Genomic DNA, 41,177 nt, shown 5'->3' on the forward strand with positions numbered 1-41,177 from the left:
CGGTGCGTACGGGGGAGAACGCACCGGGGCGGGGGGCCGTGGGGGACGGGGGTGGCCCTCACGTGGTCCCCACTATGGGGACCACGGTTGTGTGGGAGCTGTGGTTCAGCTGGGCGCCGCCCCATACTTTCGGCGGCCGCCCCGCGGGCTGCGTCAGGTGCCCTACTTCAGGTGCAGCTGCTGGCCCGGGTAGATGAAGTCGGCGTCGTCGACGATGTCCTTGTTCAGCTTGAACAGCGCCTGCCAGCCGCCCTTGACCTTGTGCTTCTCGGCGATCGAGCTGAGGGTGTCACCCTTGACGACCTTGTACTCGCCGTCGCCCTTCTTGACCTTCTTGCCGGTCGGGGTGGTGACGGTCTTCTTGGCGGCCGGGCGCTCGGCGGAGCGGGAGGCGGCCTGGGTGTCGGTCGAGCGGGCGCCGGCGCTGCTGCTCGACGAGCTGGAGCTGCTGGAGCCGCCGCCGCTGTAGGTGGCGCCGGACAGACCCGTGCCGCAGACCGGCCAGGCGCCCTTGCCCTGGGCGGCGAGGACCTTCTCGGCGATCTGGATCTGCTGCGCCTTGGTGGCCTGGTTGGCCTGCGCGGCGTACTGCGTGCCGCCGTACGCGGCCCAGGTGGAGGCGGAGAACTGCAGACCGCCGTAGTAGCCGTTGCCGGTGTTGATGGCCCAGTTGCCGCCGGACTCGCACTGGGCGACGGCGTCCCACTCGGAAGCGGTGGCGGCGGAGGCGCTGCCGGCCGCCATCAGCGGGGCGGCGACGGCGACGCCGGTGACACCGGCGACCGCGATGGCGCGGACGGCCTTGGACGGACGACGGTGCTTGCCCTTGCCGGAGAACAGCATGGATCGATCCCCTCACCGACGCCTGCGAGGTGAGCTGTCGGGTTCGGGCCGGTTGAGTTGCCCGGCCGCACACCGTGTGTCGGTGCGCGGCTTCACCCCGAGCCGGATCGGCGGCATCAACCACCGGGCCCGGCACTTACCTTGGGTCCCCCGCTCCTGCCTACGGCGCATGACGCGACGACTGTTCCCGGGCAGCCGCTGGCAGGACTCGGCGTTGCGACGGCCGGGGCTCGTGGTGACGAGCGGCCTCGACCGTAAACAGACGATCAGGCGAATTTCAAAGATGATCAGGGCTTCTGAGACTCATCCCACACTTTCACCAAAACGGACATTCAACTCGAAGCGGGGCGTCAACTCCCGCTACTTTTCGTCCGATTCGCTGCCGAGTTTCAGGGTCTGACCGGGGGCGATGGCGTTCGGGTCGGTGCCGATGTCCGCCTTGTTCGCGGCATAGAGCGCGCGCCATCCGCCGTCGAGGCCAAGGGAGTCGGCGATGGAGGCGAGGGTGTCGCCGTCGCGGACCGTGTAGGTGCCGCCGTCACGGGAGGCGTGCCGACCGGAGGAGGCGGCACTTTGACCGTTTGTCACACTTTCGTCCGCAGAACCACCACGATGCTTGCCGCCGCTGCCGACGGCTCCCGTGTCGACCAGGCTCCAAGAGCCTCCGGTCTGCCAGGAATTGTCCGAGCCGTCGGATTCAGGGACGACGGGACTCTCGCTCGCCTTCGAAGCGCCGGAGCCGGTGCCGGAATCGGATGATCCCGACTTGTCGGCCTTGCCGGACTTGCCGGAGGTGTCCGCCTTGGAGTCGCCGCCGGCACTCGTGCTCGGGGAGGGGGTGGCCGAGTCGCTCCCGGAATCCGCGGCGCCCGAGGAGGAATCGGAACCAGAAGAAGAGGACGAGGACGACGAGTTCGACAACCCGGAGGAGGAGTCCGCCGAGTCGGAGGAACCGGACGAACCACCCGAGTCGCCGAGTCCCGTGTCGACGTTCACCGAGGCGTCGTCGGAGGAGAGGCCGGCGAGCAGGGCACAGGTCCGCCAGGGCTTGGTGCCCTGGTCGGCGAGTATCTTCTCGGCGACGGCGATCTGCTGCGAACGGCTCGCCTGGTCCGGCGTACCGGCGTACTCCAGGCCGCCGTACTTGCTCCAGTCGTCCAGGGACATCTGGAGGCCGCCGTAGTAGCCGGTGCCGTTGTCGGCACTCCAGGAGCCGCCGCTCTCGCACTCGGCCACCTGGTCCCAGGTGGAGCCGTCGGCCGCGCTGGCGTTCACCGCACCCAAGAGCGGGATGGCGATGGCGGAGCCGGTCACCCCGGCCGCGACGAGGAGTGCCGGAGCCTGGCGGGGGCGACGGTGACGACCGTTCCCGGAGAGCATGCGGAAACCTTTCGAGCGACAGCGATGACCGGCACGGCGGTTCCCGCAGGGGCGCCGCGCTGATGGGTGAACGTATCCGCAGACGATCACTTGTCACAAGTTAATGCCGCGTAGATCACGTGAAGATCACAGACTTGAACGCCGGTCACCTTTTGCCCGTACGGACCGGTACGGGCCTCGGCGAGGGCCCGGCGGGGGCTTCAGCGGCCGGCCGGCGCGAACTCCACGGGCAGGGTGCGCAGTCCGCGCATGATGAGCCCGCCGCGCCACCGCAACTCGCTCTCGTCCACCGCGAGTCGCAGGTCGGGGAGGCGGGTGAGGAGGCCGGCGAGCGCGGTCTGCCCCTCCAGGCGGGCGAGGGGGGCGCCCAGGCAGTAGTGGATGCCGTGGCCGTAGCCCAGGTGCTGGTTGTCCCGCCGGGCGAGGTCGAGGGTGTCCGGGTCGGCGAACCGCTCCGGGTCCCGGTCGGCCGCCGCCAGGACGACCAGGACCGGATCGCCGGGCGCGATCCGCTGCCCGCCGATGACGACGGGCTCGGTGGCGAACCGCCAGGTGGCCAGCTCCACCGGCCCGTCGTAGCGCAGCAGTTCCTCGACACCGGTCTCCAGCAGTCCGCGCTCACCGGCGGCCAGAGACTCCTGCAGACGCGCCCGCTGCCCGGGGTGGGTGAGCAGCGCGTACGTCCCGTTACCGATCAAGTTGACGGTGGTCTCGAAACCCGCGAACAGCAGGATGAAGGCCATGGCCGCGGCCTCGTTCTCGGTGAGGTGCTCACCGTGGTCCGAGGCCCGGATGAGCCCGGAGATGAGGTCCTCGCCGGGACCGGCCTCGGCGGGCAGCGCCTCCCGCTTCCGGTGGATGAGCTCGGCCAGGTACCCACGCATCTTTTTCACGGACCGCGCTACCCCGCCCCGCGGCCCTCCCCCGTGCCGGATCATCATCCCCGCCCAGTCCCGGAAGTCGTCCTGGTCCTCGGGCGGCACGCCGAGCAGGTCGCAGATGGCGTAGATGGGGAGCGGGAAGGCGAACTCGTGGATGAGGTCGCCCTCGCCCCGCTCCGCGAACCCGTCGATGAGCCGGTCGGTCAGCTCCCGCACCCGTGGCGCGAACTCGGCCACCCGGCGCGGGGTGAACGCCTTGCTCACCAGTCGCCGCAGCCGGGTGTGGTCCGGCGGGTCGATGTTCAGCAGGTGCGTCATCAACTCGGCCTTGCGCTCACCGGGGATGCCGGTCTTCCCCTTGGCGTGCGCGGGCTCGTCGTGATGCGCCGGGTTCTTGGAGAGACGGGGGTCGGCAAGGGCCTGCTTGGCATCGGCGTACCGCGTGACCAGCCAGGCCTCCACCCCGCTGGGCAGCCGGGTCCGCCGCACGGGCTCGTGCTCCCGCAGCCAGGCGTAGGCCGGGTAGGGGTCGGCGGCGAACTCCCAGGTGAAGAGGTCGGGGGCGGCGGTCACCTCTCCACTCCCTCCGCCGCCCGCACCGCGTCCCGGTAGGCCCGGGCCGCCGCTCTCAGGGCTGCCTCCGGGTCGACGCCTTCGGTCTCGGCGCGGGCCGCCAGGGCGAGCAGTTCGTAGCCGATGCCCGGCGCCTGCGGCAGCGGCACCTCGAGGCCGGCCGTCCGTACCCGGGAGGCCAGCTTCGCCGCCAGTGCGAGGCCCGGCTGGGCGAGGGGTATCCCGTCCGTCACGGACGCGCGCCGCTTCTCCACCGCCTTCGTCCGCAGCCAGTGCTCCTTGACCTCCTCCGGGGTGGACGCGGTCTCGTCGCCGAAGACGTGCGGGTGGCGGTGGATGAGCTTGGCGACGATGCCGCCCGCGACGTCGTCGATGGAGAAGGGGGCGTCCGGGTCCTCCTCCGCGATCCGCGCGTGGAAGACGACCTGGAGGAGCACGTCGCCCAGTTCCTCGCGCAGTTCGTCGCGGTCGCCCTCCTCGATCGCCTCGACGAGTTCGTACGCCTCCTCGATGCCGTACTTGGCGAGACCCTGGTGGGTCTGCCGGGAGGACCAGGGGCACTCCGCGCGGATCCGGTCCATGACCTGGACGAGGTCGAGGAGGCGGGCGCCCGGCAGGTCGTAGGAGGCGGGGAGCAGCTCCAGCTCGGGCATCGGGACGCGGCCGGAGCCGGCCAGCCGGGCCAGGCCGTCGGTGAGGGCGGGCTCGCCCTCGCCCGTCGCCACGACCACCACGGTCCGGCCGCCGGCGCAGGCGTCGACCAGTTCCTCGGCGGTGGGGGCGGCCTCGTCCACGGCGGTCCCGGCCTCGCGCAGATACGGCAGCTGCGGATGCGCGCCGTCCGCGCACAGCACGCGGTCCGCCGCGCGCAGTGCCTGCCAGGCGGGCCAGGACAGCAGGCCGGGGGCGACCCGGTGGCTGGTGGTGAGCAGGACGACCCGGCCGGTGCCGGCGGCCGCGGGCGTGGCAGAGGGGTCCGGGGTGGTGGGTTCGGGCCTGGTGGTGTTCACGCTCCGAACGTAACGCACCGCCGCCGCCCACCTCGCGGTTCGTCCACAGGGTGGGGGCGGTCAAGTGATCGTATGACCGCAGCGGAGGCGACCGCCCCGGCGGCCTGTCCTACGCCGACACCTGCGTCCCGGCCGAGGTGACCTCCCGTACCCACGGCGTCCTGGCGTCCACCCGGCTGCTCTTCTGGACGTCCCAGGCGCCGTAGCGCGGGTTGAGTTCGACGTGGAGCTCCTTGGAGGCGCTGGCCAGGGCCTTCCAGAAGGCGGGCTGCGAGGTGTCGGTGCCGAGCACGTCGGCGAGCTTCTTGGCCTCCACCTGGAAGCGGAGGTTGTCGTCCAGCCGGCTGGGGGCGATGCCGTACTTCTGCAGCCAGGCCGTCTGCAGGGCCGCGGAACCGCCGGCCTGCTGTTCGAGGCCGGAGCGCATCTGCTCGACGTCGGCGCGGGTGACGCTGACGCCCGCGGTCCGGGCGGCCCGGTGCAGCACCTGGTCGAGGACCATGTTGTACAGGGTGTCCCGGGTGAGGCTGCTGGTGGAGGCGAGGACCTGCTGGTACTGCGTCTGGTCCGGCACCGCGGCGCGCTGCGCCCGGCGCACCTCGTTCACGCGGTTCTCCAGCTGCGAGACGGTGATCCGCTGGCCGCCCACGACGGCCGCCGCGCCCGGGTGCGCGTCGCTTCCGCAGGCGGTCAGGAAGGGGGCCGCGGCAATCACGGCGGTGAGGAGGAGCGCGGTGCGACGGCGGCGGTGCAAGGGTGCCTCCCGAGGAGATTGTGCGACGGTGCACAAAGTCTTGCGGTGATCGGTGGTAGGCAGTGGGCAGGCTCTGGCCAACCCATTCGACCAACGATTCACACGCGCGTCCGGCACCGCCGCGCCACCCTCCGCAAGGGTTTGCGGACCGGGTTCCGGTCCGGCCCGGCCTCAGCCGGTGATCGCCACCGGGCCGTCCCACGCGTCACGGTCCACGGTGATCGTGTAACCCCCGTGCGTCTCCTTGCTGTTCACCATGTACTGGTGGCCCCGGCTGTGCCCGGTGAACTGGGTCGAGCCGAACGGCCAGTCGGTGGTCGTGGTGTTCTGCTTGTCCCACAGCGCGTACCAGAGGTTGCCCGGCAGGTCCGTCTTGTCGGTGGCGTTCGCGATCGCCTTGGCGCTGGAGCTGGTGAAGCCGTAGAGGCCGGCGCGGTACGTCTTCGCGCGCAGTTCCTTGTCGAAGGCGCGGACGTACGTCAGCACGGCGTTGTTGCACGACGTGTTCGTCGTGTCGTACGCCTCCATGTCGAGGTAGATCGGGCTGCCGGCCTTCATGCCGAGCGCGGCGGCCTTGGACACGGCGTCGTCCGCCTCGGACTTGCCGACGGAGGCGGCGGTGGAGGCGCTGATCTTCACCGAGCCGCCGGATCCGCAGGACGGCTGGGCGCCGACGTAGAGCGGGATGAGCTTCCAGCCCGTCGCGGAGACCGACTTGACCCAGGAGGCGGTGAGGTTGGGCTGGGCGCAGCCTCGGTTCTTGCCGCCGATGTAGACGGCGGCGGCACCGTAGAAGCCGGTGTTCCAGGCCTTCATCACGGTGGCGGAGGGCGCGGCGCAGGTGTCGAACGCGCGGCCGGTGAACGTCTTCTGGGCGGGCCAGGTGGTGGCCGCCATGGAGGTCTGGGCGGCGATCCCGGCCCCCGCGACGACCGCGGCGCCCGCGACGCCCCAGGTGATGTATCTGCGCTTCTTCGACTGCCGATGGCTGGACATGCCGGAACCCCACCCCTGTGTCTTGCTGTGCGGCAAGCTGTGCGAAAAGTAGATGCAGTATGCACTGCGCGGGAACTAGCCGCGCATCTGGCCCAGCCAGTGCAGCGTCCGCCGCACTTCGCCCGCCAGGGGATGGCCGGGCCCGTGCAGCCGTTCCACGTCGAACAGCAGCCGGGTGAGCGTGTCGTGGGCGGCCGGCCGGTCGCCGAGGGCGAGCAGCAGATGGCCGATCCGGCGACGTACCTCGTGCGCGAGCTGCGGGTCGCCGGCCACGTACTGGTTCTCGTAGTACGGCAGCAGCGCGCGGTACTCCGCGAGCGCGGCCGCGGGTTCGCCGAGCTGTTCCAGGCACTGGGCGGTCTCGTAGCGGAAGCGCAGGACCTGCGGGTCGGCCTGGCCGGCCTCGGCGGCGCGTTCGTCGGCGAGGCGGCGTAGTTCGGGCAGCGCGCGCCGGTACTGCCCGTCGTCCATCAGCGTGGCCGCGTACTGCTTGCGGAGGGTGCGTACGACCGCGGAGCGTTCGCCGTGCTGGTCGGCGGCGACGGGCAGGATCGCGCCCAGGATGTCGACGGCCTGGGTGATGCGCCCCTCCCCGAGCAGTCGCTTGACCTCGTCGACGGCGGCGGCGACATCCGGTCTGTCCGGTACGGCGGCCACGGGGGCTGCGGGCTGGGGTGCGGGCGTGCGCGCCCGGTCCGGCCAGGGGGCGTGCGGGCGCAGGAAGGGGCGCGTGGGGTCCAGGGGCGCCCCGGATGGGGTGCCGCGCGCGGGCAGGAGCGCTGCCAGGTCCTCGTAGACCTCCTGCGCGGACGCGGGGCGGTGCTGCGGGTCCTTGGCGAGCAGGCGCAGCACGAGGCTCTCCAGCGCCTCCGGGACCTCGGGGCGGGTCCGGCGTACCGGCACCGGCGGTTCGTACAGGTGCCGGTGGAGCACGCCGAGTGCCGTGGAGCCAGCGAACGGTACCTCTCCGCTGAGCAGTTCGTGCAGCAGCACGCCGAGCGCGTACAGGTCGGTGTAGGGGCCCACTGCGCCGCCCATCGCCTGCTCGGGCGCCATGTAGGCGGGCGAGCCGATCGGGGAGCCGGTGTGGGTGAGGCGGGTGGTGTCCGTGTCCATGACGGAGGCGACGCCGAGGTCGAGGACGGTGACCGTGCCGTCCTGCTTCACCATCACGTTGCGCGGCTTGAGGTCGCGGTGGACGATCGGCACCGCGTGCACGGCGCTCAGCACGGCGCACAGCTGCGCGGCCACCGCCACCGCCCACTGCCACGGGTAGGGGTCGTGCTCCGCCAGGTGGTCGGAGAGGTCGGCGCCGTCCACGTACTGCATGACGAGGAAGAGTTCCTCGCCCTCGCTGCCCGCGTCGTGCACGGTGACCAGGCCGGGGTGGTCGACCTGCGCGGTGACCCGGCACTCCCGCAGGAACCGGCGGCGCAGTTCCTCCGCCTCCGCGCCCGCCACCTTGTCGGGGCGCAGCAGCTTCACGGCGACGCGCCGGTCGAGCCGCTGGTCGTACGCCGTCCAGACCTGGCCCATGCCGCCCTGCCCGATGAGCGTGGACAGCTCGTAGCGGCCGGCGACGACCCGTCCCGTCGCCACGGTCACCGTCCGCCCTCGTGGTCGCCCTCGCGGTGCCCGTCGTGCTTGCGCAGATAGTCACTGAGTTCGTCGAGTTCGGCGCGCACCTGGTCGATCCGGGCGGGCGCCGGGCGCTGCGGCGGCGCGGGTACCGGCGACTGCGAGAGCGGCGGCCGGGGCACCGGGGGAACGGAGTGCGCGGGTGGGACCGGGGTGTGCGGGGGCAGGGTCCCCGTGGTGTACGGCGAGACGGGGGGCGCGTAGGCGTAGGTCTGCGCCCTGTACGCCTCGCGCTGCCGCTGGAAGTGGCGTACGTCGGCCACCAGGTAGTAGACGACGGCGCCCAGGAGCGTGCCGAACAGGAGCGTGATCCCCAGGTAGCCACCGGGGGTGTGCACGTCGTCGCCGGGTTCGCTGCCCAGCAGCACGATGCTGAGGACGTCGGCCGCGACGGCCGCCACCATCACGCCGATGTCGACCGGTCTGCGGGTGACGACGGCCAGCCGCAGCAGCATCGCCCACGCCAGGAAGCCGGCGCTGAACACCCCGAGCGCCACGAACACCACACGCAGCAGGACCAGTACCGCGTCGTGCGGCGGCCGCTGCACCGGCTGCGCATGGCCCTGGCCTTGCATGATCGCTCCTGTGTGCGTGTAAAGGGCGTACGTGAAAAGGGCGTACGTGCCCGTCCGGTGCCAGTCCGCCCGCGGACGGCACCGGTCGTGCGATGGTGGGGTCGAGCATATGGCCCGGCGCGGACAACCGGTTCGGGTTGTACCGAACCGTTGTCGGACCGACTGCCCGCGGACCCCGGAGGGTGATCAGCCGGGCGCGACGGTCCCGTCGGTGAGGCCGTCGTACATCCCGCGCACGAGGTGTTCCCCGAGCCGGCTCGCGTGGCGCAGCGCCCGTTCGAACTCGTCGAGCGCGCGGAAACGGGCGCCGTAGCGCCGCTGTTCCGCCAGGGGGAGCCGGGGCAGCTGCAGCCGGCGCACGTCCAGCCGGGTCGCCGTGGAGGCGTAGCTGCTGGCCTGCCGGTTGTTGGCGGTGCCGCGCAGGAAGCCGGCGAGGAACCACGGGTCGAGGGCGGCGTGGTCGGGGCGCAGCAGCACCAGGTTGCGTCCCAGAACCGCGCCCGCCGTCGCGTCGTCGATCACCCGTGTCACCGAGCCCCCGCCGAGGACCGGTACGACGACGTCGCCCGGCTCGGTCAGCACGGCCTCCTCGTCGCTCTCCGGCAGGGTGCCCGAGGGAGCCGTCGCGGCGAGGACGTCGTGGTCGGTGAGCACGGGCACGCGCGCGTGCCCGCCGTTCCCGCCGGTGCGCAGGACCAGCGCGCCCGCGCGCGCGAGTTCGCCGACGGTGGTGAGCGGCCAGCGGGCGGGCGGCGCCTGGTCGGCCGGCGGCGGGGTGAGGTCGACGGTCAGGCGCAGGGTCTCGCCGAGCCGTTCGCGGACCGCCGTGAGCTCTTCGGCGCCGTCGGCCGCGGCCGGCGGGGGCAGATGGCGGGCGGGGGCGAGGTCCACATCGTCGTCGAGGAGTTCGATGACCGGCACCGCACGGGCCTGCCCCGGCCGTTCCACCGGCCCCCCGTCGCGTGCGAAGGCACGCCAGGCGTCCAGGACGGCGTCCCGTACCGCCGCCCAGTCGGGGCCGCCCCGCCCCTCCCCGGCGAACCTCCCGGTGTCCACGAGCAGCACCTCGGGCGTGGCCGGTGTCCGGTCCGGCCGGCGCAGTACCCACAGGTGCAGCGGGATGCTGTACGGCGGCGCCGCCCCGGCCGGCAGCGCGACGAGCGCCCGCAGCGCTCCCCTGCGCAGCAGGTCGGCGCGGATCCGGCGTCCGGAACGGCGGGACGCGACGGCCGGCGGCATCAGCAGGACCGCGGTGCCGCCGTCGGCGAGCCGGGCCAGGGCGTGCTGCACCCAGGCCAGTTCCGACTCGGTGCGTGCGGGGAAGCCGTACTCCCAGCGCGCGTCGTAGGCCAGTTCGTCGTGGCCCCAGTTGCGCTCGTTGAACGGCGGGTGGCACAGCACCGCGTCGGCGCGCAGCTCCGGGTAGGCGTCGGCGCGCAGGGTGTCGCCGACGGCGCCGTGCACCGCGGCCCGGGAGTGCAGCGCGAGCCGCAGCGCGGTGAGCGCGGCGAGGTCGGGGGCGCTGTCCTCGGCGTAGAGCTCCTGGTCGGGGCGGACGTCGACGGCCCGCAGCAGGGCGCCGGTTCCGCAGGCCGGGTCCAGCACGGTGCGGGCGGGGCCGGCCAGGTCGGCCATGAGACCGGCGAGTTCGGACGGGGTGAGCGTGTACTGGCGGGGGTTGGCGTCCAGGTGCCGGCCCAGCAGGAACTCGAACGCCTGCCGGGCCCCGGCCTCGGCGGCCAGTTCGGCCGCGCCGCGCAGGAGTGGGACGGAGGGGAGCAGCTGGGGGCCCGTGGGGGTGCGGACGGCGGGGGCGGCGGGGGGTACGGGGGCGGTGGACGGTGCGGGGGGCGCGGGCACGGCGGCCATGCCGGGGGTCGTGCCGGGGGTCGTGCCGGGGGTCGTCGGTGCGGCGTTCACAGGGTGGTTGGCCGGTGCGGTGTTCACACCTTGTGCACCGCGGGACCTGTTCACAGCTTCGGCGGCGGTCGTGGGCCGGCCGCTGTGAACCGCGCGCTCCGCCGAGCCGCCGAGGCGCGCGGTCAGCACCTGCTCCAGCTCGGCCGGCAGCATCGCGGCCAGGCGCTCGTCGGAACCGGCGCTCACGTGCAGCCAGACGGTGGGGCGCTCATGGATCAGCAGGAGCGCACAACCGGCGTGCACCAGCGCCGTCAGCGCACCGTCGGGGTGCCCGGCGAGTTGCTGCCAGACCCGCTCGCGCAGCGGGACCTCGGCGAGTTTGCCCTGCTTGCGCAGCCAGGCCTCGACCTCGGCGAGCGCGAAGGAGGGACTGGTCTCGGTGCCGCCGACCGGCTTGGGGAAGTCGGCGTGCCGGCGGCGCCAGTTGCTGACGGCGGCGCGGCCCACCCCGGCGAGCCGTGCGATGCCAGCCGCGGTCACCTCTGTGGCGTTGTCCTGCACGCGGCCTCGCTCCCCTTGACCCATGTGTGCACCGAGCATACCGACGCGCACAAGATCCCCTGCTTCACGGACGTGTACACCTCGCTCCACGCAAGTCATGTTGACTCGGTTCACAGCCTCTGCTGTTATTGACTCACCACTTCACCGACTCCCGAAGGACTCCCGATGCGTCTCCCGTCCCGTGCCGTGATGCTGATAGCCGCCGCGGCCCTTCCGCTGGCCCTGACCGCCTGTTCCTCCGGTTCCACCGGCTCCGCCACCGACACCGGTACCGGCACGAGCGCCGAGCCCGCCAAGGCGAAGGACCCCAACTCCGGGCTCGACACGGGCACGCAGCTGAAGAAGGCGCTGGCGCCCGCCTCGGCGTTCCCTTCCGGGCTCACCCTTGAGTCCGACGGTTCCGCGGACAGCGGTGGCCAGTTCCTCGCTCCGACCGGCCCGAAGGCCGGGAAGCCGGACTGCACCAGGCTGGAGACCACGTCCTGGATCCAGGTGTCCGGCTACAAGGGCGGGGTGTCGTTCGCGCAGAACGGCTACGCGAACAAGACCGAGGAAGTGGACCAGGAGATCGACGCCTTCCAGGGCACCACGGCGACCGCCGTGATGAAGGCGCTGCGGGCCGTGGCCGCCGAGTGCGCCACGTACACGGACACCGACGCGCACGCCAAGGTGAAGCTCACCGGCACGGCCACGGCCGGACTCGGCGACGAGGCCTTCACCATGACGCTGACGAGCGGCTACTGGGAGAACGGCACCACGCTGGTCGCGGCCCGTTCCGGCAGCTCCGTGGTCACCGTGCTGTCCACCGCGGGCAGCGACAACGGCGCCGCGTCCGCGAGGAAGGTGACGACGACGATCCTGTCGGCGCTGAAGAAGTAGCTGAAGCAGCAGCTTCCGTTCCGTTTCCGTGAAGGATGCCGATGCGCCTGAGGTCCCGTCCCGCCGACCGGGCGGCCCCCGGGGAAACCGCCGTACGAGAGCGCGCCGTACGCGAACCCGGCGTGCCCGGAGCACCGCTGCGTGCCGCGCTCGTTCTCGGCCTGCTCCTCGGCTTCTACCTGCTGGCCCTCCTCATCCTCGTCGCACTCGCGGGCCTGGACGTCTTCCTGGCCCGGGGTCCGGGCCTCACGGTCATGGCCGTCGAGGGCTGGCTCGGCTCGCTGGCGATCGCCTGGTGCGTGGTGCGGGTCGTCCTGCTCACCCGCGGCCCCGGGGACGGGCGGGACGAGCTGCCCGGTGTGCCGCTGGCGCCGCGTGAGCAGCCGGAGCTGTGGCGGCGGGTGCGGGAGCTCGCCGATCGGGTGGGCACTCGGCCGCCCACGGAGATCCGGGTGATCCCGGGTGCCAACGCCATGGTGCGGGAGGACGCCCGCTGGCTCGGGCTGGTCGCGGGCGAACGGCGGCTCTTCCTCGGCGCGGCGCTGCTGATCGGTCTGCCGCAGGACGAACTCCACGCCGTGCTCGGGCACGAACTGGGCCACTACGCCTCCGACGACACCCGGCTGGGCGGCCTGCTCTGGGCGCTGCACGGCAGGCTGCTGCACATCACGCACACCTTGCGGCAGCGGGCCGCGCGTGAGGAGGCCGAGGAGAAGGCGAGGACCGCCGCACGGGCCGCACGGCGCCGGGCGGCCGGCAAACCGGCACCGCTGAAGCGGGAGCCCACGCGGGGCCCGGACCACTACCTGGCCCTCGTCTTCTCCGCGTACGCGCGGTGGTGTCTGCGGCTGACCGAGACCGTCAGCCGTCGACAGGAGTACGCGGCCGACCTGGTGGCCGCCCAGGTCGCCGGGCCGGGCACCACGGCCGCCGCGCTGCGCCGCATCCCCGTGCTCGAAACCGCCGACGACCTCTACCTGCGCGAGTACGCCCTGCTGGGCAGCGACGCCGGCCTGCTGCCGCCGGAAGGACAGTTCCACGGCGGGCTCGCGCTCCTGCTGGCGGACCCCGCGCGCCGGACGGACCTGGAAGCGTGGGCCCGCCAACCGCTCCCGTCGGTGTCCCCCGAGGAACGCTCCCCGTACGACAGCCACCCGCCCACGGCCGACCGCGTCGCGGCACTGGAGGCGCTCCCCGAGTTCCCCGAGCCCCCCGAACTCCCCGAGCACTCCGGGCTCTCCGAGTTCCCCGGCCACGGACACGGCACCGCGCGCCCCCGGCCGCCCGCCCTCGCGCTGCTCCGGGAGCCGGACCGCCTCTTCGCCGCACTGGAACGAGCCGTACTGCCCCGGGAGGCGCTGTCCTGGCGGCGGGTGCCCTGGGCCGAACTGCCCGCGCGGGCCCGGCGCGAGAGCTGGGCGCGCGAAGCGGGGCCGCTGCTGGAGGCCGTGGCCCAGGTGGCCGGCGCGAGGGGCATCGCCGTGTCGGGGGCATCCGCGGTGACGCACCTCGGCTACCTCCTGGACCTGGTCGACCACGGCCTGCTGCACGACATGGCCGACCGGCTGCCCAGATCGGAGCAGGCCGGCCGGAGCAGTGGGCGGGTGGCACGCGAGTTCGGCAGGACCGCCTTCCGTGCGGCCCTGCGCGGACTCGCGCTGCTCACCGCACTGGACACCGGGCTGTGCCGGTGGGAGCTGTGCTGGTCGGGGCCCGCGGTGCGAGTGGTGGCCCCCGAGCGGTTCGCCGAGACGCTGGAGCAGGCCCTGGACCACGTGGTCGCCGAGCCGCCCGGCACGGCTCCCCTGCGGGCTCTGCTGCTGTCCGGCGACGGCCACGCTCCGACCACCCCCGCGCCCATCTCGTCAACCGCCCTCTTCGGCGGCTCCTACCCGAAAGACCCGGTATGAACGTCCTGATCGACATCGCCGGTGCCGGCGCCCTCCTCTACGCGGCCGTCACCATCCCGCGCAACGCCCGCAAGGCGCGGGCGCTCCGGGCGGAGGCGAAGGCCAAGGCGCCGGTCAACATCGACCCCGCCAAGTACGGGCTGGTGCCCGCCGCCCACCTCGACAGCCGTTTCGCGGGCCCCGATCCCGAGGCCGACGCGGTCGCGGCGGCCGCCCTCGCCGGTGACTGGCGGCGGGCCGCCGCCTACCTGGCCGGGGCGGGCCGCGACTGGGACCTGCGCTGGTACCGGCTCGGCATCCTCGTACACGCCGCCGCCGAGGACGACGCCTGGCTCAAGGCGTGGCGGACCGAGTACCCCGGCGACCCGTCCGCCGCCCTCGTGCACGCCGACGCGCTGGTCGTGCTCGCGGGCAAGGTCCGCGGCGCCAAACAGGCGAAGCACACCACGGCCGAGCAGTTCGAGGGCTTCCACCGGCTGCTCGCCGAGGCGCTGCCCGCCTGCCAGGAGGCCGCCTGGATGGCGCCCGAGGACCCCTCCCCCTGGATCGCGCAGATCTCCATCGCGCTGGGGCTCGGCTGGCCGCACGACGACTTCCGGGCGCTGTGGGCCGAGATCACCGCACGCGATCCGTACCACTTCGGAGCGCACGCGCGAGCCCTGCAGTACTGGTGCGCCAAGTGGCGGGGTTCGCACGACCTGATGTACGCGTTCGCCGAGCAGGCCGCGGCCACCGCGCCGCAGGGCAGCCTGCTGCCCGTGCTGCGCCTGGACGCACTGATGGAGCACGCGTTCCGGGAGCCGAAGGCGCCCGTGTACGACCAGCCGTTCGTGCAGGCGGCCGTGGACGCCACCCTGGACGCCGTGGACCGGGCACCGGCCGGGCACCACCGGCTGCCGACGGTGCGGCACCTGCTGGCGGACACCCTGTTCCAGACGAAACGGTACGCGGAGGCCGTCGAGCAGTTCCGGGCGGTCGGCGGCCACATCGGCAGCCCGCCGTGGTCGTACTCCGCGAACCCGGTCAAGGCGTTCGTCTTCGCCCGCACCAACACCTTCGTGGCCTGGGAGAAGGCAGGCTGCCCGGCCCCTCCGCCGCGCGGCCACCTGGGCCGGTGACACCCGCGCAGCCTCGGTGTCCACAAGGTTCGTTTACAACCAGCCGCAGGTGCCGCGGACCATGTTGTGGTAGGCAGGGTTCGTGATCGGCCGCCTCCCCCTTGACGAGCAACTTGAGTGCCTGCGTGAGACGTTGTCCCGGAACGAGGTGTTGACGGAGGTACTGGCGCGCACGGCGACGTTGGGTCTGCCCGGGTGGTACGTGACGGCCGGGTGCCTGTTCCAGACCGTATGGAACGTGGTCACGGGCAGGCCGCCGACCAGGGGTATCAAGGACTACGACGTCTTCTACTTCGACGCCGGCGATGTGTCCTGGGAGGCGGAGGACGCTGTGATCAAGACAGGACGGGAGGTCTTCTCCGGTCTGCCCGTAGAGGTCGAGATCCGGAACGAGGCCCGGGTGCACCTCTGGTACGAGGACAGGTTCGGGGTGGCGTGTCCTCCGTACGAGTCCACCGAGGCGGCGATCGACAGCTTTGCCTCGACCACGTGCTGTCTGGGAGTGCGTGCCGAGGCGGACAACAAGTGGCGTGTGTACGCGCCGCATGGGCTGTCGGACGTGTTCAACCTCGTCGTCCGGCCGAACCCGGTGCTCGCGCCGCGGTCCGTCTACGAGGCCAAGGCGGCGCGGTGGCTCGGACAATGGCCTGAGCTGACCGTCCTGGAATGGCCCTCCACGAGCCCCACGGCTCCCTCGGCCCGGGGTTGACGCCGACCGCGTCGGCCGGGTCAGCCGCCGCACTGCGTCAGCATCGTCCGCTTGTCCGCGGCCGTCACCGGAAGGTCGTACTTCAACGACACCTGGGCGAAGCGCACCGCGTAGGAGCAGCGGATCTGCTTGTCGGGGGGCAGCCAGCTGGCGGGCCCCGAGTCGCTCTTGGCGCCGTTGGCGGGGCCGTCCACGGGAATCAGGTTGAGCGGGTCGTTGGCGATGTCCTCCCGCTTGTCCTTCGTCCAACGGGCCGCGCCCATCTGCCAGTCGTACGACAGTGGCATGACGTGGTCTATCTGCACCGTCGTGGCGTGTGACTTGGTCCACTCGATGGTCTTGCCCGTGTACGGATCGTGCAGCGTCATGGAGGCGACGACACAGTCGGATCCGGCCCGGAAACGGACCTTCTCACCATCGCGTTTCAGAAGATCGTTTCTCGAGTCGCAGCCGTTGTGAGCAAAGGGTATGCCGCCTGGAGCAGAGTCCATCCAGGCGTAGCCGAACTTGTCCCTCTCATAGCCCGTCTTGGGCCCGCGTCCCTTCGTCGCCACCTTTTCGATCAGCGACCGCGCCTTCGCCCTGTCGGCGGTGGAGGTGATCGCCCCGAGCCCCGGTTTCGTGCCGTCCGGATTGTCCAGCGGGTTCACGGCCCGGCCGTCACCGGTGGTCGAGACGGCAGAACCGGTTGATCCACTGCCCTCAGGTGGAGCAATGTCCTTGCAGCCGGCCACGGCGAAGACCATGACGACGGCCATGACCGCCCCGCCCCTCAGACGCGTCACGTGCGCCCCCTCTTCCGTACCCCGGTCCGCCTCCGCACGGGCGGATCTCCGCTGGTCCCACGGCAACTGCCGCACGGTTCATCCCAGACGGGGCGTAAACGACGCATACCCGCGACTCGTCCTTGCCGGCAGCCGGTCGGCGGCCGGGACGAAGCTCGGGCCGTACGTCTTCGCGCCCGCTCGCCCCCGCCGCCAACGAATGCCCCCGATGGCGCGCCTGACACCTTGTCGTGCGCGCACGCCCCGTTACGACCCCAGGATCGACGCCAGGAACTCCCCGACCCAGCTCAGCAGTTCCCGGCCGACCAGCGGCTTGCCGCCCACCTTCGCGGTCTTGGGGCGGGGCACCAGCAGCTGGTGGACGGCCGGCTTGATGACGGTCCCGGGGTACAGGCGCTTGACGCGCAGCTCCTGCGACTCGCGCAACTCCACCGGCGCGAACCGGATGTTGGTGCCCTGGAGGACGATCTCGCCGACCCCGCACGCGCGCGCGAGCATCCGCAGCCCGGCGACCAGTAGCAGGTTCTCCACCGGCTCGGGCAACTTGCCGTAGCGGTCGGTGAGTTCCTCGCGGACCGCTCTGATGTCGTCCTCGGAGTTGGCGGAGGCGATGGAACGGTACGCCTGGAGGCGCAGCCGCTCGCCGGGCGCGTAGTCGTGCGGGACGTGCGCGTCGACGGGCAGCTCGATCTTGACCTCCAGCGGCGGCTCCTCCCATCCTCCCGCCGAGGGCTCCCCGGTCTCCAGCTGCCGCCGGTAGTCCGCGACGGCCTCGCCGACCATGCGGACGTACAGGTCGAAGCCGACGCCCGCGATGTGCCCGGACTGCTCGCCGCCGAGCAGGTTGCCGGCGCCGCGGATCTCCAGGTCCTTCATCGCGACGTACATGCCGGCGCCCATCTCGGTGTGCTGGGCGATGGTCGCGAGGCGCTCGTGGGCGGTCTCGGTCAGCGGCTTCTCCGGCGGGTACAGGAAGTACGCGTACCCGCGCTCGCGGCCACGGCCGACGCGGCCGCGCAGCTGGTGCAGCTGGGAGAGGCCGAAGGTGTCGCCGCGTTCGACGATGAGCGTGTTGGCGTTGGAGATGTCGATGCCGGACTCGACGATCGTGGTCGAGACGAGGACGTCGAACTTCTTCTCCCAGAAGTCGACGACGACCTGTTCGAGGGCCGACTCGGACATCTGGCCGTGGGCCGTCGCGATGCGGGCCTCGGGGACGATCTCACGGAGTCTGGCCGCCGCGCGGTCGATCGACTCGACCCGGTTGTGGATGTAGAAGACCTGGCCCTCGCGCAGCAGTTCGCGGCGGATGGCGGCGCCGATCTGCTTCTCCTCGTACGGCCCGACGAAGGTGAGCACCGGGTGGCGCTCCTCCGGGGGCGTGGTGATCGTGGACATCTCGCGGATGCCGGTGACCGCCATCTCCAGGGTGCGGGGAATGGGCGTGGCCGACATGGTGAGCACGTCGACGTTGGCGCGGAGCTTCTTCAGCTGCTCCTTGTGCTCGACGCCGAAGCGCTGCTCCTCGTCGACGACGACCAGGCCCAGGTCCTTGAACTTGGTCTCCGAGGAGAACAGCCGGTGGGTGCCGATGACGACGTCCACCGCGCCCTCCCGGAGGCCCTCCAGGGTCGACTTCGCCTCGGTGTCGGTCTGGAACCGGGAGAGCGCCTTCACGCTCACCGGGAACTGCGAGTACCGCTCGGAGAACGTGCCGAAGTGCTGCTGCACCAGCAGGGTGGTGGGGACGAGGACGGCGACCTGCTTGCCGTCCTGGACCGCCTTGAAGGCCGCGCGGACGGCGATCTCGGTCTTGCCGTAGCCGACGTCGCCGCAGATCAGTCGGTCCATCGGGACCGACTTCTCCATGTCGTCCTTGACCTCGGCGATGGTGGTCAGCTGGTCGGGGGTCTCCGCGTACGGGAACGCGTCCTCCAGCTCGCGCTGCCACGGCGTGTCGGTGCCGAACGCGTGGCCGGGGGCGGCCATGCGCGCGCTGTACAGCTTGATCAGGTCGGCGGCGATCTCCTTGACGGCCTTCTTGGCGCGCGCCTTGGTCTTCGTCCAGTCCGCGCCGCCGAGCCGGTGCAGGGTGGGGGCCTCGCCGCCGACGTACTTGGTGATCTGCTCCAGCTGGTCGGTCGGGATGTACAGCCGGTCGCCGGGCTGGCCGCGCTTGGCGGGGGCGTACTCCACGACCAGGTACTCGCGGGTGGCGCCCTGGACGGTGCGCTGCACCATCTCGATGTAGCGGCCGACGCCGTGCTGCTCGTGCACGATGTAGTCGCCCGACTCCAGGGTGAGCGGGTCGATGGTCTTGCGGCGGCGGGCCGGCATCCGCGCGCCGTCCTTGCCGGCCGCCTTCTGGCCGGACAGGTCGGTCTCGGTGAGGACGGCGAGCCGGAGCACCGGGTCGACGAAGCCGTAGTCGATCGAGCCGCACGACACGTGCACGACCGAGGGGCTCAGCTCGCCCAGGTCGACGTCGAGGCGGGCGGCGATGCCCTCGCCGCCGAGCACCTCGACCGTGCGGGAGGCGGGGCCGTGGCCCTCGGTCACGAAGACGGTGCGCCAGCCGTCGGCGAGCCAGCCCTTGGTGTCGGCGAGGGCCTTCGCGGTGTCGCCGCGGTAGGTCTCCGGGGCGTGCATGCCGAGCTTGAGGGTGTCGGCGGACAGCTCCTCGTCCGCGGCGAACTGCGACACCGACCACCACATCATGTCCAGCTCGCGGGCGCGGTCGCGGACGTCCGCGATCGACCACAGGGAGGCCGCGCCGACGTCGATGGGCGCCTCGCCGCCGCCCGCGGTGGCCGCCCAGGAGGCCTGCAGGAACTCTTGGCTCGTGGCCACCAGGTCGGCGGCGCGCGTGCGCACCCGCTCCGGGTCGCAGACGACGGCCATCGCGCCCTTGGGCAGCACGTCGAGCAGCAGCTCCATGTCGTCGACCAGGACGGGGGCGAGGGACTCCATGCCCTCGACCGCGATGCCCTCGGCGATCTTGTTCAGCAGCTCGCCGAGCTCCGGGTGCGCCTCGGCGAGGGCACGCGCGCGTGCGCGCACGTCCTCGGTGAGCAGCAGTTCGCGGCAGGGCGGTGCCCACAGGCCGTGCTCGGCGACCTCCAGGGAGCGCTGGTCGGCGACCTTGAAGTAGCGGATCTCCTCGACGTCGTCGCCCCAGAACTCGACGCGCAGCGGGTGTTCCTCGGTGGGCGGGAAGACGTCCAGGATGCCGCCGCGGACGGCGAACTCGCCGCGCTTCTCGACGAGCTCCACGCGCGCGTAGGCGGCGGCCGCGAGGGCTTCCACGATCTCGTTCAGGTCGGCGCTCTGCCCGGTCCGCAGCGCCACCGGCTCCAGGTCGCCGAGGCCCTTGACCTGCGGCTGGAGCACGGAGCGTACGGGCGCGACGACGACGGAGACCGGGCCGGTCTCGGGGTCGTCGACGCTGGGGTGGGCGAGGCGGCGCAGGACCGCGAGGCGGCGGCCGACGGTGTCGCTGCGGGGGCTGAGGCGCTCGTGCGGGAGCGTCTCCCAGGAGGGGTACTCCGCGACGCCCTCGGAGGGCAGCAGGGTACGCAGCGCCGACGCCAGGTCCTCGGCCTCGCGGCCGGTGGCGGTGACGGCGAGGACGGGGCGGCCGGCCTCGCGGGCCAGGGCGGCGACCGCGAGGGGGCGGGCCGCGGGGGGGCCGACCAGGTCGACGTGCATGCGGTTGCCGTCCGCGGCCGCCTTGATCGCTTCCGCGAGGGCGGGGTCCTTGACGACGGCGTCGAGCAGACCGTGCAGGCTCATTGAGGGCGGCTTTCGTCGGGGGGTGGGCAACACGAAGTACCCGGCGCGGGCTGCGACCGGGGGGTCTCCAGCGTACGACTACGCGGGCGCGGGTGCCGGGGCTGTGGATAACCTCCGTCGCCCGGTGAGGCGCCCGTGCGCTCCGGTGACCGTCCCAGGGGGCTCCGCCCCCTGGACCCCCGAAGCCTATGCCCACCCACCACCCGGCTCGGTGACCCGAAAAACCGGACTCGAAGGACAAAGACGTGCCCGGCGCCGGAGAGTCCCCCAAGACTCCCGGCGCCGGGCGTTCCCCCGCAACCCCCGTATGCGGTGGTCTGTCGGGCGGTCGCGGTCAGTCCGTCGCGATCGCGTTGAGGACGTTCATGCGGCCCGCGCGGAACGCCGGGATCAGGGCGGCGAACAGGCCCACGAAGGCCGAGCCGATGAAGACCCCGATGATCGTCGGCCAGGGGATCTCCAGGACCTTGAGGCCCTGGAGGGCGAGCAGCTTCTGGGCCGTGGCGCCCCAGCCCATGCCCAGGCCGAGGCCCAGCAGGGCGCCGAAGAGGGCGATCACCACGGACTCCATGCGGATCATGCGGCGCAGCTGGCGGCGGGAGAGGCCGATGGCCCGCATGAGGCCGATCTCGCGGGTGCGTTCGACGACCGACAGGGCCAGGGTGTTCACGACACCGAGGACCGCGACGATGATCGCGAGGGCGAGCAGGCCGTAGATCAGGTTCAGCAGCTGGCCGATCTGGTCCTTGAGCGCCTTCTTGTAGTCGGTCTGGTCGCGCACGGTGTACTGCGGGTAGTCGTGCAGCGCGGTCTTGAGCGACGTGTACGCGGCGTCCTGCTGCCCGTCCTTGGCGGTGGCGAAGACCAGCTCGTCGAGGGGCATCTTGGCCGCCGGCACGTACTTGGCGAGCGTGGTGATGTTCGTGTACTTGGAGCCGGCGTCGATCAGGCCGTCGCTGCTGGTGATCGCCCGGACCGTCAGGTGGGCCGTGCGGCCGTCCTTGAACTTCACGGCGATCTTCGAGCCGAGGTGGATGTCGTGTGCCTTGGCGAACTTGTCGTGCACGGACATCGAGTCGGGCCGGTAGGCGTCCTTGAGGTCGCCGGCGACGGTCTTGGTGCGCAGGTCGGTCGCGTACGTCGGGTCGGCCGCCGTGATGTCGGTGTCCTTGAGCGTCTTGCCGTCGGGCGTGGTGTAGTCGGCCGTGGTGGTGCGGTACTCGGTGACCCTCGCGAGTCCCGGTACGTCCTTGACGGCCTTGACCGCCTGCGGGGTGATCCGCTGACCGCTGTCGGACTGGATGATGAAGTCCGTGCCGACGGTCTTGTCGAGCTGGTCGGAGGCCGAGGCGACCATGGAGGAGCCGACCACCGAGAGGCAGGCGACCAGCGCCAGTCCGATCATCAGGGCGGCGCCGGTGGCGCCGGTGCGGCGCGGGTTGCGCAGCGCGTTCCGCTCGGCCATGCGGCCGACCGGGCCGAACATCCGCAGCAGGACGGCGCCCAGGACCCGTACGACACCGCCCGCGAGCAGCGGACCGATGACGACGAAGCCGATGAGGGAGAGGACGATGCCGAGGCCGAGCCAGGCCGAGCCTTGCTTGGCCTGGTCGGTGGCCGAGGCCAGGTAGAGGCCGTAGCCGCCGGCGCCGGTCAGCACGAGGCCGACCAGGGCGCGTATGCGGCCCGCCCGGGCGTCTGCGGGGGCGCCCGCGTCGCGCAGCGCGGCCATCGGGGAGACCTTGCCGGCGCGGCGCGCGGGGAGGTAGGCGGCGAGGACGGTGACGACGACGCCGAGGATCAGGCCGAGCACCGGGGTCGTCCAGGCGACCGTGAGGTCACTGGTCGACAGGTGCATGCCCATGGAGCCCATGAGCTTCATCAGGCCGACGGCGATGCCGACGCCCGCGCCGACGCCCAGGACCGAGCCGACCACGCCGAGCAGCAGGGCCTCGACGAGCACGGACCGGTTGACCTGGCGGCGGCCGGCGCCGATGGCCCGCATCAGGCCGATCTCGCGGGTGCGCTGGGCGACCAGCATCGAGAAGGTGTTGATGATCAGGAAGATGCCGACCAGGAAGGCGATCCCGGCGAAGCCGAGCATCGCGTACTTCATGACGTCCAGGAAGCTCTCGACGTCCTTCTGGTTGGCGTCGGCGGTCTCCTTGGCGGTCTGCACCTTGTAGGCGGTGCCGAGTGCGCCGACGACGTTCTTCTTCAGCTGCGCGTCCGTCACACCCGGGGCGGCCGTCACGTTGATGTTCGTGAAGACGCCGGTCTGCCCGACGAGGGTCCGCTGGGCGGTCTCCGTGTCCAGGTAGAAGATCGCGGCACCGGGGTTGGTGACGGTGAAGTCGGCGATGCCGGAGATCTTCGCGGTGTGCGTGCCGACCGCGCTGATCACGCCGATCTCGTCACCCATCTTCAGGTGGTGCTTGTCGGCGGTGTCGGCGTCGACCATGACCTGGCCGGAGTTCTTCGGCGCCGTACCGGAGGTGATCTTCATGGTGCGGGCGTCGTTGCCGTTCCAGCTGCCGACGATGGTCGGCGCGCCGCTGGACGGCGACAGGCTGTCCTTCTTGGCGTCCACGACGGTCACGGACGTCGAGAAGACCGTGCCCTCCGCCGCCTTGACGCCGTTCGCCGCGCGGACCCTGCCGACCACCGCGGCCGGCAGGACCGGCGGCCTGCCGTTGTCGGAGGTGGTCTGCCCGGTGTCGGAGGCGCCCTTGGCGCTGACCGTCACATCGGACGAGGTCGCCGCGAACAGCTTGTCGAACGTCGTGTTCATGGTGTCGGTGAACACCAGCGTGCCGCACACGAACGCCACCGACAGCAGGACGGCGACCGCCGACAGGGCCATGCGCCCCTTGTGCGCGAAGAAGTTGCGCATCGAGGTCTTCAGGACGGTCATGACGTACGCCCCCGCGCGTCGAAGTCCTTCATGCGGTCCAGGACGGTCTCCGCGGTCGGCTTGAACATCTCGTCGACGATCCGGCCGTCGGCGAGGTAGAGCACGCGGTCCGCGTAGGAGGCGGCGACCGGGTCGTGCGTGACCATCACGATCGTCTGGCCCAGGTCGTCGACGGAGCTGCGCAGGAAGCCGAGGACCTCCGCGCCCGCGCGGGAGTCGAGGTTTCCGGTCGGCTCGTCACCGAAGATGATCTCGGGGCGGGCGGCGAGGGCGCGCGCCACGGCCACGCGCTGCTGCTGGCCTCCCGAGAGCTGGGTGGGGCGGTGCTTGAGCCGGTCCGCGAGCCCCACGGTGTCGACCACGCGCCGCAGCCACTCCTTGTCGGGCCTGCGGCCGGCGATGTCCATGGGGAGCGTGATGTTCTCCAGCGCGTTGAGCGTCGGCAGCAGGTTGAACGCCTGGAAGATGAACCCGATCCGGTCCCGGCGCAGCTGGGTGAGCTTCTTGTCCTTCAGGCCGGTGATCTCGGTCTCGTCGAGGTAGATCTGACCGCTGGTCACGGTGTCGAGTCCGGCGAGGCAGTGCATCAGGGTGGACTTCCCGGAGCCCGAGGGGCCCATGATCGCGGTGAACTGCCCCCGCATGATGTCCACGTCGACGTGGTCCAGAGCGACGACCCGGGTCTCCCCGGCCCCGTACGCCTTGACGACCTGCCGCGCCCGCGCGGCAACGGCCGTACGCCCTCCAGTACCCCCGTGCCTGGGAATGGTCACAGCCGATGTCACGGTATGTCTCCTAAGTCGGTCAGCCAATGGGCAGCGTGGTGCCGCGCCTTGCTGTGCAGCGTTTCGGTACGACGATGAGTCTCGCGGTCGGCGGGGGCGCTCCGCGCTGGTGCGAAGCCCCCTCTTGCCCGGGGGAAAACCCCACCCCCGCCGGTTCGGTCAACCGCCCCCCGGCGGCGTAAAGCCAGGTTAAGGACGGACGGGGTGCCCTCTCGTCCTCCGGCGGTACGAACCCTCCCCGAGCCCTGGTACGGAGAAGCCCCTAGGGGAAGTCCACCGCCGGGTGGAGTCCTTCTCGGGGTCGGTCTCCACCCACCGGCCCGGAAAGCGTCCACCCTCTCGCCGCGTGAGGGTCAAGCGGAGGCGCTCTCCCGCGCGTTCCCACCAGGTGGACGCGGACTCCCACCGCGCCGGGGCGGATGGGAAGCTGTTGCGCGCGACATAGATACATGGTGGCGGCACGGGGAGGGGATCCGGCGTGGAGAACACGAAGCCCGCGATACGCGCGGCGGGGCGCGAGGCCGGGACGGGCCGGCGGGGAGCCGTGGTGGCCGCCCTGATGCTCGCCATGGCACTGGCGGCGCTCGACTCCACCGTCGTCTCCACCGCCGTACCCCAGATCGTCGGCGACCTCGGCGGCTTCTCGGTCTTCTCCTGGCTCTTCTCCGGCTACCTGCTCGCCGTCACCGTGACGCTGCCGGTGTACGGCAAGCTCTCCGACACCTTCGGCCGCAAGCCGGTGCTGGTCGCGGGCGCCGCGGTCTTCCTGCTGGGGTCACTGCTGTGCGCGGCCGCCTGGAACATGGCCGCGCTGATCGCCTTCCGGATCGTGCAGGGCCTCGGCGGCGGAGCACTCCAGGGCACCGTGCAGACCCTCGCGGCCGACCTCTACCCGCTCGAGGACCGCCCGAAGATCCAGTCGAAGCTGTCCACGGTGTGGGCGGTGTCGGCGGTCGCGGGGCCGGGCCTCGGCGGGGTGCTGGCCGCCTACGCGGACTGGCGGTGGATCTTCCTGATCAACCTGCCGATCGGCGCGGCGGCGCTCTGGCTGATAGCGCGTCACCTTCACGAGCCCGAGCGCGCGCCGCGCACGCCCCCGCGGGTGGACTGGGCCGGCGCGCTCGCGGTCTTCGCGTGCGGAGGCGTGCTGCTGACGGCGCTCGTACAGGGCGGGGTGGCGTGGGCGTGGTGGTCCGCGCCGTCGTGCGCGCTGTTCACCACCGGGCTCGCGCTGGTGGGGCTCGTGGTGTGGATCGAGCGCCGGGCGGCCGAGCCGATCATCCCGGGATGGGTGTGGCGGCGCCGCACGATCGCGGCCGTCAACCTCGCGCTCGGCGCGCTGGGCCTGCTGATGGTGGCGCCGACGGTCTTCCTGCCGACGTACGCGCAGTCGGTGCTCGGGCTCGCGCCGGTGGCCGCCGGGTTCGTGCTGTCGGTGTGGACGCTGAGCTGGCCGATCTCGGCCGCCCTCAGCCAGCACGTGTACCGGCGGATCGGCTTCCGCGACACCGCGCTGCTCGGCATCGGCGCGGCCGCACTGATCCTGTTCGCGTTCCCGTTCCTGCCCTACCCGGGCTCGGCCTGGCAGCCGACGCTGCTCATGCTCCTGCTCGGCGCCGCGCTGGGCCTGTTCCAGCTGCCCCTGATCGTGGGCGTGCAGTCGACGGTGGGCTGGGAGGAGCGGGGCACGACGACCGCGTCGGTGCTGTTCTGCCGGCAGACCGGCCAGACGATCGGGGCGTCGGTGTTCGGCGCGGTCGCCAACGGGGTGCTGGCCGCCCGGCTGGGCGGCGCGGGCGACCTCGACTCCGTCACCCGCGCGCTGGACGACGGAACGGCCCCCGAGTCCACCCGGCACGCCATCGCGGACGCGGTCCACGCGGTGTACTTCGGGGCGGCGTGCGCGGCCGCCCTGGCGTTCCTGGTGCTCCTGTCGACGGCACCGCGACGCTTCCCGGTCCTCAGGGAGTGACTCCCGGGCCACCCGGCCCGCCCAGGCCACCCGGCCCGCCCGGGTCGCCGCTTCGGCGCAGGCACGCACAGGCACCGCGGACGCCGACGCGCGCACAGGGCTCGTCGTGCGGGTGAAGCCGCTGCCGACGCGGTCGCGGCATGCAGCAGGGGGAAACGGGGCGGCGAGCCGCTACTCCGCCGCCGCGCGCCCCGTCAGGGTCATGAGGCTGTCCCGCATGTGGTCCATGTGCGCCTGCACGTCGTCCCAGGTCTCGCCGTGCTCGCGCAGCACCCGCTCGGTCTCCCGCGCGATGCGCTCCTCGCGGGCCTTGGCGTCCGCGAGGATCTCGCGGGCACGCTCTTCCGCCTCCTCCTCGGACCGGCGCGCCGACTCCCCGGCCTCCTCCAGGGCCTGCTCCGCCTCCGCCAGGGCCGCCTCGGCCTGCGCGATGCGTTCGGCGTTGTGCGCGTCGACCGCGGCGGCGCGCGCGGCCTCCTCGCGCTCCTCCTCGGCCCACCGTTCGGCGTGCTCCTTGGCCTGGTCGGCGAGCATCCCGGTGGTGCGCTGCCGCATCTCGCGCAGGGCGGAGAGGGCCTCGCCCCGCTGCTCCTTGACCTCGAGGCGGGCGCCGATGCGGATGTCGTCCGCCTCGGCGTTCGCGGCGAGGAGCAGCTGGCGGGCGCGTTCCTCGGTGTCCGCGCGGAGCGCGTCGGCCTGCTCCCGCACCGCGCTGCACTCGCTGTCGGCGCGCGCCGCGGCCTCCGCGACGCCCTCCGTCAGCTCGCGCAGGGCGCTCTCGCGCAGGGTCTTCGCCTCCTCCACCACGAGCCGGAAGATCCGGTGCGCGCGGTCCCCGAGCGCCTCGTACGTCTGCGGAGGGAGCTGCTCGACCACGGCGCGCAGCTGCTCGGCCTCCGCCTCCATCTCCTTGGCGAGCACGGTGAGCCGCGCGGCACGCTCCCACGCCGCGTCCCGGTCCTCACAGAGCTCCACCAGGAACATGTCGACCTGGTCGGGGCGGTAGCCACGCCCCCGGACGGTCACGAACTCGTACGGCGGCATCGATGCGCTGCTCACCTGGAACCCCTCTCCGCCGGACCCGCACGAAATGTGATTTCGCGGATATCTTGATGGATCGGACGTAAGTGTTCATAACGCGACACTCCGCATGCCGCGCTGGAAACACCGCACGCTGTACCGGGAAGAGGGAAGCGCATCAGGGGGCGTGAGAGCTCAGCCGCGCGCCCTTCGGCAGCGGGTCAGCACGGTGTCGGCACGGTCGCACCCCGGCGTTCCGCGGAGGGACACGCCAGTTCGGCAGGCGGGTCGGCGACCGGTGCCGAGGCCGACGGGGAGGGCAGGCAGCCCGTTTCCGCAAGTGCCGCCCGACGTGCCCGCGCGGGGCGGGCGACGCGCACGCGCGCGGGGCGGTTGCGGAGCAACGGGTACGGGGGCCGGTCGGGTCATCGACCCGACCGGCCCCCGTACGGCCCTCCTGTCACCGCGCTACAGGAGGCCGTCCCACATCTGCTCCAGCAGCACCGACCACCAGCTCTCCGGCGAGCCGAGCGCCGCCGGGTCCAGGGAGGCCAGCTGGGCCTGGAAGTCGACGGTCCAGCGGCCCGCCTGCTCCTGGTTCAGGCCGAACCTGAGCCGCCACATCCGGCCCAGCAGCGCCAGGCAGCGGGCGAACTCCGGCAGGCCCGTGTTCACGAACTGCGGCGGCACGGACGCCCCGCCCGGCCCCGCCTCGACGGGCACGGCCACGATGTTCGCGGTGCCGTACTGCACGCAGACCGCCTTGCCGAAGTCGGTCCCCATGACGAGGTACGACGCCGCGTCCGGCGCCGGCTGCAGGCCGCGCTCCTGCGCCAGCTCCGCCAGCGTCGGCACCGGCCGGCCCGGCTGCGCCTGCGCCCAGAAGAACGGCCCCATGTCCAGCGGCAGCCCGGCCGCCACCAGGGTGTGCGCCACGATAGGCGGCACGCCCTGGCGCGACACCGCCGCCTGCTCGAACCGGAACACGCCGGGACCGAACGCCGCCGCCAGCTCCTGCCCGATCGCCTCCGGCGGGATCGGCGGCGCCGCCTGCACCTGCGGCAACGGCGCCCGCACCGGCGCGGGGCGCGCGGGACCGGCCGCCACCTGGTGCAACTCGCCCTGGTGCGCCAGCAACTGACGCATCCCCTGCTGCCGGCTCGCGTGATCCGTCCCGTACGGCGCGATGCTCGCCAGCCGCGCCTGCGGCCACTGCTCCCGGATCATCCGCGCACAGTACGCACCCGGCAGCTCGCAGGACTCCAGCTCCGTGTGCAGCTCCAGCACCTGGTCCGGCGGCACGTTCATGGCCCGCAGTTCGTGGAAGATCTGCCACTCCGGATGCGGCGTGCCCGGCGCCGAACGCCGGATCAGCTGCTGCTCCGAGCCGTCCTGCGCCCGGTAGCGCAGCACCGCCTGGTAGCCGGGCCCCACCGTCGGCTGCCCCTGCTGCGGGTAGCCGTACGCCGGGGGCTGCTGCCCCGGCACGGGCGGGCCGGGAGCGGGCCGGGCGGGCGGCGGCATCGCACCGGCCGGCATCGGCGGCGGCATCTGCGGGGCGCCCGGGGGCGTACCGGGGGCGGGCGGAGCACCCACTGGAGGCGCGGAAAGCACCGTCTCCGCGTGGTGGACCGCAGCCGCCGCCCCGCCCGCACCACCGTCAGGGCCCTGCGCGGGAGGCGCTGGGGGCACGCCAGGGGCGGCCGGAGGCTGCGGTGCGCCGGGGGCGAAAGGTGCGCCAGGGGCGCCCGGAGGCTGTTGCGCGCCCCCACCCCTCCCGCTCGGGTCGGCCAGCATCGTGGCCGCGCGGTGCACATCGCCCTGCGGCGGGCCACCCGGAGCCCCCGGCGCACCGGGCGAGTCGGGGGCACCCGGCGGGGTCTGCGCGCCCGGCACCTGCGGCGGTCCCTGCGGCCCCCTGGGCCCGGGCGCCGACACCATCTGCGTCGGCGCATAGCCACCCGCGGGCGGCTGGGGCGCACCACCGGGATGGGCACCCGGGGCACCCGGAGCGCCCGGAGCACCGGGTACTCCCGGCGGCGGAGGCGGCGCACCCGCCCCGCCACGCGCCCGGCGCGGAGGAGGCGCGGCCCTGCTCGTGGCGGCGTCCGCAATGTCACTGGCGTTCGGCGGGAGAGGCCGACCCGGAGCGGCCGGGCCCGCCGGACCCGCCGGGGGCTGGGGCGTGCCCGGAGCGCCGGCCGGCGCCTGCGGATAGCCGTAGCCGGGGGCGTCCGGCGCCTGCGGGTAGCCGTAAGAGGGCGCGGGCGGCGTCGCGGGCGCCTGCGGACGGCCCGGCGCACCCGGCGGGGGCGTGCCGGGAGCCGCCGGCCCCTGCGGGTAGCCGTACGACGGGGCGTCCTGCGGAGGCGGCGGGGGCGTGCTGCCCTGCGGCGCACCACCCTGCGCACCCGGCCCGCCCGGGCCACCCGACGCCTTCGCCTCGTCGAGCGCCGGAGACACCGCCGTGCGCGGCAGCTGACTGCCCCCCGCCATCAGCGCCGTCTCGGCCTCTCCCAGGGCACCGCCGTCGGCATCGCTCAGCGGCGGCGCGAACACCGTCGCGGGCAACGGGACGGAACGGTCCTCACCGGCATCGGCGTTGGTGTCGGTGCCGGCCCAGGGAGTCGCTCCGGCTGCCGCGCCCGGCACCCCCGGCGCGCCAGGCGCCCCAGCCCCGACTCCGGCGCCCGCGCCCGCGCCCAGCCAAGAAGCACCACCGGCCCCGCCGGAAGCCGCCGGCACCCCGGCATGCGTCTCGGCGAGCCCACCGGAGCCGGAGCCGGGGCCGGACACGGCACCAGCACCAGCACCAGCACCAGCACCAGCCGACGCCTCGTCACTCCCCGTCCGCCGGTCCGGAATACCCAGCTTGTCCGCCGCCTCCTGGAGCCACTCCGGCGGACTCAACAGGAACGACGTCTGGTTCAGGTCCACCCGGGCCGCGGGCGCCGGCACCGCGTCGGCGACCTCCGCCTCACGGCCGTACTCCTCCTCGTACCGGCGGATCACCTCACCCACCGGCAGCGCGGGCCACAGCGTGGCCTCACCGCTGTCACGGGCGATGACCAGCCGCTGCCCGCCGGCGTCCGACCGCGGGCCCTCCGCGCGGTCCTCGCCCCACACCACGAACCCGAGACCGAACTCCCGTACCCGCACCTCACGGTGCTGGTACGCCGGGACGTCACCGTTGATCCACTCTTCCGCGCGCTCCTGCGCCTGCGCGAACGTCACCATGCCGGACCTCACTCCCCCGAGCCGGGCGAGGACACCGGCACGGCACGCGCGAAACCACCGTCGACCATCAGGTTGGCCACCGTCTCCAACTCCGGCGGGGATCCCGCCAGTCGCGACAGGAACACGTCGAAGTCCTCACCGCACGGCAGCAGCAGACGCTCCACCCGCTCCGCCGGCGGCCACCCCGGGTCCACGTCGCGCGCGTCGTCGTACGCGCAGAACCACACCGAACCCAGCCGGTCGCCCTTGACCTTGACCGCCAGCAGACCGCCCTGCACGAAGCCGACGCCCAGGTAGTCCTTGGTGAGATGGTCGCGCAGGCACTTGTTGACGTACACGAGGTCGTTCACCGCCGCCTCGTCCCGGACCGTGAAGAAGGGCTGGTCCACCAGCAGTCCGAGGCCCGCGTCCAGGGCCGTGCCCACCGGCGCGCAGCCGCCCGCCGCCTTCAGGAACGATCGGTACGCAACCGGCAAGCGGTACCCGAGGTCCTCCTCGACCCCCTGCACCTGCGACTCCGACACCGCCACACCCGACTTCGGCAGCCCGAAGTGCGCCGGCCGCGTCTCCTGCAAAGGGCGCGTCCCCCGCTTGTCGTGGTCCACCCGAGCCGTCGCCACCCCGCCGTGGTGCCGCAGCAACGCCTTCACCTCGACCGGGACCAGCTCCAGCCGCCGCGACCCGGCCACGTGGTGCCACGTCCAGCCGTGCGGCGTCGCCACCGCGGGCACCGTGTCCCACAGTTCATGACCCGAAGCCGCCAGCACCGCGTTCGCGGACACGAAGTCCGTCAGCCGCAACTCGTCGACGCCGAACCCCTCCGGCGGGTCGGCGATCTCCGCCGCCGCGCGCGCGTAGGGCGAGAAGTCGGGGTAACCACGCTCGTCGATCCGTACCCCTCTCGGGTGACGTGCCGCCCGAACCGGATCCGGGAAATGCACGACCTGCCCGGCATAGGCCGCGTTCGGCGGCGCGGCCTGTCCCCCAGCCTGGCGGCTGGGCGGTGCCCCCAGCCCGAGCCGACCTGTCGTCATGACGGTTGCCCCCTGCGGCACTCTGTACGAACCGGCATCACGCCCCTGCGGCGCGGCACGGCCCGTATCCGGCTGTCTCTTCCACGTCCCAGACGCGTCGACCGCGCCCATCGCGGTTGCCGACAGCCTATGCGGTACACGAACCCCGGTCACCGGCCCTCCGGTTCCGTGACCAGCCGTCACCCCGCCGTGACAGCCTGCCCAAACCCGGGCGTGTCGCACCGCCCCAGCTACCGCACCCGCCACAGGATTTGGCAGTCTGTGACTTTCGGGGGGATGCCCGGGAGGGGAAGACGATCATGAACACCACACAGACGGGACCACACACCGCCATGTCCGGCGCCGCTCGCGGCGCCACCGACGGCGACCCCCGCATCGGCTGGAGCAGCAGCGACATACCTCCCGTGCCCACCCTCCAGCACCGCCGCGACGGCATCCTGCCCACCGTCGCGGCCGCCCTCTCCGTCCGCGGCGCCACGCTCACCGGCACCGCCGCCCGCGGCGACCAGCCGCCCCCGCTGCACCCGCTGGTCCAGGAGTTCCTCGACACCCTCCCGAGCGGGCAGCGCGACCGCTTCACCGGCCGGTGCGCCGAGGCCATCCTCATCTCCCGGCACATCAGCGCCGCCGACAGCGCCCGCAGCAAACGCGCCGCCCGCAAACCCATGACCAACGGCGAAGCCCGCAGATCCCTCAAGCAGGCCAAACTCACCGCCCGCCGGATACGCGAGGATGGCGACCCCCTGCACGGCAGCTTCGCCGCCCCCTGCCGGGCCTGCGCCGCCCTCACCGCCCACTTCGGCGTCCGCGTCGTCGACCCCACCAGCGCAGACGCCTGACGCACACCCCCCACACGCCACACACCCACACGCCACACACCCGTCACCCGCACCCGCACCCGCACACCGACCAGGACGATCGAAGGGCAGATGCACGCCGACCGCACCTCCTCCACGCGCTTCTCCGTGCCCGTCGACGCAGCCCTGCGCGCCGCCGGCTGGCAGCCCGGACGCTGGGACATAAGGCAGGCCGAGGTCTGGGCCGACGCCCTGCGCGGCCACGCCTCACCCGCCGGACACCGGCACGCCGTCTTCCCCGCGGCGGTGGAGGCGTGGGCAGAGTTCGGCGGCCTGCACATCAGCCCCACCGGCAGCGGCCGCCAGATCGCCCCCGCCACCCTCCACCTCGACCCCCTGCACGGCCTCCACCTCGCCCGCACCCTCGGCGACCTCGGCCGCGCCCTCGACACCGAGGTCTGCCCCCTCGGCGCGGAGACCGACACCCACTCCGTGCTCGCCATCGACGCCGAGGGCCGCATCTACACCCTCGACCACACCGGCGACTGGTACGTCGGCCCCGACATCGACCACGCCCTGACCACCCTCATCGCAGGCGTCGAACCCCAACGCCTCACGACCCGGTCCTAGGGGCTGCCGGTCAGGCCGCCGGAATCACCGCCGACACCCGGAAACCCCCGGCGTCCGTCGGCCCCGACACGAACACCCCGCCCAGCCCGAGCACCCGTTCACGCATGCCCACCAGGCCGTTCCCGCCCGACGGCAGCCCCGCGGCAGCGGCCGACGCCGGCTCCGGTGGCGGCTCGTTCTCGACCTGCATCGCGATCTCCGCCACCCGGTGCGCCAGCCGCACGTGCGTCTTCGCACCCGCCGCGTGCTTGTGGACGTTCGTCAGCGCCTCCTGCACCACCCGGAACGCCGTCTGCTCGATCACCGCCGCATAGGACCGCACGTCCCCCTCGACGGACAGGTCCACCACCATCCCCGCCGCCGCCGACTGACCGACCAGCACCTCCAGCTCCGAGAGCCACGGCCCCTCGTCCTCGGCCGCCACCCGCGAGGCCGCCGCCGCGGCCGCCACCCCCACCGCCGCCAACGGGACCGAGACCGACGCCGACGCCGAGGCCGCAGTCGTACGGCGCTGAGCCGCCTCCCCCGAACGCAGCACCCCCAGCATCTCCCGCAACTCCGTCAACGCCTGACGCCCCATGTCCCCCACCAGCGCCGCGTTCTTCACCGCCTTCTCCGGATCCTTCCGCGCCACCGCCTGCAACGCCGCCGCATGCACCACCATCAACGACACCCGGTGCGCCACCACGTCGTGCATCTCCCGCGCGATCCGCGTCCGCTCCTCACCCCGCGCCCACTCGGCCCGCTCCTCGGCCCGCTCCGCGAGCAGCTGGAGCTCCAGCTCCAGACTGTCCGCCCGCTCCCGCAGGCTCTCCATCAACCGCCGCCGCGCACCGGCGTACAGCCCGAGCAGCACCGGCGGAGCCGTCAGCCCCAACGAGGTCGCCAGCGACGCGAACGGAACGAACCAGTCCCCCAGCGTCAGATCCCCCCGCGCCATGCTCTGCCGCACCCGCACGAAGGTGACGATCAGCGTCCCCAGGAACGTCATCCCCGCCAGCGCCGCGATGATCCGCCGCGGCAGCTCCGCCGCGGCCAGCGTGTACAGGCCGACGATGCCCATCAGGAAGCCCATCTGGGCCGGCGTGATCGCGATGGCGACCAGCACCACGGCGATCGGCCACTTCCGGCGCAGCACCAGTACGGAACCGGCCAGCAGTCCGAACACGATCCCCGCCGACACCGGGATCCCCGCGTCCCGCGCGAACGGAATCCCCTCCGCGGCGCACTCCAGCGCCGACACCAGCGCGAGCCCCACGTCCAGCACCGCACTACGCCACCGCGCCCACCACCACGGCCCTCTCAAGGCCGTGGCGTGGTCTGCCCCCGTCGTGGTCATGCCTCCAGCCTACGGGCGCGGGGGTGGGCTTTTCCGGTGAGTTTCGTCTACTCGGACCTCGGTGATCCACAGGGACGGACGGCTGCGCCACGGGGTCCGGCAGGGAGCCGACTTGTACCGTCGCATCGAAGGCGCCGGGTACGGCATAGTAGGAGGCGCCACTCGACGACCTGACCAAATGTCCGGTTCTGTCGATAACGTTCCCCCGTGGTGTAATTGGCAGCACTGTGGCTTTTGGTGCCATCTGTCCGGGTTCGAGTCCTGGCGGGGGAGCCATGCTCGGTTCGGGCCCTGACAGCACTGTCAGGGCCCGCTCTCATGTCCCCCACGAAACGCCCCGGTATCCTGCGGATGTCACCCCCACCCGTCCAAAAAGCCGAAGGGCAACTCCGTGAGCGCCATTCGCCCGGCAGCCGTCGTCGTTCTCGCAGCGGGTGAGGGCACCCGTATGAAGTCGGCCACACCCAAGGTCCTGCACGACCTCTGTGGCCGTTCCCTGGTGGGTCATGTGCTCGCCGCCTCCCGCGAGTTGGACCCCGAGAACCTGGTCGTCGTCGTCGGGCACGCGCGCGAGCAGGTCGCCGCGCATCTCGGCGAGGTCGACGCCGGCGTCCGTACCGCCGTGCAGGAGCGGCAGAACGGCACCGGGCACGCCGTGCGGATGGCGCTGGAGGAGCTGGGCGGGGCGGTCGACGGGACCGTGGTCGTGGTGTGCGGGGACACCCCGCTGCTGACCGGTGGGACGCTGAAGCGGCTCGCCGGGACGCACCACGGTGACGGCAACGCGGTGACCGTGCTGACGGCCGAGGTGCCGGACGCGACCGGTTACGGCCGCATCGTGCGCGACGCCGCCTCCGGGGCCGTGACGGCCATCGTGGAGCACAAGGACGCCTCCGACGAGCAGCGGGCGATCCGGGAGATCAACTCCGGGGTGTTCGCGTTCGACGGCCGGCTGCTGGCGGACGCGCTGGGCAAGGTGCGGACGGACAACAGCCAGGGTGAGGAGTACCTGACCGATGTGCTGGGGATCCTGCGGAAGGCCGGGCACCGAGTGGGGGCGTCGGTGGCGGACGACCACCGGGAGATCGCCGGGATCAACAACCGGGTGCAGCTGGCGGAGGCGCGGCGGATCCTCAACGACCGGCTGCTGGAACGGGCGATGCTGGACGGCGTGACGGTCGTGGACCCGGCGACGACCTGGGTGGACGTGACCGTGACGTTCGAACAGGACGCCGTCGTGCATCCGGGGACGCAGCTGCTCGGTTCCACGCACCTCGCACAGGGTGCCGAGGTCGGGCCGAACAGCCGGCTGAAGGACACCCGGGTCGGCGCCGGGGCGCGGGTGAGCAACACGGTGTCCGATTCCGCCCATATCGGTGCGGACGCGAGCGTGGGACCGTATGCCTATCTGCGGCCGGGGACCCGGCTCGGGGCCAAGGGCAAGATCGGCACCTACGTGGAGACGAAGAACGCGAAGATCGGGGAGGGGACGAAGGTTCCGCACCTCTCGTACGTCGGCGACGCGACGATCGGCGAGTACTCGAACATCGGCGCGGCGAGCGTGTTCGTGAACTACGACGGTGAGAGCAAGCACCACACCACCGTCGGCTCGCACTGCAAGACGGGTTCGGACAACATGTTTGTGGCGCCTGTCACGATCGGGGACGGTGCGTACACCGCTGCCGGGTCCGTGATCACGAAGGACGTGCCGCCCGGTTCGCTGGCCGTGGCCCGCGGTCAGCAGCGGAATATCGAGGGTTGGGTGGCCCGGAAGCGTCCGGGGAGCTCGGCGGCGAAGGCCGCCGAGGCGGCTTCCCGGCGGGGCACGAGCGAGGACTGACCGGAAACAGGTGCGCCGAAGACGTCGTACCGTGATAAGTGCACACCCGCACCTAACCAGCTGTTTCGCCCTTCCGCGCCAGGCACTCGGGGCGCGGAAGATCCAGCTGTACGGCTGAGACACCTCTGAGGAGACAGTGCTGTGACCGGGATCAAGACGACCGGCGAGAAGAAGATGATGTTCTTCTCCGGCCGCGCCCACCCCGAGCTTGCCGAGGAGGTCGCCCACCAGCTGGGTGTCGGGGTCGTCCCGACGAAGGCCTTCGACTTCGCGAACGGCGAGATCTACGTGCGTTACCAGGAGTCGGCGCGTGGTGCCGACTGCTTCGTGATCCAGAGCCACACGGCTCCGATCAACCAGTGGATCATGGAGCAGTTGATCATGATCGACGCGCTGAAGCGCGCGTCGGCGCGGTCCGTCACGGTGATTGTGCCGTTCTACGGTTACGCCCGGCAGGACAAGAAGCACCGGGGTCGTGAACCGATCTCGGCGCGGCTGATCGCCGACCTGATGAAGACGGCGGGTGCGGACCGGATCCTGACCGTGGATCTGCACACGGACCAGATCCAGGGCTTCTTCGACGGCCCGGTGGACCACCTGTTCGCGCTTCCGCTGCTCGCGGACTACGTGGGCACGAAGGTGGACAAGGACAAGCTGACGATCGTGTCCCCGGACGCCGGCCGGGTGCGGGTGGCGGACCGGTGGTGCGACCGGCTCGGCGCGCCCCTCGCCATCGTGCACAAGCGGCGCGACAAGGACGTGGCGAACCAGGTGACCGTCCACGAGGTCGTGGGTGAGGTCAAGGGCCGGGTGTGCGTCCTGGTCGACGACATGATCGACACGGGTGGCACGATCTGCGCGGCGGCGGACGCACTGTTCGCGCACGGCGCGGAGGACGTCATCGTGACGGCCACGCACGGTGTGCTGTCGGGTCCGGCGGCGGACCGGCTGAAGAACTCCCGGGTGAGCGAGTTCGTGCTGACGAACACGCTGCCGACACCGGGTGAGCTGAGCCGGGACCTGGACAAGATCACGGTGCTGTCGATCGCGCCGACGATCGCGAGTGCGGTGCGCGAGGTGTTCGAGGACGGTTCGGTGACGAGCCTGTTCGACGAGCAGTGAGCTGTAAAAACGCTTCTGCATGATCATCTGCGCCCGGCGGGCGCTGATCGATTTCCCCGTGGCCTCTCGCGCCGAGTAGACTTCCCCAGTTGCTCGGCGAGGGAGGCCACGCCTCCGTTATCGACGCGCTCTTCGTAGCAGGCCGTTCGTGGCCGGGTGACCACGTCCGCATCTACCTCTACGAGGAGTGATCACCATGTCCGAGGTGAAGATCACCGCCCAGACGCGCACCGAGTTCGGCAAGGGTGCCGCGCGCCGTATCCGTCGTGACAGCAAGGTCCCCGGTGTCCTGTACGGCCACGGTTCGGACCCGATCCACCTGACCCTGCCGGGCCACGACCTGCTGCTCGCGCTGCGTACGTCGAACGTCCTGATCTCCCTCGACATCGACGGCAAGTCGAACGAGCTGGCGATCCCGAAGTCCGTGCAGCGCGACCCGATCAAGGGTTTCCTGGAGCACGTCGACCTGCAGCTGGTCAAGCGCGGCGAGAAGGTCACGGTCGAGATCCCGGTGCACACCGAGGGCGAGCTGGCCCCGGGCGGCAACCTGCTGGAGCACGTGCTCAACGCGCTGCCGGTCGAGGCCGAGGCCACCCACATCCCCGAGGCCCTCACCGTCTCCGTCGAGGGCCTGGCGGCCGGTGCCTCCGTCCTCGCCAAGGACATCACCCTGCCGTCCGGTGTGACGCTGGCCGTCGAGGAGGACGCGGTGGTCCTGCAGGTGCTGGCCGCGCAGGCGGAGGAGGCCCAGGCCGGCGAGGGCGAGGCCGAGGAAGCGGCCGAGGCCTGAGCCGTCGGTTCAGGTGCCGTCTGCTGACCAGGCGCCGGGCGCTGGTGGCTGTGCCCACCCTCCCCCCTCGGCTTCGCTCGCGCGGGGGTGCCCCCCAACGCCCTGCGGAACGATTGCCCACAGCGGTAAGCGGTCCGCGTAAGCGGCAAGCGGCAAGCGGTTAAGCAACGGTCAGCCGCCGTTCCCCCGGGAGCGGCGGCTGGCGCGTATCAAGGAGACATGGACGTGACCACCCCCGCAGGCGCACCCTGGCTGATCGTCGGGCTCGGTAACCCAGGGCCCGAGTACGCGATGAACCGGCACAACGTCGGGTTCATGGTCGCGGACCTGCTCGCCGGGCGGATCGGCGGGAAGTTCAAGCGGGCCGGGAAGGCCCAGGCGCAGGTCGTGGAGGGGCGGATCGGAGCGCCGGGGCCGGGCAGCCGGCGGGTGATCCTGGCCAAGCCGATGTCGTACATGAACCTCTCGGGCGGCCCGGTCAACGCGCTGCGCGACTTCTACAAGGTGCCGCTCGCCAACATCGTCGCGATCCACGACGAGCTGGACATCGACTACGGCGTGCTCCGCCTCAAGCTGGGCGGCGGCGACAACGGGCACAACGGGCTGAAGTCCATGACGAAGGCGATGGGCGCGGACTACCACCGGGTGCGGTTCGGGATCGGGCGTCCTCCGGGCCGTATGCAGGTCGCCGACTTCGTGCTGAAGGACTTCTCCTCGACCGAGCGCAAGGAACTGGACTACTTCGTGGACCGGGCCGCCGACGCGGTGGAGGCGCTGGTCACCGAGGGGCTGGAGCGGGCGCAAAGCTCGTACAACTCCTGACTTGTCCCCCAGGGCAGTTGACCGGCCGTAGGGACATGGCCAATGATCCCGGCCATGCCTGCTGCCTCCGCCGCCTCTTCCCGTACGGCTCCGGTCGACGCGCTGCGTGTCGTGTCGATGGGCGCGGTCGCCGTGCTGATCCTGGTCGCCGGGGTGTGGGGGTCCTGGGGCACCGCGCAGGACGTGATGCTGACGAAGGGCAAGGAGCGGGGCAGGGTCACGGTGACGGCGTGCGGTGCGGACACCTGCACGGGGCCGTTCACGCCGGTGTCGACGGGTGCGTCGGCGCGTGCCGCGGTCGTCCTCGACAAGTCGGTCGGGGTGCGCAAGGGGCGGGCGTACGACGTGATCGTGAAGCCCGGCACCGGGGACGTGGTCCGGTCGGGGCCGGCCGGGGTCCTGTACGCCTGGGTGCCGCTCGGCGGTGCGCTGCTGCTGGCGTCGGTGGTGGTGGCCGGCGGGCTGCGGCTGCGGCGGGTGGCGTGGGTGCTGGGGGGTTCGGGGATCGCGCTGCTCACGGCGGCGTTCGCCGCGTTGCAGTGAGACGACCGGTGCCCCCGGGGTCGCGGTACGACCCCGGGGGCACCGACGTGTTCGGGGGCCGTCAGCCGGTGTTGCGCAGGCCCGCCGCCACCCCGTTGACCGTGAGGAGCAGGGCACGGGCGAGGAGCGGGTCGGCCGGTTCTCCCGCGGCCACCGCGTCGCGCTGGCGCTTGAGCAGGGTGACCTGGAGGTAGGAGATCGGGTCCAGGTAGGCGTCGCGGATGGTGAAGGTCTGCTTGAGGACCGGGGTGGCGTCGAGGAGTTCGGCCTCACCGGTGATCTTCAGGACCTCGGCGACGGTCAGCGCGTGCTCTTCGCGGATCATGTCGAACACGTGCTTGAGCTCGTCGGGGACGAGGGTGTCGACGTAGTGCTGGGCGATCCGCAGGTCGGTCTTGGCGAGGGTCATCTCGACGTTGGAGACGAAGTTGCGGAAGAAGTGCCACTGTTCGTGCATCTCGTCGAGGACGGTGTCCAGACCGGCCTCGCGCAGGGCCTTCAGGCCGGAGCCGACGCCGAACCAGCCGGGGACGATCTGCCGGGACTGGGTCCAGCCGAACACCCACGGGATGGCGCGCAGGCCGTCGAGCGAGACGCCGGAGCCGGGACGGCGGGAGGGCCGGGAGCCCAGGTGCAGGTCGGCGAGCTGGTCCACCGGCGTCGACGCGAGGAAGTACGTCGGCAGGTCCGGGTCCTCCACCAGGCGCCGGTAGGCCGCGTGGGCGGCGTCGGAGACGACGTCCATGGCGGCGTCCCAGCGGGCCAGGGCCTCCACGGACTGGCGGGGGGCGGTGTGCAGGGCGGACGCCTGGAGGGTGGCCGCGACCGTCAGTTCCAGGTTCTCCCGGGCGAGGGAGGGGATCAGGTACTTGTCGGAGATGACCTCGCCCTGCTCGGTCACCTTGATCTCGCCCTCCAGGGTGCCCCAGGGCTGGGCGAGGATCGCGTCGTGCGAGGGGCCGCCGCCGCGGCCGACGGTGCCGCCGCGGCCGTGGAAGAGGCGCAGCCGGACGCCGTAGCGGTGGGCGACGTCGCGCAGCCGGCGCTGGGCGCGGTGGATCTCCCACTGGGAGGTGGTGATGCCGCCGAACTTGGAGGAGTCGGAGTAGCCGAGCATGACCTCCTGGACGTCTCCGCGCAGTGCCACCAGACGGCGGTACGACGGGTCGGAGAGCATGTCCTCCAGGATGGTGTCGGCGGCCTTGAGCTCGTCGGTGGTCTCCAGGAGCGGCACGATGCCGATCCTGGCCCAGCCGGCGTGCAGGTCGATCAGCCCGGCCTCACGGGCGAGGACGGCGGCGGCGAAGACGTCGTCGGCACCCTGGCACATGGAGATGATGTACGACTCGACGACCTCGGGGCCGAAGATCTCCAGGGCCTTCTTCACCGTCTCGAAGACCCCGAGGGTCTTGGCGCCGGCCGCGTCGACGGGCGCCGGGGTGGGGGCCAGCGGCCTGCGCGAGCGGAGTTCCTTGGCGAGGAGCTTGGCGCGGTACTCGCGGGGCATGTCGGCGTAGCGCCAGGACTCCTCGCCGAGGCGGTCGAAGAGCTGGCCGAGGGCGTGATGGTGGGCGTCGGCGTGCTCGCGGACGTCCATGGTGGCGAGCTGGAGGCCGAACGCGGCGAGGGTACGGATCGTGCGGGCCAGGCGGCCGTCGGCGAACAGGCCGCCGCGGTGTTCGCGCAGGGAGGCCTGGATCAGGCGCAGGTCGGCGAGGAGCTCCGCGGTGCCGAGGTAGTCGCGGCCGGGCTCGTGCGGGGTACCGGTGGCCAGGCGCTGCTTGGTGTTGGTCAGCTTCTGCCGGATGCAGGTGGCCTTGAGGCGGTAGGGCTCCTCGGCGTTGAGGCGCTTGTAGCGGGGGCTGATCTCGGGGAGGAGTTCCAGGTCGGCCCGCAGGTAGTCGAGGAGTTCCTCGGTGGCGCCCGTGTAGCGGATGGAGTTGGAGAGGAAGCCGCGGAGTTCGTCGATCATCTCCAGGGCGTCGTTGATGCCGTGCTCGTGCTGGAGGATGAGGACGTCCCAGGTCACCTGGGGGGTGACGTTGGGGTTGCCGTCGCGGTCGCCGCC

30 protein-coding genes, 1 tRNA gene and 1 riboswitch are annotated in these 41,177 nt (G+C 72.2%); of the genes, 13 read left to right on the forward strand and 18 right to left on the reverse strand.

The genetic code is table 11. From position 1 onward, the window contains the following. Positions 1 to 162: 162 nt before the first annotated feature. From JF597_RS33605 to JF597_RS33645, 9 genes are all read right to left on the reverse strand, one after another. Positions 163 to 843: a transglycosylase family protein gene (locus JF597_RS33605; protein WP_294004001.1), complete on the reverse strand. Its 681-nt coding sequence runs from the start codon at positions 841 to 843 to the stop codon at positions 163 to 165. 4 nt (positions 844 to 847) lie between these two features. Then, positions 848 to 1,021, reverse strand: a riboswitch (cyclic di-AMP (ydaO/yuaA leader). Between the two features lie 182 nt (positions 1,022 to 1,203). Then, a complete protein-coding gene (locus JF597_RS33610) occupies positions 1,204 to 2,223 on the reverse strand; it encodes a transglycosylase family protein (protein ID WP_294004005.1) in 1,020 nt (339 codons plus the stop codon). A 200-nt stretch (positions 2,224 to 2,423) separates the two neighbouring features. Beyond that, positions 2,424 to 3,677 (reverse strand): cytochrome P450, encoded by a 1,254-nt coding sequence (locus tag JF597_RS33615; protein ID WP_294004008.1) that lies wholly within the window; start codon positions 3,675 to 3,677, stop codon positions 2,424 to 2,426. Beyond that, on the reverse strand, positions 3,674 to 4,687 hold the full coding sequence (locus JF597_RS33620) for a nucleoside triphosphate pyrophosphohydrolase (RefSeq protein WP_294004011.1): 1,014 nt from the start codon (positions 4,685 to 4,687) through the stop codon (positions 3,674 to 3,676). Before JF597_RS33620 ends, JF597_RS33615 begins: the two co-directional genes overlap by 4 nt. Positions 4,688 to 4,796: 109 nt before the next feature. Further along, positions 4,797 to 5,441, reverse strand: a complete 645-nt coding sequence (locus JF597_RS33625; RefSeq protein WP_294004014.1) for a SurA N-terminal domain-containing protein — start codon at positions 5,439 to 5,441, stop codon at positions 4,797 to 4,799. Between the two features lie 171 nt (positions 5,442 to 5,612). Continuing rightward, entirely contained in the window at positions 5,613 to 6,437 is an 825-nt protein-coding gene (locus tag JF597_RS33630; RefSeq protein ID WP_294004016.1) for a glycoside hydrolase domain-containing protein, read from the reverse strand. A gap of 75 nt (positions 6,438 to 6,512) precedes the next feature. Beyond that, positions 6,513 to 8,000: a serine/threonine-protein kinase gene (locus JF597_RS33635; RefSeq protein WP_294004075.1), complete on the reverse strand. Its 1,488-nt coding sequence runs from the start codon at positions 7,998 to 8,000 to the stop codon at positions 6,513 to 6,515. A 38-nt stretch (positions 8,001 to 8,038) separates the two neighbouring features. Then, positions 8,039 to 8,650: a hypothetical protein gene (locus tag JF597_RS33640; protein ID WP_294004018.1), complete on the reverse strand. Its 612-nt coding sequence runs from the start codon at positions 8,648 to 8,650 to the stop codon at positions 8,039 to 8,041. Between the two features lie 186 nt (positions 8,651 to 8,836). Next, the gene (locus JF597_RS33645; RefSeq protein ID WP_294004021.1) at positions 8,837 to 11,071 is read right to left on the reverse strand and encodes an N-6 DNA methylase; all 2,235 of its coding nucleotides are present in this window, start codon (positions 11,069 to 11,071) and stop codon (positions 8,837 to 8,839) included. A 165-nt stretch (positions 11,072 to 11,236) separates the two neighbouring features. On the opposite strand from JF597_RS33645, the gene JF597_RS33650 reads away from it, so the two are divergent. The 4 genes from JF597_RS33650 (at position 11,237) to JF597_RS33665 (ending at position 15,687) form a co-directional block, all read left to right on the forward strand. Beyond that, on the forward strand, positions 11,237 to 11,950 hold the full coding sequence (locus JF597_RS33650; RefSeq protein WP_294004023.1) for a hypothetical protein: 714 nt from the start codon (positions 11,237 to 11,239) through the stop codon (positions 11,948 to 11,950). 41 nt (positions 11,951 to 11,991) lie between these two features. After that, on the forward strand, positions 11,992 to 13,860 hold the full coding sequence (locus JF597_RS33655; protein WP_294004026.1) for a M48 family metalloprotease: 1,869 nt from the start codon (positions 11,992 to 11,994) through the stop codon (positions 13,858 to 13,860). Beyond that, complete coding sequence (locus JF597_RS33660) at positions 13,857 to 14,978, forward strand: hypothetical protein (protein WP_294004029.1); 1,122 nt, start codon at positions 13,857 to 13,859, stop codon at positions 14,976 to 14,978. Before JF597_RS33655 ends, JF597_RS33660 begins: the two co-directional genes overlap by 4 nt. Before the next feature lie 82 nt (positions 14,979 to 15,060). After that, complete coding sequence (locus JF597_RS33665; RefSeq protein WP_294004032.1) at positions 15,061 to 15,687, forward strand: nucleotidyltransferase family protein; 627 nt, start codon at positions 15,061 to 15,063, stop codon at positions 15,685 to 15,687. A gap of 20 nt (positions 15,688 to 15,707) precedes the next feature. Here the strand turns inward: JF597_RS33665 and JF597_RS33670 are convergent, their stop codons facing one another. The 4 genes from JF597_RS33670 to JF597_RS33685 form a co-directional block, all read right to left on the reverse strand. Continuing rightward, complete coding sequence (locus tag JF597_RS33670; RefSeq protein ID WP_294004078.1) at positions 15,708 to 16,445, reverse strand: HNH endonuclease family protein; 738 nt, start codon at positions 16,443 to 16,445, stop codon at positions 15,708 to 15,710. Between the two features lie 273 nt (positions 16,446 to 16,718). Then, positions 16,719 to 20,264 (reverse strand): transcription-repair coupling factor, encoded by a 3,546-nt coding sequence (mfd, locus tag JF597_RS33675; protein WP_294004035.1) that lies wholly within the window; start codon positions 20,262 to 20,264, stop codon positions 16,719 to 16,721. A gap of 334 nt (positions 20,265 to 20,598) precedes the next feature. Beyond that, positions 20,599 to 23,178 (reverse strand): ABC transporter permease, encoded by a 2,580-nt coding sequence (locus JF597_RS33680; protein WP_294004038.1) that lies wholly within the window; start codon positions 23,176 to 23,178, stop codon positions 20,599 to 20,601. After that, the gene (locus JF597_RS33685) at positions 23,175 to 23,963 is read right to left on the reverse strand and encodes an ABC transporter ATP-binding protein (RefSeq protein ID WP_294004041.1); all 789 of its coding nucleotides are present in this window, start codon (positions 23,961 to 23,963) and stop codon (positions 23,175 to 23,177) included. The genes JF597_RS33680 and JF597_RS33685 overlap by 4 nt, the downstream gene beginning before the upstream one ends. Positions 23,964 to 24,441: 478 nt before the next feature. Here JF597_RS33685 and JF597_RS33690 point away from each other — a divergent pair, with 478 nt between their 5' ends. Then, on the forward strand, positions 24,442 to 25,935 hold the full coding sequence (locus tag JF597_RS33690) for an MFS transporter (RefSeq protein ID WP_294004044.1): 1,494 nt from the start codon (positions 24,442 to 24,444) through the stop codon (positions 25,933 to 25,935). A 171-nt stretch (positions 25,936 to 26,106) separates the two neighbouring features. Here the strand turns inward: JF597_RS33690 and JF597_RS33695 are convergent, their stop codons facing one another. The 3 genes from JF597_RS33695 to JF597_RS33705 all read right to left on the reverse strand — a co-directional run bounded on the left by JF597_RS33695 (position 26,107) and on the right by JF597_RS33705 (position 31,226). After that, complete coding sequence (locus JF597_RS33695; protein WP_294004080.1) at positions 26,107 to 26,979, reverse strand: cellulose-binding protein; 873 nt, start codon at positions 26,977 to 26,979, stop codon at positions 26,107 to 26,109. Positions 26,980 to 27,423: 444 nt separating this feature from the next. Next, on the reverse strand, positions 27,424 to 30,192 hold the full coding sequence (locus tag JF597_RS33700; protein ID WP_294004047.1) for an SUKH-4 family immunity protein: 2,769 nt from the start codon (positions 30,190 to 30,192) through the stop codon (positions 27,424 to 27,426). An 8-nt stretch (positions 30,193 to 30,200) separates the two neighbouring features. Then, a complete protein-coding gene (locus tag JF597_RS33705; RefSeq protein WP_294004050.1) occupies positions 30,201 to 31,226 on the reverse strand; it encodes an SMI1/KNR4 family protein in 1,026 nt (341 codons plus the stop codon). A 332-nt stretch (positions 31,227 to 31,558) separates the two neighbouring features. Between JF597_RS33705 and JF597_RS33710 the strand changes: the two genes are divergently transcribed. Together JF597_RS33710 and JF597_RS33715 are read left to right on the forward strand one after the other, a co-directional pair. Then, entirely contained in the window at positions 31,559 to 32,065 is a 507-nt protein-coding gene (locus JF597_RS33710; protein WP_294004083.1) for a YwqJ-related putative deaminase, read from the forward strand. 90 nt (positions 32,066 to 32,155) lie between these two features. Beyond that, a complete protein-coding gene (locus JF597_RS33715; protein ID WP_294004053.1) occupies positions 32,156 to 32,653 on the forward strand; it encodes an SUKH-3 domain-containing protein in 498 nt (165 codons plus the stop codon). A 10-nt stretch (positions 32,654 to 32,663) separates the two neighbouring features. Here JF597_RS33715 and JF597_RS33720 read toward each other — a convergent pair whose 3' ends face one another. Further along, complete coding sequence (locus tag JF597_RS33720; protein WP_294004056.1) at positions 32,664 to 33,992, reverse strand: histidine kinase; 1,329 nt, start codon at positions 33,990 to 33,992, stop codon at positions 32,664 to 32,666. A gap of 201 nt (positions 33,993 to 34,193) precedes the next feature. Between JF597_RS33720 and JF597_RS33725 the strand changes: the two genes are divergently transcribed. The 6 genes from JF597_RS33725 (at position 34,194) to JF597_RS33750 (ending at position 39,109) form a co-directional block, all read left to right on the forward strand. After that, positions 34,194 to 34,268: transfer RNA gene (locus JF597_RS33725), tRNA-Gln, on the forward strand. A gap of 115 nt (positions 34,269 to 34,383) precedes the next feature. After that, on the forward strand, positions 34,384 to 35,832 hold the full coding sequence (gene glmU / locus JF597_RS33730) for a bifunctional UDP-N-acetylglucosamine diphosphorylase/glucosamine-1-phosphate N-acetyltransferase GlmU (protein WP_294004058.1): 1,449 nt from the start codon (positions 34,384 to 34,386) through the stop codon (positions 35,830 to 35,832). A 141-nt stretch (positions 35,833 to 35,973) separates the two neighbouring features. After that, positions 35,974 to 36,954, forward strand: coding sequence for a ribose-phosphate diphosphokinase (locus JF597_RS33735; protein ID WP_294004061.1), 981 nt, complete (start codon positions 35,974 to 35,976; stop codon positions 36,952 to 36,954). Positions 36,955 to 37,150: 196 nt separating this feature from the next. Then, positions 37,151 to 37,744 carry a 50S ribosomal protein L25/general stress protein Ctc gene (locus tag JF597_RS33740; protein ID WP_294004064.1) on the forward strand — a complete coding sequence of 198 codons (594 nt, stop codon included), beginning with the start codon at positions 37,151 to 37,153 and terminating at the stop codon, positions 37,742 to 37,744. 219 nt (positions 37,745 to 37,963) lie between these two features. After that, positions 37,964 to 38,566 carry an aminoacyl-tRNA hydrolase gene (gene pth, locus JF597_RS33745; RefSeq protein WP_294004066.1) on the forward strand — a complete coding sequence of 201 codons (603 nt, stop codon included), beginning with the start codon at positions 37,964 to 37,966 and terminating at the stop codon, positions 38,564 to 38,566. A gap of 42 nt (positions 38,567 to 38,608) precedes the next feature. After that, entirely contained in the window at positions 38,609 to 39,109 is a 501-nt protein-coding gene (locus tag JF597_RS33750; protein WP_294004069.1) for a hypothetical protein, read from the forward strand. Between the two features lie 61 nt (positions 39,110 to 39,170). Here the strand turns inward: JF597_RS33750 and JF597_RS33755 are convergent. Then, positions 39,171 to 41,177 (reverse strand): phosphoenolpyruvate carboxylase (locus JF597_RS33755; RefSeq protein WP_294004072.1); only part of this gene is annotated, 2,007 nt, incomplete at its 5' end.

The organism is Streptomyces sp. (genome assembly GCF_019510245.1).
Lineage (GTDB): Bacteria > Actinomycetota > Actinomycetes > Streptomycetales > Streptomycetaceae > Streptomyces.

Bases quoted from the DNA above. Each gene is read 5' to 3' on its own strand.
- JF597_RS33605 (WP_294004001.1), bottom strand. From the start codon at position 843: ATGCTGTTCTCCGGCAAGGGCAAGCACCGTCGTCCGTCCAAGGCCGTC.
- JF597_RS33610 (WP_294004005.1), bottom strand. From the start codon at position 2,223: ATGCTCTCCGGGAACGGTCGTCACCGTCGCCCCCGCCAGGCTCCGGCA.
- JF597_RS33630 (WP_294004016.1), bottom strand. From the start codon at position 6,437: ATGTCCAGCCATCGGCAGTCGAAGAAGCGCAGATACATCACCTGGGGC.
- JF597_RS33640 (WP_294004018.1), bottom strand. From the start codon at position 8,650: ATGCAAGGCCAGGGCCATGCGCAGCCGGTGCAGCGGCCGCCGCACGAC.
- JF597_RS33650 (WP_294004023.1), top strand. From the start codon at position 11,237: ATGCGTCTCCCGTCCCGTGCCGTGATGCTGATAGCCGCCGCGGCCCTT.
- JF597_RS33655 (WP_294004026.1), top strand. From the start codon at position 11,992: ATGCGCCTGAGGTCCCGTCCCGCCGACCGGGCGGCCCCCGGGGAAACC.
- JF597_RS33660 (WP_294004029.1), top strand. From the start codon at position 13,857: ATGAACGTCCTGATCGACATCGCCGGTGCCGGCGCCCTCCTCTACGCG.
- JF597_RS33670 (WP_294004078.1), bottom strand. From the start codon at position 16,445: ATGGCCGTCGTCATGGTCTTCGCCGTGGCCGGCTGCAAGGACATTGCT.
- mfd (WP_294004035.1), bottom strand. From the start codon at position 20,264: ATGAGCCTGCACGGTCTGCTCGACGCCGTCGTCAAGGACCCCGCCCTC.
- JF597_RS33680 (WP_294004038.1), bottom strand. From the start codon at position 23,178: ATGACCGTCCTGAAGACCTCGATGCGCAACTTCTTCGCGCACAAGGGG.
- JF597_RS33695 (WP_294004080.1), bottom strand. From the start codon at position 26,979: ATGCCGCCGTACGAGTTCGTGACCGTCCGGGGGCGTGGCTACCGCCCC.
- JF597_RS33700 (WP_294004047.1), bottom strand. From the start codon at position 30,192: ATGGTGACGTTCGCGCAGGCGCAGGAGCGCGCGGAAGAGTGGATCAAC.
- JF597_RS33705 (WP_294004050.1), bottom strand. From the start codon at position 31,226: ATGACGACAGGTCGGCTCGGGCTGGGGGCACCGCCCAGCCGCCAGGCT.
- JF597_RS33710 (WP_294004083.1), top strand. From the start codon at position 31,559: ATGTCCGGCGCCGCTCGCGGCGCCACCGACGGCGACCCCCGCATCGGC.
- JF597_RS33715 (WP_294004053.1), top strand. From the start codon at position 32,156: ATGCACGCCGACCGCACCTCCTCCACGCGCTTCTCCGTGCCCGTCGAC.
- JF597_RS33720 (WP_294004056.1), bottom strand. From the start codon at position 33,992: ATGACCACGACGGGGGCAGACCACGCCACGGCCTTGAGAGGGCCGTGG.
- JF597_RS33740 (WP_294004064.1), top strand. From the start codon at position 37,151: ATGTCCGAGGTGAAGATCACCGCCCAGACGCGCACCGAGTTCGGCAAG.
- pth (WP_294004066.1), top strand. From the start codon at position 37,964: ATGGACGTGACCACCCCCGCAGGCGCACCCTGGCTGATCGTCGGGCTC.
- JF597_RS33750 (WP_294004069.1), top strand. From the start codon at position 38,609: ATGATCCCGGCCATGCCTGCTGCCTCCGCCGCCTCTTCCCGTACGGCT.